Annotated in this window: 49 protein-coding genes and 3 tRNA genes (2 of these 52 running past the window's edge); 13 read left to right on the top strand and 39 right to left on the bottom strand. The window is 58.3% G+C overall.

Annotated elements, in window-relative coordinates:
- From ACX3YD_RS19955 to ACX3YD_RS19940, 4 genes are all read left to right on the top strand, one after another.
- On the top strand, window positions 1-329 hold the 3' portion of the coding sequence (locus ACX3YD_RS19955) for a type III PLP-dependent enzyme (RefSeq protein WP_103404015.1). Its footprint begins 835 nt before the window's first position; only the last 329 of its 1164 coding nucleotides appear in the window; its start codon lies beyond the left edge, outside the window; the stop codon is at window positions 327-329.
- 197 nt (window positions 330-526) lie between these two features.
- Complete coding sequence (locus ACX3YD_RS19950; protein WP_458960839.1) at window positions 527-1132, top strand: hypothetical protein; 606 nt, start codon at window positions 527-529, stop codon at window positions 1130-1132.
- Entirely contained in the window at window positions 1042-1707 is a 666-nt protein-coding gene (locus tag ACX3YD_RS19945; protein ID WP_458960838.1) for an alpha-xenorhabdolysin family binary toxin subunit A, read from the top strand. Before ACX3YD_RS19950 ends, ACX3YD_RS19945 begins: the two co-directional genes overlap by 91 nt.
- Before the next feature lie 77 nt (window positions 1708-1784).
- Window positions 1785-2798 carry an alpha-xenorhabdolysin family binary toxin subunit B gene (locus tag ACX3YD_RS19940; protein ID WP_458960837.1) on the top strand — a complete coding sequence of 338 codons (1014 nt, stop codon included), beginning with the start codon at window positions 1785-1787 and terminating at the stop codon, window positions 2796-2798.
- A gap of 91 nt (window positions 2799-2889) precedes the next feature.
- On the opposite strand, the gene ACX3YD_RS19935 is transcribed toward ACX3YD_RS19940, so the two are convergent.
- Together ACX3YD_RS19935 and ACX3YD_RS19930 are read right to left on the bottom strand one after the other, a co-directional pair.
- Window positions 2890-3630 carry a tetratricopeptide repeat protein gene (locus ACX3YD_RS19935; protein WP_371919900.1) on the bottom strand — a complete coding sequence of 247 codons (741 nt, stop codon included), beginning with the start codon at window positions 3628-3630 and terminating at the stop codon, window positions 2890-2892.
- A gap of 57 nt (window positions 3631-3687) precedes the next feature.
- On the bottom strand, window positions 3688-4368 hold the full coding sequence (locus ACX3YD_RS19930; protein ID WP_047537568.1) for a Fe2+-dependent dioxygenase: 681 nt from the start codon (window positions 4366-4368) through the stop codon (window positions 3688-3690).
- A 207-nt stretch (window positions 4369-4575) separates the two neighbouring features.
- Here ACX3YD_RS19930 and ACX3YD_RS19925 point away from each other — a divergent pair, with 207 nt between their 5' ends.
- Window positions 4576-6894: a TonB-dependent receptor gene (locus ACX3YD_RS19925; protein ID WP_103404018.1), complete on the top strand. Its 2319-nt coding sequence runs from the start codon at window positions 4576-4578 to the stop codon at window positions 6892-6894.
- Between the two features lie 250 nt (window positions 6895-7144).
- The gene (locus ACX3YD_RS19920; RefSeq protein WP_458960836.1) at window positions 7145-9673 is read left to right on the top strand and encodes a PepSY domain-containing protein; all 2529 of its coding nucleotides are present in this window, start codon (window positions 7145-7147) and stop codon (window positions 9671-9673) included.
- 125 nt (window positions 9674-9798) lie between these two features.
- On the opposite strand, the gene ACX3YD_RS19915 is transcribed toward ACX3YD_RS19920, so the two are convergent.
- From ACX3YD_RS19915 to ptsP, 3 genes are read right to left on the bottom strand one after another with little or no spacing between them, the layout of a single operon-like run.
- Window positions 9799-11538 carry a PTS fructose-like transporter subunit IIB gene (locus ACX3YD_RS19915; RefSeq protein ID WP_458960835.1) on the bottom strand — a complete coding sequence of 580 codons (1740 nt, stop codon included), beginning with the start codon at window positions 11536-11538 and terminating at the stop codon, window positions 9799-9801.
- Between the two features lie 11 nt (window positions 11539-11549).
- The gene (gene pfkB, locus ACX3YD_RS19910; protein WP_047537557.1) at window positions 11550-12491 is read right to left on the bottom strand and encodes a 1-phosphofructokinase; all 942 of its coding nucleotides are present in this window, start codon (window positions 12489-12491) and stop codon (window positions 11550-11552) included.
- Window positions 12491-15352: a phosphoenolpyruvate--protein phosphotransferase gene (gene ptsP / locus ACX3YD_RS19905; protein ID WP_458960834.1), complete on the bottom strand. Its 2862-nt coding sequence runs from the start codon at window positions 15350-15352 to the stop codon at window positions 12491-12493. Before ptsP ends, pfkB begins: the two co-directional genes overlap by 1 nt.
- Window positions 15353-15644: 292 nt before the next feature.
- Between ptsP and cra the strand changes: the two genes are divergently transcribed.
- Both cra and ACX3YD_RS19895 read left to right on the top strand, forming a co-directional pair.
- Window positions 15645-16640: a catabolite repressor/activator gene (cra, locus tag ACX3YD_RS19900; RefSeq protein ID WP_458960833.1), complete on the top strand. Its 996-nt coding sequence runs from the start codon at window positions 15645-15647 to the stop codon at window positions 16638-16640.
- Between the two features lie 3 nt (window positions 16641-16643).
- Window positions 16644-17420: a TatD family hydrolase gene (locus ACX3YD_RS19895; protein WP_103404023.1), complete on the top strand. Its 777-nt coding sequence runs from the start codon at window positions 16644-16646 to the stop codon at window positions 17418-17420.
- On the opposite strand, the gene ACX3YD_RS19890 is transcribed toward ACX3YD_RS19895, so the two are convergent.
- The 5 genes from ACX3YD_RS19890 to ACX3YD_RS19870 all read right to left on the bottom strand — a co-directional run bounded on the left by ACX3YD_RS19890 (window position 17421) and on the right by ACX3YD_RS19870 (window position 23919).
- Window positions 17421-17810: a hypothetical protein gene (locus tag ACX3YD_RS19890; RefSeq protein ID WP_047537547.1), complete on the bottom strand. Its 390-nt coding sequence runs from the start codon at window positions 17808-17810 to the stop codon at window positions 17421-17423.
- Window positions 17811-18054: 244 nt separating this feature from the next.
- Window positions 18055-18759, bottom strand: a complete 705-nt coding sequence (locus ACX3YD_RS19885; RefSeq protein WP_458962065.1) for a methyl-accepting chemotaxis protein — start codon at window positions 18757-18759, stop codon at window positions 18055-18057.
- A gap of 1509 nt (window positions 18760-20268) precedes the next feature.
- Window positions 20269-21105, bottom strand: coding sequence for a regulatory signaling modulator protein AmpE (gene ampE, locus ACX3YD_RS19880; protein WP_103404027.1), 837 nt, complete (start codon window positions 21103-21105; stop codon window positions 20269-20271).
- A 2-nt stretch (window positions 21106-21107) separates the two neighbouring features.
- Complete coding sequence (gene ampD / locus ACX3YD_RS19875; RefSeq protein ID WP_090467112.1) at window positions 21108-21677, bottom strand: 1,6-anhydro-N-acetylmuramyl-L-alanine amidase AmpD; 570 nt, start codon at window positions 21675-21677, stop codon at window positions 21108-21110.
- A 64-nt stretch (window positions 21678-21741) separates the two neighbouring features.
- A complete protein-coding gene (locus ACX3YD_RS19870; protein ID WP_458960832.1) occupies window positions 21742-23919 on the bottom strand; it encodes a DUF1631 domain-containing protein in 2178 nt (725 codons plus the stop codon).
- 247 nt (window positions 23920-24166) lie between these two features.
- On the opposite strand from ACX3YD_RS19870, the gene nadC reads away from it, so the two are divergent.
- Entirely contained in the window at window positions 24167-25015 is an 849-nt protein-coding gene (nadC, locus tag ACX3YD_RS19865; protein WP_047537530.1) for a carboxylating nicotinate-nucleotide diphosphorylase, read from the top strand.
- A gap of 62 nt (window positions 25016-25077) precedes the next feature.
- On the opposite strand, the gene ACX3YD_RS19860 is transcribed toward nadC, so the two are convergent.
- The 17 genes from ACX3YD_RS19860 to rlmE all read right to left on the bottom strand — a co-directional run bounded on the left by ACX3YD_RS19860 (window position 25078) and on the right by rlmE (window position 41253).
- Window positions 25078-25383 (bottom strand): DUF6388 family protein, encoded by a 306-nt coding sequence (locus ACX3YD_RS19860; protein ID WP_458960831.1) that lies wholly within the window; start codon window positions 25381-25383, stop codon window positions 25078-25080.
- Between the two features lie 338 nt (window positions 25384-25721).
- Window positions 25722-25797 (bottom strand) — tRNA-Thr (locus tag ACX3YD_RS19855).
- A gap of 138 nt (window positions 25798-25935) precedes the next feature.
- Window positions 25936-28041 (bottom strand): polyribonucleotide nucleotidyltransferase, encoded by a 2106-nt coding sequence (gene pnp / locus ACX3YD_RS19850; protein WP_103404029.1) that lies wholly within the window; start codon window positions 28039-28041, stop codon window positions 25936-25938.
- Between the two features lie 212 nt (window positions 28042-28253).
- Window positions 28254-28523: a 30S ribosomal protein S15 gene (rpsO, locus tag ACX3YD_RS19845; protein ID WP_046820615.1), complete on the bottom strand. Its 270-nt coding sequence runs from the start codon at window positions 28521-28523 to the stop codon at window positions 28254-28256.
- 117 nt (window positions 28524-28640) lie between these two features.
- Window positions 28641-29558, bottom strand: coding sequence for a tRNA pseudouridine(55) synthase TruB (gene truB, locus ACX3YD_RS19840; RefSeq protein ID WP_047537524.1), 918 nt, complete (start codon window positions 29556-29558; stop codon window positions 28641-28643).
- 3 nt (window positions 29559-29561) lie between these two features.
- Window positions 29562-29963, bottom strand: a complete 402-nt coding sequence (rbfA, locus tag ACX3YD_RS19835) for a 30S ribosome-binding factor RbfA (protein WP_034148332.1) — start codon at window positions 29961-29963, stop codon at window positions 29562-29564.
- 159 nt (window positions 29964-30122) lie between these two features.
- On the bottom strand, window positions 30123-32651 hold the full coding sequence (gene infB / locus ACX3YD_RS19830) for a translation initiation factor IF-2 (RefSeq protein ID WP_458960830.1): 2529 nt from the start codon (window positions 32649-32651) through the stop codon (window positions 30123-30125).
- Between the two features lie 27 nt (window positions 32652-32678).
- On the bottom strand, window positions 32679-34160 hold the full coding sequence (nusA, locus tag ACX3YD_RS19825; protein WP_047537517.1) for a transcription termination factor NusA: 1482 nt from the start codon (window positions 34158-34160) through the stop codon (window positions 32679-32681).
- Between the two features lie 47 nt (window positions 34161-34207).
- A complete protein-coding gene (gene rimP, locus ACX3YD_RS19820) occupies window positions 34208-34666 on the bottom strand; it encodes a ribosome maturation factor RimP (RefSeq protein WP_047539309.1) in 459 nt (152 codons plus the stop codon).
- Window positions 34667-34805: 139 nt separating this feature from the next.
- A tRNA-Met gene (locus ACX3YD_RS19815) sits at window positions 34806-34882 on the bottom strand.
- A gap of 97 nt (window positions 34883-34979) precedes the next feature.
- A tRNA-Leu gene (locus ACX3YD_RS19810) sits at window positions 34980-35065 on the bottom strand.
- A gap of 22 nt (window positions 35066-35087) precedes the next feature.
- On the bottom strand, window positions 35088-35471 hold the full coding sequence (secG, locus tag ACX3YD_RS19805; RefSeq protein ID WP_047537514.1) for a preprotein translocase subunit SecG: 384 nt from the start codon (window positions 35469-35471) through the stop codon (window positions 35088-35090).
- 4 nt (window positions 35472-35475) lie between these two features.
- Window positions 35476-36231, bottom strand: a complete 756-nt coding sequence (tpiA, locus tag ACX3YD_RS19800; RefSeq protein ID WP_458960829.1) for a triose-phosphate isomerase — start codon at window positions 36229-36231, stop codon at window positions 35476-35478.
- Window positions 36232-36297: 66 nt separating this feature from the next.
- The gene (gene glmM, locus ACX3YD_RS19795; protein ID WP_103404032.1) at window positions 36298-37635 is read right to left on the bottom strand and encodes a phosphoglucosamine mutase; all 1338 of its coding nucleotides are present in this window, start codon (window positions 37633-37635) and stop codon (window positions 36298-36300) included.
- Window positions 37636-37651: 16 nt separating this feature from the next.
- Window positions 37652-38503, bottom strand: a complete 852-nt coding sequence (gene folP, locus ACX3YD_RS19790; protein WP_458960828.1) for a dihydropteroate synthase — start codon at window positions 38501-38503, stop codon at window positions 37652-37654.
- Between the two features lie 8 nt (window positions 38504-38511).
- Complete coding sequence (ftsH, locus tag ACX3YD_RS19785; RefSeq protein ID WP_047537502.1) at window positions 38512-40422, bottom strand: ATP-dependent zinc metalloprotease FtsH; 1911 nt, start codon at window positions 40420-40422, stop codon at window positions 38512-38514.
- A gap of 201 nt (window positions 40423-40623) precedes the next feature.
- Window positions 40624-41253: a 23S rRNA (uridine(2552)-2'-O)-methyltransferase RlmE gene (gene rlmE / locus ACX3YD_RS19780; RefSeq protein WP_047537498.1), complete on the bottom strand. Its 630-nt coding sequence runs from the start codon at window positions 41251-41253 to the stop codon at window positions 40624-40626.
- A 101-nt stretch (window positions 41254-41354) separates the two neighbouring features.
- Between rlmE and ACX3YD_RS19775 the strand changes: the two genes are divergently transcribed.
- On the top strand, window positions 41355-41663 hold the full coding sequence (locus tag ACX3YD_RS19775) for a YhbY family RNA-binding protein (protein WP_007942889.1): 309 nt from the start codon (window positions 41355-41357) through the stop codon (window positions 41661-41663).
- A gap of 9 nt (window positions 41664-41672) precedes the next feature.
- Here the strand turns inward: ACX3YD_RS19775 and ACX3YD_RS19770 are convergent, their stop codons facing one another.
- From ACX3YD_RS19770 to grpE, 8 genes are all read right to left on the bottom strand, one after another.
- Entirely contained in the window at window positions 41673-42077 is a 405-nt protein-coding gene (locus tag ACX3YD_RS19770; protein WP_047537492.1) for a hypothetical protein, read from the bottom strand.
- Window positions 42078-42111: 34 nt separating this feature from the next.
- Window positions 42112-42588, bottom strand: coding sequence for a transcription elongation factor GreA (gene greA, locus ACX3YD_RS19765; RefSeq protein WP_047539307.1), 477 nt, complete (start codon window positions 42586-42588; stop codon window positions 42112-42114).
- 2 nt (window positions 42589-42590) lie between these two features.
- Window positions 42591-45812 (bottom strand): carbamoyl-phosphate synthase large subunit, encoded by a 3222-nt coding sequence (carB, locus tag ACX3YD_RS19760; protein ID WP_458960827.1) that lies wholly within the window; start codon window positions 45810-45812, stop codon window positions 42591-42593.
- Window positions 45813-45930: 118 nt separating this feature from the next.
- The gene (carA, locus tag ACX3YD_RS19755; protein ID WP_103404035.1) at window positions 45931-47067 is read right to left on the bottom strand and encodes a glutamine-hydrolyzing carbamoyl-phosphate synthase small subunit; all 1137 of its coding nucleotides are present in this window, start codon (window positions 47065-47067) and stop codon (window positions 45931-45933) included.
- A gap of 259 nt (window positions 47068-47326) precedes the next feature.
- Window positions 47327-48133: a 4-hydroxy-tetrahydrodipicolinate reductase gene (gene dapB, locus ACX3YD_RS19750; RefSeq protein ID WP_047537484.1), complete on the bottom strand. Its 807-nt coding sequence runs from the start codon at window positions 48131-48133 to the stop codon at window positions 47327-47329.
- A gap of 9 nt (window positions 48134-48142) precedes the next feature.
- Window positions 48143-49267 (bottom strand): molecular chaperone DnaJ, encoded by a 1125-nt coding sequence (gene dnaJ, locus ACX3YD_RS19745; protein WP_090315903.1) that lies wholly within the window; start codon window positions 49265-49267, stop codon window positions 48143-48145.
- A 298-nt stretch (window positions 49268-49565) separates the two neighbouring features.
- A complete protein-coding gene (gene dnaK, locus ACX3YD_RS19740) occupies window positions 49566-51482 on the bottom strand; it encodes a molecular chaperone DnaK (protein ID WP_458960826.1) in 1917 nt (638 codons plus the stop codon).
- A 102-nt stretch (window positions 51483-51584) separates the two neighbouring features.
- Window positions 51585-52151: a nucleotide exchange factor GrpE gene (grpE, locus tag ACX3YD_RS19735; RefSeq protein ID WP_047537475.1), complete on the bottom strand. Its 567-nt coding sequence runs from the start codon at window positions 52149-52151 to the stop codon at window positions 51585-51587.
- A 240-nt stretch (window positions 52152-52391) separates the two neighbouring features.
- Between grpE and recN the strand changes: the two genes are divergently transcribed.
- Complete coding sequence (gene recN / locus ACX3YD_RS19730; RefSeq protein ID WP_103404037.1) at window positions 52392-54065, top strand: DNA repair protein RecN; 1674 nt, start codon at window positions 52392-52394, stop codon at window positions 54063-54065.
- Window positions 54066-54140: 75 nt separating this feature from the next.
- Here recN and fur read toward each other — a convergent pair whose 3' ends face one another.
- The gene (gene fur / locus ACX3YD_RS19725) at window positions 54141-54545 is read right to left on the bottom strand and encodes a ferric iron uptake transcriptional regulator (protein WP_026013299.1); all 405 of its coding nucleotides are present in this window, start codon (window positions 54543-54545) and stop codon (window positions 54141-54143) included.
- A 97-nt stretch (window positions 54546-54642) separates the two neighbouring features.
- Here fur and ACX3YD_RS19720 point away from each other — a divergent pair, with 97 nt between their 5' ends.
- A complete protein-coding gene (locus ACX3YD_RS19720; RefSeq protein WP_103404038.1) occupies window positions 54643-55170 on the top strand; it encodes an outer membrane protein assembly factor BamE in 528 nt (175 codons plus the stop codon).
- Window positions 55171-55229: 59 nt separating this feature from the next.
- Here the strand turns inward: ACX3YD_RS19720 and ACX3YD_RS19715 are convergent, their stop codons facing one another.
- Genes ACX3YD_RS19715 through ACX3YD_RS19705 form a run of 3 tightly spaced genes read right to left on the bottom strand, consistent with a single transcriptional unit; the run spans window position 55230 to window position 57382 of the window.
- A complete protein-coding gene (locus tag ACX3YD_RS19715; RefSeq protein ID WP_103404039.1) occupies window positions 55230-55544 on the bottom strand; it encodes an RnfH family protein in 315 nt (104 codons plus the stop codon).
- On the bottom strand, window positions 55537-55971 hold the full coding sequence (locus tag ACX3YD_RS19710; RefSeq protein ID WP_047537463.1) for a type II toxin-antitoxin system RatA family toxin: 435 nt from the start codon (window positions 55969-55971) through the stop codon (window positions 55537-55539). Before ACX3YD_RS19710 ends, ACX3YD_RS19715 begins: the two co-directional genes overlap by 8 nt.
- Window positions 55972-55978: 7 nt before the next feature.
- Window positions 55979-57382: a sodium-dependent transporter gene (locus tag ACX3YD_RS19705; protein WP_047537460.1), complete on the bottom strand. Its 1404-nt coding sequence runs from the start codon at window positions 57380-57382 to the stop codon at window positions 55979-55981.
- Window positions 57383-57500: 118 nt separating this feature from the next.
- On the opposite strand from ACX3YD_RS19705, the gene smpB reads away from it, so the two are divergent.
- Window positions 57501-57671 carry the 5' end (the start) of an SsrA-binding protein SmpB gene (gene smpB / locus ACX3YD_RS19700; RefSeq protein WP_458960825.1) on the top strand. The gene runs 312 nt beyond the window's last position, so 171 of the gene's 483 nt are visible here — the first part of the coding sequence; it begins with the start codon at window positions 57501-57503; its stop codon lies beyond the right edge, outside the window.

Raw genomic sequence — 57671 nt, 5'->3', positions numbered from 1 at the left:
AAGTGGTACTGGTCGCCCGTAAATCCCGTACCGCTGTAGAGCGTTGGGTGTACACGGATGTGGGCAAGTTCTCTGGCCTGATCGAAACCATGGACGAAGCCATCAAGTTCCCGATCTGGACCGAGAAGAAAGGCGAGATGGAAGAAGTCGTCATCGCCGGCCCAACCTGCGACAGCGCCGACATCATGTACGAAAACTACAAGTACGGCCTGCCGCTGAACCTGGCCATCGGTGATCGCCTGTACTGGCTGTCGACCGGTGCCTACACCACCAGCTACAGCGCCGTTGAGTTCAATGGCTTCCCACCGCTGAAGTCGTATTACGTCTAAGTCTCGCGAGTCACACCAAAAAGGCCTGTGAATATTCACAGGCCTTTTTTATTTCTTCCAAAATAATACGCCCCCGCCTGTTCATTTTATACGACACACACTGAAAACCTTATGCACTTAACTTTAATAACAATCAGCGCTACTTTTCGCCTGCAATAAAATCAATTTCACAATGCTAAAACATAAAAAGGATTTTCATGTTAGCCACTCAAGAATTAAAGATAACTTCCGAAGACCTTAACAAACTTACCACTGAATTTATGGACGCGGTCTCCGGAACCCTCCCTGGCGTCGAGCGTGATCCAGGACTATTAGTCACGAACGAAGACATACGGAAGATCAAACGCTACGTCAAGGGCGGGCTAGAACTCCCTATCGATGAAAAAGAAATCGAGCAGATTCACAAATTAGACCAGCTGAATATCAGCGGCCTCAAATCGGCGGACCTGCAACTTTTATTCATGAAAATGAAAGATCATGCTGGAACCTGGTCAGCACTTGAGTCCAGCATGAAGGCCGTCGGTTCTGACCTTCACGTATTTTCCGACAACATTACATCCAACTGCACAGCCATTATTGAATACCTCAAGACACTTCCAAGCTATGTGAGTGGCGTGGGTAAAATTGGCGGCCTGCCCCCGGAAGAAATCGACAAGCTTCCAGAGATCATATTAACCGGAGAAGAGAGAAAAAAATCCCGACCTTACTTGAGTTGGTCGACGAACTTAAAATCGTCATCACCGCGCACAGCCAAAGCACAAAACTCACAAAAACAGCAATCACCGATTTCAAACACGGCATAACAAACATTATCAAACCGGAACTCGGTTTAAAAATTGCCCTTTGCAACAGTCAGAATTTTAGCGATGAGATAAAACAATACAACCAACGACTTGACGTCATTAACGCCAGGATCGATCAAAAAAACGCGGAAATCGCAGAATACAGCAGAAATAAATGGTGGGGTGTTATCGGCGGGGTCGTCGGTTTTATTATCACCTCGTCGATTTACGGCAGCAAAGCCCAGCAGGCACGGAATGAACTGGACCAGTTGATTGACGAACGGCGCGATATCGAAAAAAAACTTGCGACAACCAACACATTCCTTGCATCGCTGCTCGCATTTGAAACCAACCTCCAGGACCTGCAGGTCCGGGTGGAAGGCGCCTCGGGCAGCTCGTCGAATCTGGAAAGCCTCTGGGAACTTATCCAGGCCTATGTCGAGTCTTCCAGTAAAAGACTCGATGGTGTGACCAACGCCATGTACTTGGTGTCTTTCGTTTCGAGGTTGACCAGCATGACGGAGAATTGGAAAGCGATCAAGAAACAGGCAGGTGATTTATTGACCGCCTTTAACAATGCATCACATGAGTCCTGAGACCTGGAAAGCAAATAAAGCGCCTTTGCGATATTTATTAATCTTCATGCATCCATCTTTTAGACATCGAGATCACCATGACCGTACATACCATCGACACCTCGTTTCAGTACCCTGCACCCGACATGAACAAGATTTACAAAAGCAGGGAAGAACTCAACTACAAGATCCGCACACTCGGCAACCTTTACTTACCCATACTCGCCGATGAGCTGAGAGGACTGGAAAAAGAAATAAACACTACTGACGCCCAGGCACTTAAAGCAATCACCCTGATACCTTCAGCATTGCAAACAAGTGAAATTCAACAGTACTACACCATTATCGAAAACCTTAAAAACGAGAACCCGACAAGCGAACAGAAAGAAGCCATTGACAGTTTTTATGGCGAAATAAAATCGCTGATCGGCAATTCCACCACCGAGACACTTAAGCTCTTCACAGAACTCAACAACAGCCTGACAAATCTGCAGGCCGTTACGCTCAGCGACAACCAATATCGAATCAATGAACTGGACACATCGATCCTCAAAATCTCCCCGCTACTTTCCGAAGAGGAAAGTGTTATCGAACGTCTGGTAGCCGATGAAACGGCGCTGAACGAGGCAATCAAAGTCATTGAGGCAACCGACACCTTTTCCTTGATAAAAGATGTTTTTCTCAGCCTCGAAAAACTGGCGACACTCAATTTGTCCGCACCTCAACTTGAACTGGTTAAAGCAGGTATTGGCGCGGCCGGAAAAATCCTGGATTTGGTCAGCAACGCCATCAAGTATGACAATCTGGTCACAGCCAGGCGCCAGACTCAAACAAAACTGGATAATCGTCGTCTCAATCTCGCCGGCATCAAGAAAGAACTAAAAACACTGGAAGATCGAAAGTTTCAATTACTGGAGCTGCAAGCGATCAAAAACCCAAGAGAGACTTATACGCATGAAATAAGCACGCTCACCGAATCCGTCGAAAAATTTCTGCAGATCAACAGCTACGAAGCTTCAGACGACTTGCACGCCGTTGTTAAACGTTTCATCGAGCAGACAAATGTGTTCGTGGCGCACCTGAACAGCCTTCGCAAGGAATGGCGCAGCTAAACCGGGATCCATCCGGTTGACCTCAGCCGATCAGGACAATGCGAGCGAAAAAGCAAACCGTGCTTTTTCGCTCCACCTGGATGGCAACTTCCTATTGAAGAGAACTCATCACTCCAGCCTCGGCTCTGAGCGCCTCGTCTTCCAGGTGAGCAGCGCGTTGCCGGTAGTCCTGCGCCAACGCCCGGAGTTGCGGATGAGAAGCCTGCAACAGCGTTCGGCTACTGACGCGCAGGAAGTTCAGATTGCCGGCCGCCAACGCCCGGTGCAGCCACAACAATGCCTCCTCGACTCTCCCGTCGTCCGCCAGAACGGACGCATAACTGAATTGCCCCCGAAAATCCCCGCCTTCGGCAGAACGTCGATACCACTCAAATGCCGCAGCCGAGTCAGCCGGGCAGTGCTGGCCTTCCTCGAGGTAGCGCCCCAACAGGTTCATCGATTTGGCGTGCCCGAGTTCGGCGGCGCGCTGATACAGCTTCAGCGCCTGAGCTTGATCCTCGATGACCCCACGCCCGGTCGCCAGCAGATTGGCGTAGTTGTACATCGCCCAATCCAGCCCACCCTCGGCGGCCTGACGATAATGTCTGGCAGCGATAGCAGCATCGGCCGTGCAACCCCAGCCATGTTCATGGCATCGACCGAGCATATTGCGCGCCATCAGATGTCCACCTTGGGCGGCGATCCCGAACCAGCGCACCGCCAGTGACTGATCCCGGGCGATGCCCCGCCCCTCCAGCAGAATCTGTCCCAGCAAGGCCTGTGCATCGAGAAGCCCTGCACGGGCGGCAAGCAGAATCGCCTGGGCGGCACGGGCCGGGCTTTCATCGAGCATGGCGTTGAGCACATCAGTGTCGAGAATCTCTTCGCGGTGCGACCTGAAATCCAGCACTTACACCTCGACCCAGCGGCGCAACAGGTTGTGATAGGTGCCAGTCAGGCGGATCAGCGAAGGATGGTCGGGCAGGTCCTGGGTCAGTTGGCGAATCGCGCCATCCATTTCAAACAGCAACGCACGCTGGCTGTCTTCGCGCACCAGGCTTTGGGTCCAGAAAAAAGAAGCGTAGCGGGCTCCGCGAGTGACCGCATTGACCTTGTGCAGGCTGGTGCCGGGGTATAGCACCATGTCACCGGCCGGCAACTTCACGCGCTGGGTGCCGTAGGTGTCCTGGATTTCCAGTTCGCCGCCGTCGTAATCCGCAGGCTCGCTGAAAAACACTGTTGCCGACAGATCGGTTCGCACCCGCTCAATGCTGCCCTTGGGTTGACGTACGGCGTTGTCGATATGGAAATCGAAACTGCCACCGGCCGTGTAACAGTTCAGCAACGGAGGAAAGACTTTGTGCGGAAGCGCGGCAGACATGAACTGCGGATTTTTCCACAGCCGCTCCAGCATCGCCGCGCCGATCTCCTTGGCCAACGGATGGCCTTCCGGCAATTGCAGATTGTGCTTGGCCTTGGCTGACTGGTAACCGGCGGTGATTTTACCGTCCGCCCAATCGGCCTGCTCCAGAGCCTCGCGAATGCGCTGCACTTCTTCTTTTTCGAACAAGCCGGGGATGTGCAGCAACATGGGCAAGGCACCAGAAAGCAAAGGGGTACCAATGGTATTGATTCTTATTGCCTGTGTAAAACCCGCCAGACGAATGAAACGGTAAAAACCGTAAGGGTAAATTGTAAAGAATGTAAATTCATCGCGAATAGTAATGTTTCGCAATTGATACGAATACGTATTTACCCTATATTCCGCCGCCTCAAATCCTTGGGGAGGGGAATAAAAATGTCACGCCAACAACCACAGCTACCTGTCAGTTCACCGCGTCTACTCGCCTCTGCGATTGGCATGGCGATCACCGCCGGCTCCGCGGGCCACATGGTATTCGCGGCTGAAAAGACCGACGAGAAAGCACCGAGCAACACCATCTCCCTCGGTGCAACCGCTATCACCGGCGAAGCGCAAGACCAGACCTCCTACAACGTCGAAAAAGCCTCCTCGCCCAAGTACACCGCGCCGCTGGTGGACACACCGCGCTCGATCACAGTGATCCCGCAGCAAGTGCTCAAGGACACCGGCGCCATGAACATGCAGGACGCGCTGCGTACCGTTCCCGGCATCACCTTCGGTGCCGGTGAAGGCGGCAACCCACAAGGCGACCGTCCGTTCATTCGTGGTTTCGATGCCCAGGGCGATACTTACCTGGACGGCGTGCGCGATACCGGTTCGCAGAGCCGGGAGATCTTCGCCGTTGAATCGATCGAAGTCAGCAAAGGACCGAACTCGGCCATTGGCGGCCGTGGCGCTGCCGGCGGCAGCATCAACCTGGTGAGCAAAAAAGCGCACCTGGGCGATTCGTTCGACGGTGGTTTTACCTGGGGTTCTGACCAGACCCAGCGTTACACCATGGACGGCAACTATCAGTTCTCCGACACCGCCGCTGGCCGTCTGAACCTGATGAGCCATGAAAGCAACGTCGCCGGCCGCGACAGCGTCGATTACGATCGCTGGGGCGTCGCTCCGTCGCTGGCCTTTGGCCTGGGCACCGATACCCGGGTCAATCTCGATTACTACCATCTGGAAAGTAACGACACGCCGGACTCGGGTATCCCTTACTCCATTCCGACTGCAGGCTCCGCTGCCCGCACCAAGTCCAACCCGGACAAACCAAACGACGGCGGCGACAGCAGCAATTTCTACGGCCTGGACAACCGCGATTTCCGCAAGGGCCGCACCGACACCGCGACCATCGCCATCGAGCACGACCTGAACGACGCGCTGACCGTCAAGAACACCCTGCGCCACGGCACCAGCATGCAGGACTACATCCTGACCCAGCCGGACGACAGCAAGGGCAACGTCAACAACGGCAGCGTCTGGCGTCGTGCCAACACCCGCGTGAGCAACACCGAGACGACCACGAACCAGACCGATCTGTTCGGCGATTTCCATATCGCCGGGTTCAAGAACAGTTTCGCCACCGGCATCGAGTTCTCCCACGAGGAGAACCGGAAATCCTCGTACAACGTCAACACCGATACCACCCCGGCAACAGCCGCCGCGACCACCAATTGCAGTCCTGCGTTGATTGGTCCTCGCAGCGGATACAACTGTACTTCGCTGGCAAACCCGATCCCGAGCGATCCGTGGAACGGTGCCATCTCGCGCAACTACGCCGGCACCGACACCAAGGCCGACACCTATGCGTTGTACGCGTTCGATACGCTTGAGCTGTCCGAACAATGGCTGGTGAACATGGGCCTGCGTTACGACCATTTCGACACGAGCTACAAAACCTACACCAACGCCGGCACCACCACCTCCAAGGGCGACGACGTCAGTGAGTTCGTGACCGGTCAATTCGGTGTGGTCTACAAACCGGCGCAGAACGGCAGCATCTATGCGTCATACGCGACGTCCGCCACCCCACCGGGCACGACCCTCGGCGACGGTCAGGAAGGCAACCCGCTGGGCGGCACGCCTGATCGCAACGGCAACCTGCTGAGCAGCGACATGGAGCCGGAAACCACCAAGAACTACGAAATCGGCACCAAGTGGGATCTGATGAATGATCGTCTGTCGCTGACCGCCGATATCTTCCGCACCGAGAAGGAAAACGCCCGGGTACAGACCAACACCACGTCCTATGAAAACGTCGGCAAAACCCGCGTTCAAGGTGTTGAACTGTCGGCTACCGGCAAAATCACCGACAAATGGCAGGTCTTCGCCGGTTACGCCTACATGGACAGCGAACAGATCGATGGCGGTCCGCTGGGCAAGGCCAACGATGGCAACGAACTGCCTAACACGCCGAAAAACAGCGCCAGCCTCTGGACGACCTATCAGGTCACGCCGAAGCTGACCATCGGCGGCGGCGCGTTCTACGTCGATGACGTGTTCGGCAGCGTGGCCAACACCACCATGGTCGATTCCTACGTTCGTTACGATGCAATGGCCGCCTACAAGCTGACCAAAAACATCGACCTGCAACTGAACGTGCAGAACCTGACCGACGAAACCTACTACGACAAGGCCTTCTCGACTCACTTCGCCAACCAGGCGGCGGGCCGTACGGCGTTGCTGAGCACCAACTTCCACTTCTGATACGCGACCTCTGTAGGAGCGAGCCTGCTCGCGATGGACTGGAGAACAACGCGGGGTGTCAGGTTCTACGCGTTATCTTTGACGACCCTCGCGAGCAGGCTCGCTCCCACACAAGAGGGTGAAGGCCGAAACCGCGCCTGGCCCCGTTCATCCAGATGAACGGGGCTTTTGCGTGTAAAAAAGAATGCTTCTCGACAACCCACGGCATAATGCGCGCCGTGATGACTTTTGAACGAACAAGGCGAGCGACGTGTTGAAGAAAACCCTGTTCCAGTTGCACTGGTTTTTTGGCATCAGCGCCGGACTCGTCCTGGCCCTGATGGGCATCACCGGGGCGACGGTATCGTTTCAGGATGAAATCCTGTATGCGCTGAACCCATCGGTCTTGCAGGTCCATAAGCAGGTCGCCGGGGTCCTGCCGCCCGCCGAACTGGTGGAGAAAATCGAAACGGCCACGGGCAACAAAGTGGCGGGGCTCTCGGTCGACATCGACAGCGGCATTGCCGCGAAAGTGTTCTTCACACCGCCACCGGGGCAACGTCGCGGACCGATGCGTTACTTCGATCCTTACACCGCCGAGCTGCTGGGCGACGCCACTGGCCAGGACTTCTTCGGCCTGATGCTGCAATTGCACCGTTTCCTCGCCATGGGCGATACCGGTCGGCAAATCACCGGGGCCTGTACGTTGATCCTGGTGTTCTTCTGCCTCTCCGGCCTGTACTTGCGCTGGCCCCGCCAATGGAAAAGCTGGCGTGCCTGGCTGACCCTCGACTGGAAGAAAAAAGGTCGCAGCTTCAACTGGGACCTGCACTCGGTCGCCGGCACCTGGTGCCTGGTGTTTTACCTCCTGGCCGCCTTGACCGGGTTGTCCTGGTCCTACGAGTGGTACAACAAGGGCCTGACCCGTTTGCTCTCCGATTCGCCGCAGAACGAGCGCGTTCGCGGTGGTCGTGGCCCGGCGCCCGGCGGTCCGGCGCCGACGGCCGATTATTCGGCCATGTGGCTGAGTATCTATAGCGCTGCCGGTCCCGACCTGAGCTTCTATAACACGCGCATGCCGCCCGTCGCCGGGCAACCGGCGACCGTGTTCTACCTGTTGAAAAACTCACCCCATGACCGCGCGCTGAACCAGATCACCCTCGATCCGGTCACCGGCGAAATCAAACGGCACGAGCGCTACAGCGACAAAAGCTTCAAGGCGCAATTGCTGACCAGCCTCTATGCGCTGCACGTCGGTAGCTACTTCGGCATCGTCGGGCGGATCATCCTGACAATCACCGCGCTGAGCATGCCGCTGTTTTTCGTCACGGGCTGGCTGTTGTACCTCGATCGTCGCCGCAAAAAACGCCAGATCAAAGACGCCCGTAAAGACCTCGCCCAACCCGGTGGCGAGGCCCCGGCGTGGCTGATCAGTTTCGCCAGCCAAAGTGGCTTTGCCGAGCAACTGGCCTGGCAGACGGCCGGCCAATTACAAGCGGCCGGCCTGCCAGTGAAAGTGCTACCGCTGGCGACGGTCAGCGAGCAGGACCTGCGGAGTTCGAACAACGCGCTGTTCGTGGTCAGCACCTTCGGCGACGGCCAGGCACCGGACAGCGCCCGTGGTTTTGAACGCAAGGTGCTGGGGCGGGCGTCGAGCCTGGAGAGCTTGAACTACGCGGTGCTCGGTCTCGGCGACCGACAGTATCAGCACTTCTGCGGCTTCGCCCGGCGCCTGCACACCTGGCTGGGCGAACACGGCGGCAAGACCCTGTTCGCCCCGGTGGAAGTCGACAGCGGCGACCCTTACGCCTTGCGTCACTGGCAGCAACAACTGGGGCTGCTGACCGGACAAGCACCGGTCGATACCTGGCAAGCGCCGAGCTATGACAACTGGCCGCTGGTTCGTCGCGAGTTGCTCAACCCGGACAGCAGCGGCTCGCCCGTGTACTTGCTGGGCCTCAAACCGCCCACCACCAGCAGTTGGCTGGCAGGCGATCTGGTGGAAGTGTTACCGCGCAATGGCTCCTGGGCGATTGAGCATTTCCTCGACGGCATGGGGATTGACGGTCGCGCCACGATTGAATTCGATGGCCGGTCGCAGCCGCTGGAGCAAGCCCTCGCCAGCCGCCAACTGCCGGCGAATCGGGCGCATCTGGTCGGTTTGCATGCCCAGGCGCTGGTGGATGCGCTGGTGCCTTTGGCCCTGCGCGAATACTCCATTGCCTCGATTGCCGCCGATGGCGTACTGGAGCTGATCGTTCGCCAGGAACTGCACCCCGATGGCAGTCTGGGCGTCGGCTCCGGCTGGTTGACCGAACACGCGCCGGTGGGCAGCACCATCAGCCTGCGTGTGCGCCGCAACAGTGGTTTCCATCTGCCGTCAGACCCCGTGCCCATGATCCTGCTGGGCAACGGCACCGGGCTGGCCGGGCTGCGCAGCCTGCTCAAAGCGCGGATTGCCGACGGCCAACAACGTCACTGGCTGCTGTTCGGCGAGCGCAATCGGGAACACGACTATCTGTGTCGCGACGAGTTGGAAGAGTGGTTGATTTCGGGTGATCTGCAGCGCCTGGACCTGGCGTTCTCGCGGGACCAGGCAGAGAAAATCTACGTACAGGATCGCCTGCGCGAATCAGCCGCCGAGCTGAAGAAGTGGCTGGCGGATGGTGCAGTGATTTATATCTGCGGCAGCTTGCAGGGCATGGCTTCGGGAGTCGATAACGTGCTCAACGATGTGCTCGGCGCTGCCGAAGTGGAACGCCTGATCGAACAGGGCCGCTACCGCCGCGACGTTTACTGACGCGGCACACCCCCCCTGTAGGAGCGAGCCTGCTCGCGATGAACTCAAAGACACCGCGGGCTATCAGATTCCCCGCGTTATCGTTGACCACCATCGCGAGCAGGCTCGCGCCTACAGGGTGGGGATCAGGCGCTGACGGGCTCGATCGCCAACTCCGTCACCTCAGGCCGCTTGACCAGCGCATACACCACCGCCGTCAACAAACTCCCCGCCACGATCGCCAGCAAATACAGCAACGCATGGTTGATCGCATTCGGGATGGCCAGCACGAACAATCCACCGTGGGGCGCCATCAGCTTGCAGCCGAAATACATCGACAACGCGCCGGTCAGCGCACCACCGGCGATGCTCGCCGGAATCACCCGCAACGGGTCCTTGGCAGCGAACGGAATCGCCCCTTCGGAGATGAAGCACAATCCCAGCACCAGCGCCGCTTTACCCGCCTCGCGCTCGGTCTGGGCAAACTTGCGCCGGGCGATGAACGTGGCAATGCCCAGGCCAATCGGCGGCACCATGCCGGCCGCCATGGTCGCAGCCATCGGTGCATAACTCTGCGAGGCCAGCAGCCCGACCGAGAACGCATAGGCCGCCTTGTTGATCGGCCCGCCAAGATCGACGCACATCATTCCGCCCAGCAACACGCCCAGCAGGATCGCATTGGTGGTGCCCATGCTGTCGAGGAAATGCGTGAGCCCTTCGAGCATCCCGGCCACGGGTTTGCCGACCACGTAGATCATCACCAGGCCCGTGAACAGACTGGCCAGCAACGGGATGATCAGGATCGGCTTGAGCGCTTCAAGGCTTTGCGGCAAACGCGCATAACGATTGATCGCCTGGGCGGCGTAGCCGGCGAGGAAACCGGCAATGATCCCGCCGATAAAACCGGCACCGAGGGAGCTCGCCAGCAACCCGCCGATCATCCCCGGCGCCAGACCCGGACGGTCGGCGATGGAGTAAGCGATATAACCCGCCAGCAACGGCACCATCAGCTTGAACGCGGTCTCGCCGCCAATCTGCATCAAAGCCGCTGCCAAGGTGCCGGGTTCCTTGAACGCGGTGATGCCAAACACGAACGACAAGGCAATCATCAGACCACCCGCCACCACCATCGGCAACATGAACGACACGCCGGTCAGCAGGTGTTTATAGATGCCGGTCTTCTCTGCCTTGACCGGGCCATTGGCGCCGCTGGCGGTGCTTTCCTGCGTGCCTTCGGCCAGCGCTTTGTTCAGCGTGGCTTCAGCCTGTTTGAGGGCAATGCCGGTGCCGCAGCGATAAATTTTCTTGCCGGCGAAACGCTCGGTGGCAACTTCGATATCGCAAGCCAGCAGTACCACGTCGGCCTCGGCGATGGCTTGCGCACTCAGCGGGTTGCGCGCGCCAACAGAACCCTGGGTTTCTACTTGCAGCTCGTAACCCAGGCGCTTGGCCGCTTGCTGCAAGGCTTCGGCGGCCATGAACGTGTGGGCGACGCCGGTCGGGCATGCCGTGATCGCGACCAGGCGCGGTGCGTTTTTGCTCACTGCAACCGGTTCTGCGACGGTTTCAGGTGCTACGTACAACCGGGCCTCTTCGGCGCCACGGCGCAACACCGCCTCGACGTCCTGCAGGGCTTGCGCCGGAGTACTGTGGAACACCCGCTTACCGACGAATCGCGACATGTCCACTGGGGCGCTGGTCACCAGCAACACCCACTCGGCGGCCTCGATCGTCGCCGCCGACAATTGCCGTTCAGGATGCGCCGCGTCGTTCACTTCGACACTGGTGCTCCAGCCCTGACGCTGGGCCGCTGCATCCAGCAGACGAGCGCACAGCACACTGGTGACCATGCCGTTCGGGCAGGCAGTAACAATGGCTAATTTCATGACCAACCCTCTTATTGTTCTGTCAGGGGACGTACGCGCACACCCTGTTCGAGCTGCGCCAGTTGCGCCGCGTCGCTGATACCGAAACCGATCTGCGTGACGGCCATCGCGGCAATTGCCGTGGCGCGGCGCAAGGTCTGCTCAGGCAGGTCGGCGCTGACCAGGCCGTGGAGCATCCCCGCCAGCAACGAGTCGCCCGCGCCCACCGTACTGGCGACGCTGACTTTAGGTGGTGTGGCGTGCAGCGCCGAACCGACGCTGAACCAGTTCACGCCATCGGCGCCGTGGGAAATCACCACATGCTCGACACCCTGCGCGTGCAAACGATTCGCCGCTGCGGCCTGCGCGGTGACAGATACCACCTCGCAACCCAGCACTTCAGCCAGCTCTTCTGTGTTCGGCTTGATCAGCCATGGACCGGCCTTGAGCCCGGCCCGCAAGGCGTCGCCGCTGGTGTCGAGCGCGACCTTCAGACCGAGTTCTTTCAAGCGCAGGATCAACGCCTGCAACCATTGCGGACTCACGCCCTGAGGCAGGCTGCCGGCGACGACGACGGCGTCATGCCCCGGAGCGATCCGGTCAAGACGATCAAGCAACGCCTGCTGGGCCGTTGCGCTGACCTGCGGCCCCGGGCCATTGATGTCGGTGATGCGACCATCGCTTTCCGCCAGTTTGATATTGCTGCGGGTCTCCCCCGGCACGCGGATAAACCCATCGACAAAATTCCGTTTGGCGAACAGGGTTTCGAACGCTTGCAGATTGTCTTCACCGAGAAATCCGCTGACCGTCAGTTGGTGCCCGAGGTCCGCCAATACCTGCGCCACGTTCAACCCTTTGCCGGCGGCATGGGTGTGCATGACGTCACTGCGATTGACCTGACCCGGTTCCAGGCGCGGCAGCTGGACGGTGAGGTCCAGCGCCGGGTTGAGGGTCAAGGTTAAGATCCTGGCCATTACAGGGCCTCCACTAATGCGCGCACTTCGTTGGCGCTGCCCACGGCGAGCGCCGCTTGGGCAAGGGTTTGGGTCTGGCTCAGGCTGAGTTCACGGATTCGCGCCTTGACCTCGGGAATGCTGCGCCCCGACACGCTCAACTCGTCCACTCCGAGCCCCACCAGCACCGGCACCGCCAGCGGGTCGGCCGCCAGTTCACCGCAGACACCGACCCACTTGCCATGGGCATGGGCGGCGCGCACGGTGATGTCGATCAGTTGCAATACCGCCGGATGCAGGCCATCGGCCTGGGCCGACAAGGTCGGATGACCACGGTCGATGGCCAGGGTGTATTGGGTCAGGTCGTTGGTGCCGACGCTGAAGAAGTCCACCTCTTTGGCCAACACCGGCGCCAGCAATGCCGCCGACGGCACTTCGATCATGATCCCCAGTTGCAGGTCCGCGACCGGGATTTCCAGACGCAGGCGCTCGGTCATGTCCCGGGCCTGGCGCCACTCATCGACGCTGCCGACCATCGGGAACATGATCCGCAGCGGACGGTTGTCGGCTGCTCGCAGCAAGGCGCGTAACTGCGCCTCCATGATGTGTGGCCGTTGCAGGGTCAGGCGAATGCCACGAACACCGAGGAACGGGTTTTCTTCCTTGGCGATCGGCCAATAGGGCAGCGGTTTGTCGCCGCCGACATCCAGGGTACGCACCACCAGGGGTCGACCCGCCAGGCCATCGAGGACACGCCGGTATTCGACTTCCTGGGTCGCCTCGTCCGGTGCTTGCGGGTGCGCCATGAAAATCAGTTCGGTGCGCAACAGGCCAATGCCTTCGGCCCCCTGCTCCACCGCACCGGTCACGCCAGCGCTTTCACCGATGTTGGCGAACACTTCGACCGCATGGCCGTCGCGGGTCAAGGCCGGTTGATGGCGCTGTTCAGCGGCCACCTTCAATCGTTGTTCACGGGTGTCGCGTTCTTCAGTGGCCCGTTGCAGCGTTGCGGCATCGGCATCCACGTGCAGGCGACCGCGTTGGCCATCGATCAGTAACGGCGTGCCCGGCGCCAGCAGCAACACGGCCGGACCGGCACCGACCAACGCCGGAATACCGAGCGCTCGGGCCACGATCGCACTGTGGGCAGTAGCGCCGCCGCGGGCGGTGAGGATGCCGGCCACGCGAGTGGGGTCCAGACGCGCGACGTCGGATGGACCGACTTCGTCCATCACCAGAATGTACGGTTGCTCGGGTTCGCTCGGGGTTTCGATCCCGCAGAGCGTCGACAACACCCGACGACCGATATCGCGCAAATCGGCAGCGCGTTCGGCAAGCAAGGCGTCCTGCAGCGCTTCCTGTTGCCGGGCCGCCGCTTCGACCACCGACATCCACGCCGCTTCGGCGCTTTCGCCCTGTTTGAGACGGGTGTCGACTTCATCGGTCAATTCCGGGTCGTCGAGCATTTCCTGGTGGGTGACGAAAATCTCGCGAATGGCCTTGGCCTTGCTGCGTTCGATCAAACCACCGATGTCGCGCCGCACATCCGCCAGCGCCTGCTTGAGCCGATCGCGTTCGATGGCGGCGGACTCACCGCGCAGCGGGTACTCGATGGCTTGCAGCACTTGAATATGCGCCGGGCCGATGGCGATTCCCGGCGCGGCGGCGATGGCCTGAATCACGCTACCGGACGCCGGGGCGAGCAGTACCTGGGGCGCCTCGACAATTTCTTCACGCGGCTGGCTGACGGGCGGCAGCGGCTCGATTTCTTCACCGAGGCCTTCTTCGATGGCAGCCAACAACGCAGGCAGCGCATCGGCGGCGATGCTCGGCTCGGCGATGATTTCCAGCACCTGACCACGACGGGCGCCGAGGCTGAGCAGCTTGCTGAGGCTCTTGACCGACACCGCGCTGTCCTGACCATCGACGATGCGGATGCGAATTTCACCTTCAAAACTCTTTGCCAGTTGCGCGAGGATTTTCGCCGGCCGTGCATGCAAACCGTGGGCATTGGCCAGCGCGATCCGCGTACTCGGCCAGTCCGCCGGCAGTTCACCGCCGAGCACTTCAAGCACCGCGCGGCAGCTGGTGGCACGGCCCAATTCATGGCCGCGACCTTCAATCAATAATGCGCACAGTCGTTCCAGCAACGCTTGATGGGCCTCACCCAGGCTGGCCAGGCAAAATAACCCGTTCAGCGGCTGACCGAGGTAACGCAGCGGTTTGTCCGGGGTCACGAACGCCAGACCGGGGCGCTTGACTGTTTGCTCACTGTGCAGCCACCACAGGCCATCGCCCAGTGGCAGTGCTTCGACCTGTTGCAACACGGCGGAGAAACCGTTGCTGACGCAGTCGGCCTGACGCAACAAACGCGCACCGCGCCAGACCAGCTCTTCAAAATCTTCGGCTGCCACACCCAGGCCGATCATTTGCGCATCCAGCGCCAATTCTTGCGGCGCACCTTGCAGCAGTTTCAGCAGGGCCTCGGCGGAACTGGCGCGGCGCAGGGCCTGGCCCAGATCGGTCTCGCCGAGGGCGCGGGTCAGTAGTTGTAGCAGGCGCAGGTGTTCATCGGACTTGGCGGCGATGCCAATGGCCAGGTAGACGATCTGCCCGTCGCCCCAGTCAACGCCATCGGGAAACTGCATCAGGCGCACACCCGTGGTGAATACCTGATCGCGGGTTTCCGGGGTGCCGTGGGGGATGGCGATACCTTGACCGAGAAAGGTCGAGCCCTGGGCTTCACGCGCCTGAAGGCCAGCGAGATAACCCTCGGCAACCAGACCATCGGTAACCAGATGCCGGGCCAGCAACTGCAAGGCTGCGGACTTATCCACAGCCGACTGGCCCATGGATATCTGCTCTATGGTGAGCTCGAGCATGCTTTCTCCTTTTGGCACCTGTTGGCACCAGGTATTGTTTTGATTGATTCAGCTTAGGCGCTTGTCCTGCGACAGTCTTCAGCGGTTTCGTGGCAGAACCGGCCAAAGGCGTCCATAACCTAGAAAATACGCTTGCTGAATCGTTTAATCTAGATTGATTGGCACGTTACTCGATAATGGCCCATCCTTGAAGTCCAACTTGTCGGCTGCGTGAAGGCGGGATCGCCTGCGTGAATCGGTTAGGATTGGCAAAATTGTCGAGGCAAGCTCGAAAAAACAAGGAAATCCCGGGTTGAAACTCAGTGATATTGCCCAGTTGGCCGGTGTGTCCGTTACCACCGCCAGCTACGTCATCAATGGCAAGGCCGAACAGCAACGCATCAGTAGCGCTACCGTCGAACGTGTACGCGCAGTCGTCGAGCAACATGGCTTCACGCCCAATCCCCAGGCCGCCGGGCTGCGCAGTCGGCACACCCGTACCCTGGGGTTCATTTTGCCGGATCTGGAAAACCCCAGTTACGCGCGAATCGCCAAACTGCTGGAACAAGGCGCACGCGCTCGCGGCTATCAGCTGCTGATCGCCAGTTCCGACGACGCACCGGACAGCGAGCGCCAATTGCTGAAGCTGTTCCGCGCCCGCCGCTGCGATGCCCTGATCGTTGCCAGTTGCCTGCCACCGGGCGATGACAGCTATCGCCAATTGCAAGCCAAGGGGATTCCTATCATCGCGATCGACCGTGTCATGGAGCCTGAACACTTCTGCTCGGTGATCAGCGACGACCGCGAAGCCAGCCTGCAATTGACCCGCAGCCTGCTGGACCCGTTGCCCAAGCAAATCGCCTTGATCGGTGCCCGCCCGGAACTGAGCATCAGCCAGGAACGTACCGCCGGTTTCAAAGAGGCCTTGATAGGTTTCGACGGCGAGGTTCTGATCGAACAGGGCGAATCCTTCAGCCGCGAATGCGGCAAACAACTGATGGAAGAATTACTCCAGCGTGTAGGGCATTTACCCGAAGCGCTGGTGACCACGTCCTATGTGCTGTTGCAGGGCGTGTTCGATGCCTTGCACGACTTCCCGCTGAAAAACCGCCCGTTGCGCCTCGGCACTTTCGGCGACACTCAGTTGTTGGATTTCCTGCCTCTGCCGGTCAATGCCATGGCCCAGCAACATCAGCTGATTGCCGACAAGGCCCTCGCACTGGCCCTGGCCGCCATCGAGCAGTCCGATTACCAACCCGGCGTGCAGGCCATCCCGCGCACCTTCAAGCAGCGTATCCGCCAGGACTGAAACGTGGAGCTGATCGACAGCCACACCCATCTGGACTTTCCCGATTTCGACAAGGATCGTCAGGCGCTGCTGCTCGAAAGCCGCGCCCTCGGGGTGCGACGGATGGTGGTGCTGGGGGTATATCAGGGCAATTGGCAGCGCGTCTGGGATCTGGTGCTAAGCGATCCCGACCTGCATGCCGCGTTCGGCCTGCATCCCGTGTATCTGGACGATCATCAGCCCGATGATTTACGCGAACTCGGTGAGTGGCTGACCCGTCTGGCCGGTCACCGACAGTTGTGCGCAGTGGGCGAGATTGGCCTGGATTACTTCATCGAAACCCTCGACCGCGAACGCCAGCAAGCGTTGTTCGACGCACAGCTGCAACTGGCCGCGGATTTCAATCTGCCGGCACTGATCCATGTGCGACGCAGTCATGCGGCGGTCATTGCCACCCTCAAGCGGTTTCGCCTGCCACGCGCGGGCATCATCCACGCCTTCGCCGGCAGCAAGGAAGAGGCGCGCGAATACATCAAGCTCGGTTACAAACTCGGCCTGGGCGGCGCCGCGACCTGGCCCCAAGCGCTGCGCATGCACCGTGTCCTCGCCGAGCTGCCGCTAGAATCAGTGGTCCTGGAAACCGACTCACCGGACATGGCACCCGCCATGTACCCCGGTCAACGCAACAGCCCGGCCCACTTGCCCGCCATTTGCGCGGCACTGGCCGGCATCATGGCGATCAGCCCTGAGCGATTGGCGGCGGTCAGCACGGCCAATGCCTGTGAATTGTTCAACTGGTAATCAGTCGGCGTGAGCCTTGGCAGCCTCAAGAATCAACGTCATGTGCTGACGCTGACGGGCAAAGCGCATGGCGATGAAGTAGACGAAAATCGCCAGCAGCGAGAAATTGAGCTGTTCCAGAACGCTGATCATGCCAAGCCACTCCAGCACCAGCGCCACCAGTAAAGCGGTGCAAATCATCACCAGCAGGCTCGCCTTCAGCATGGCCAGGGAATCCAGCGACTTGAAGCGCTTGATTTGTTTCGGGTCGTTCAGTTGCAAGGCTTTTCGGCAATGTGTGCATCTGAACGCTTCGTTGATTGCAATGGCGTTGATCTGCCAGGACTCAAGCAGCGATGTTCGCTGGCAATGGGCGCAGCGTCCCTGGATTCCAAGGGTTGCAACAGGCATAGAAAGGCCTCCTCCGTGTGGGCACTGAAATGAATCTCCGTTCATTGAAGTTGAAATACAGGAACATGGAGAAAAACAACAAGGTTCTTACGAAATTTGAGAACGGTATTACAAAATTTTCAGCGACACACAGGACCTTTGAAACGGAGCCTGTTCGCGAACGCAGGATGCCCGACGGCATCAACGTCGGCCATCACGCCATCATCGCAAGCAAGCGTTTAAACAGCTGGCGGACTGCTGCTATCTAGACCCGGAATGTGCTAATCAGCTGTTTGAGTTCCACCACCTGAGCCGACAACACGCGACTGGCATCCTCGGTCTGGTGCGCACCTTCAGCAGTCCGTTCACCGGCACGATTGATTTCGACAATGTTCTGGTCGATATCGTGGGCCACCGCCGTTTGCTGTTCCACGGCTGCGGCGATCTGCTGGTTCTGGTCGACGATCATACCGACGGCACCGAGGATGTTTTCCAGCGCCTGCTGGACCTTTTCCGACTGCCCTACCGTGCCATTGGCCATCTCATGACTCACACCCATCGCCTTCACGGCAGCGCCGACCCCACTGTGGAGCCTGGTGATCATCTGTTCGATTTCTTCGGTCGATTGCTGGGTTCGCTTGGCCAGTGTCCGGACCTCGTCCGCCACCACCGCGAACCCACGCCCCTGCTCGCCGGCCCGCGCCGCTTCGATGGCGGCATTGAGCGCCAACAGGTTGGTTTGTTCGGCGATGCTCTTGATCACCTCCAGCACGCGACTGATGGACTGGCTGTCACTGGCCAGTTGATTGATCACCAGCACCGACTGATCTATTTCGCTGGCCAGTGCCGCGATGCTGCCTTGCTGGGACTCGACCAGCCCACGCCCGCTGATGGTTTCGTCGTTGACACTGTGGGCGCTACTGACCGCCGCGGCGGCGCTGCGCGCGACCTCGAGGGCCGTGGCCGACATCTGGTTCATTGCCGTGGCGACTTGTTCGATCTGGCTCCGTTGCCCGGCCACGGCATGGTTGCTTTGCGCCGAGACGTTTTCTACTTGCCCGGCCTGGCGTTCGACCTCACTGACGGTTTGCCCCACACGCTCAATCAGGTCATGGATTTTTTTCACGGTGCCGTTGAATACCTCGCCCAACTCGCCCAATTCATCGCGACTGTGGGCGCTGAACGTCACCGTCATGTCGCCGGCCGCGACTTTATCCATCACCCCGCCAAGGCGTTTGAGCGTGGTACGGGTCGAGGCGTAGAAGCCGCCGTAAAGGTAGAAGATCAGCACAAACACCACCGACAGCGCCACTGCCTGCAAGACCATGTGCGTGCGGTTCTGATCCAGGCGCTGCTGCAACTGCACGCCGAGAAATTTCAGCGTGGCTTCGTTGAGCTGATACGTCTGGTCCATCAGGCCAGTGACCTGATCGTAGAAACCCTGCCAGGGCGTATCCAGGGTGTCGGCCATTACCACTTGTTCTTCGAACAATTCACTGGCCTTTTTCAACGTCGCCCGACTGCCATCGGCCAAGGCTGCCAGGGTTTCCCGCGCCGCTTTGCTGGAGCCCAATGCGTCCTGCAATTTCAGCCCGTACTCGCCTTGCAGCTTCTCGATCTGCGCCAACAGCTCATCGAAACGGGTACTCGACGCCGAATTGAGAAACCCCTGGCCCAGCGAGAAGGAGCCCATCGCCCGACCTTCACCCAGAAGCTGAGTCACTGGCGGGGTGACATTGGTGATGAGTTCGCTCAGTTGGCGCATGTCGCTCTGGGAATCGCGGCTCAGTCCGGCCTGACTGGCGACGATCTGGCTGAAAATCTGCGCACTGCCGAGCAACTTGCCAATCATTCCGCTTTTGCTTTGCAGGGACGTTTCGCTGTGTTGCGCCTTGAAGGCAGCGATCATTTCATCGCGCTTGGTATCGAATACCGCGATTTGCTCGGGGTCCGTGCTCATCGCGGTCAGCCCTTGCAAACGGGTCAGAAGGCTTTGCTCCAGGGCGCTGATCTGCGACTCGACATTGCCCGCCTTGCCCGACTGGCCCAGGGTGACATTGATCTGCACCAGGTTGTTGAGGGTTTCCAGATCGCGCCGCAACGCCAGGCTGCTGCCCAGCAGGTCGAGGCTTTGCAGTTCGGTACGGGTACCCTGGAATTCGCGATAGGAGTCACGCACCAGGTAGAAGTTGGTCACCAGCATCGGCACCAGGAACAGGACGCTGATCAGACTGAACTTCATGCCAAAGCTCAGACGATTCATCAGTGCGACAGCGGGATAGAGCAAGCTCTTCACTGGAAGTCTCCCCATGATTTCTTATTTTTATTGGCAGGCGCAGACCGAAAGCAGATAGCCACTACCCGGCGCTATTTCTGTATAGCGTAAATCGAAGAGAGGTTTTGTAACTTAAGGTTAACGGCAAAAGTTTGTCCGGGGCTCAGGCTGCGCCCGGACAATCTTTTGGCCGCTAAAAAGAAATCAGGCCAGAACGGTCCACAAGGCGAACCCGGCGTACCAAAGCACTGCAGCCCGCAACAGCAGTTCCCAGATCCGGTCAAGATTATTGATGCCTTCAGGCCCGACCACCGGTGCCGGGATTTCACCCGCCACCAGCCCGGCCTTCTCGATCAATTGCGCGGCGCTGATGTTCCAGTTCAACAACTCGTGCAACATCACCCGGCCGACGGCGACAAAGTTGCCGACCAAGGCAAAACTTGCCGCCAGCAAGCGCACCGGCAGCCAATCGAAGGCATGACGCAGTTGCGCCGCGCGTTCGACCACGGCCGGGTTTTTCCCATGCTCCTCAACCAGCGCGAGCAATCGATAACTCAGAGCCGCGACCGGCCCCAACAGGAAGTACCAGAAAATCACCGCGAAAAAGCTCTGGTAGGCCTCCCACAGCAGATGTCCTTCAACCCGTTCCAGCAGTTGTTCGCCACTGTCGGCGCAGATATCCACATCGCGTTTGGCGACATGGGCCGCGGCTTGCAGGTCTTCGCGACGCCAGGCATCGCGAAACGGACCCAGACCAGCGAGCAGATCGCCACGACCCAGACTGTAAATCACCACCAGCAGGTGCACCGGTAACACCAGCAAGCCGTAGGCCACTGGCTGCAGTACTACCAACAGCAACCCCAGCAACGCCACCGGCAAAAATACCGAAATGGCCAGGATCAGCCACGGCCGATTGACCAGACGCGCGTTGACCTCAAGCCTGGCCAGTTCGCGCAACCAAAAACCGTCGCGTTGTACCCGGTGGCGCAGGGCCGAGAACTTCTCGATCCAGACCGCCAACAGCAGCACCAGAAAACTCATTGTTACTCCTCTTTTTCCATGGCGGCTTTTGCCAGGGCCGCACGATAGCGTGCCCAATCGAACGCCGGTCCCGGATCAGTCTTGCGCCCGGGCGCGATGTCACTGTGCCCGCAGATGCGCTGCGTGGTAATGGCCGTGAAGGCGCTTTGCAGTTGCCGGGTAAGGGCCGTCAACGCGTCATATTGGGCGTCGGTGAACGGCAGATCATCCGTGCCTTCGAGTTCAATTCCCACGGAAAAATCGTTACAGGTCTCCCGCCCCTCGAAACTCGAAACGCCGGCGTGCCAGGCGCGCTCAAGGCAAGAGACAAACTGGGTGACAGTGCCGTCACGCTCGATCAGAAAATGCGCCGACACCCGCAGATCGGCAATCCCTTCAAAGTAGGGGTGCTCCGTGACATCCAGTCGGTTCTGGAAAAATTCCTGCACCTTTCCCGTGGCGAATTGCGCCGGCGGCAGGCTGATGTTGTGGATCACCAGCAGGGAAATTTCGCCCGTGGGGCGCGCATTGAAGTTGGGCGAGGGGCAAAGACGCACGTCCTGACACCAACCGCTTGCGGGGTCCAACTGCATACAGGCTCCTTCAACGACGACCGTGTGAGTGCCCAGTATGCCGCGATAGCCCGTCCGAACGCGATCACTTGCCGCGATTGAGGCGCCGCAGATGGCCGATGACCGATTCCAGCGCCCGATCAAACAACAAGGTGTCATCGAGGACCCGTGCCGCCCCCTGGCGAAATTCCCGCGCCAGGGACGAACGACTGCGCTCCAGCACCTTCATGCCGGTGCGGTTGACGAAGATGTATTGACCGGTGGCTTCAATGATCGCCGCCAGTTTGCAGCGCAGGGAGTTTTCCGGACCGGCCTGGAACTCGACCCAGCAGCCAGAATGCAGCTGATTGACGTGGCGCATTCCGGCATCGTCTGCCGGCAGCGGCAGCCCCTTATCCACAGGGCCTTCATCGGCGCTGGGCAATACGATTCTTTCCAGCACTTCGATCATGACCGCCGCATCCGCGAGCGGGCATTCGGGCCGCTCAAACAATTGCACATGCAGGCTTTCCAGTTCGCTGAAAAACTCACTGGTGGCGAAAGGGTCGTACGCCGAACCACTCAAACCCTCGCGCAAGGATTTGAGCAAACCCGGCACCCGCGCCAACAATCGTGCACCCGCGTCGGGCTCTTCATGACGCTGGACGCTCCAGATCAAATGCTCCATGACTTGCACATCGGCGTGCCACTTTGTGGATTGATCGCCATGCTTGAGGCAGGTCAACAGCAACACTTTGCTCCAGGCATCCCGGGCAAACAGCACCACGCTTTGCGGCAACACTTTGCCCAGTAGCGCCTGGTTCAGCGCCTGTTCGACACGCTGACGGGCCAGCAGGGTTCTGGCGCGCCCCTCTTCGACATCGCGGGTGCGCTGTTCCAGTAACTCACTGCGACGACGCTCATCACTGGTGAAAGCCAGGAAGTCGGCCAGCACTTCGGAAAAAATCGCCGGGTCGTCGACAAAATCGTACAACAGGCGCTGCACCACCTGCTCCGTGCGCACGTAAAGGCTGTCACGTTCGAGGTCATCGCACTCGCTCCAGCCCTGGGCGGCACTGGCGATTTCATTAAGCAGGCGTCGCGCCGGATGGTTGCTGCGGCTGAACAAACGCTTATCGAGCACCGCCACCTTCACCATCGGTATTTGCAGCCGCCCCATCAAGGCCTTGAGCGCATCCGGCAAATGACGGTCGTCGAGGATGCTTTGGAACAACATGGCGATCAGGTTGATCACATCTGCATCGGCCGCACCGACGACGCGCAACCTGCCGCTTCTGGCGTGGGCCCCTGTCAGCAACTGTTGCAGCCGGGTGCGCAGATCCAGGTCATTGCGCGCGTTCGGCGCGGGTGTAGATTCCTGAAGATGCGAGAGCAGACGCAACAGGTCCTGGCTGGAAATCGGCTCTCCCGCGGTACTGGCATCCAGAGTGGGGACGACGCTGCCGCGCACTCCGAGCAACAATTGCTGTAGCGCCGGGAACACCGGCGGCACAGCGTCTTCGTTTTGCCCTTCGGCGCAATCATGGGATGTGCTGGAGGGCGGCTGATCCGCCATCCGGCGCCCTGGCGCAGGCTTGAGGCCAGGCAGCACGCCGGTGGCGATCAACAGTTGATTGGCTTCAGCGTAAAGCTGGTCGGCACCACTGAGTACGTAACGATCGAACAGTTTGAGAATGATCAGCTTGACCTTGAACGTTACCCCCAGGTGACGCGCGGCCTGCAGGAAAAACTCGCAGAGCATCGTCGGCCCCATGGGGTTGTGTCGTTCGATCAATGCCCCACCCAGTAATGTGCTGAGGCGGGCGGTGAGTTGGTCGAGGGCGTAACCATCGCGATTCAACACTTTGTTGACCATCGACTCCACCGCAACATTGCGCTCCAGTTCGTCATTCTCCAGTGCAACGCTGACGTCGACCGGTGATACACGAGTCAGGATGGTAGGTGTGGTTTCGTACTGGGCCAGCCTGATAAACCCGTCGAAGAACTGTTCGAAAAAAACCCGCTCGATACTTTTGCGCTTGAGACGCAAGTCGCGCATCGCCTGAAAGAAGATGTTGTGTTCGACGTCGCTACGAGCACGGTCGGCCAACTCGAAAAGCGTGTCATCAGCGTTATCGAACAGCTCTTGCAAACTCTGCCGCAGTTGTTGCGTAGCCTTGTCGCGAACCTGAAGCAGAATCACAGGCAGGCGGGCGAGCGGCAAGTGGATCGCCTGATCGGTAGTTGCCTTGCGCAGAGGCACTACATTCCCGTCTTTGTGCATCCAGCCTCCAGAAAATCCGAATCGTCAAAGTCATGACGTCAAATACAAGGCGAATTATCTGGTAAAAGATAGCGCTTGCGCCAGAGGACTCTTCGGCTTCTGCGAAAATAGACCCCTCCCTTGCCTACAGGCAGGTTCTTGGGATTCGACCAAATGCAGGCGTCTGAGCATTGGCGATAGCTCGGATGCCTTGGGTTGCTTCGCACCATGGCCCTATAATCGGGCCACTTTGTTTGTGGAGTCCGTTATGCCGAATCTACGCCTCGCCGATTTGACCACCGAAATCGAAGCCAACGTGCGCCGCGCGCTGCTCGAAGACATTGGCAGCGGCGACATCACCGCACAGCTGATCCCGGCCGAACGCCTGGCCAAAGCCACCATCATCACCCGCGACGCCGCCGTCATCAGCGGTACCGCCTGGGTCGATACCGTGTTTCGGCAACTGGACCCACGAGTGGCGGTGCACTGGCAGGTCGCCGATGGCGAAAGGGTCAAACCCAACCAGGTGCTGTTCCACCTCGAAGGCCCCGCGCGCTCGTTGCTGACCGGTGAACGCAGTGCCTTGAACTTCCTGCAACTGCTGTCCGGCGTGGCCACCCGCGCGCAATACCTGGCAGATTTCGTGGCCCAGACCCAGGTCAAGCTGCTCGACACTCGCAAAACCCTGCCGGGCCTGCGTCTGGCGCAAAAGTACGCCGTGACCTGTGGCGGTTGTCACAATCATCGCATCGGTTTGTATGACGCGTTCCTGATCAAGGAAAACCATATCGCCGCTTGCGGAGGCATTCCTGAGGCCATCGCCGCCGCGCACAAAATCGCACCGGGCAAACCGGTTGAAATCGAAGTGGAAAACCTGGATGAACTGAAAGAGGCCTTGGCGGCCGGTGCCGACATCATCATGCTCGATGAACTGAGCCTGGATGACATGCGCGAAGCCGTGCGCTTGAACGCTGGCAAGGCAAAACTGGAGGCCAGCGGCGGCATCAACGAAAGCACCTTGCTGCCTATCGCCGAAACCGGCGTGGATTACATTTCGATTGGTGCAATGACCAAGGATGTGAAGGCTGTCGATCTGTCGATGCGTCTGAGCCTCTGATCACACGCAATGAGAAACTGCAGGAGCGAGCTTGCTCGCTCCTGCATGTGGTGGGTGCTTTTTCAGACCACCAGATTATTCATCTCGCAGTACTCATCCCACTCGACGCCCAACACTTCAGCCGCCTCCTTGTGCAGAGCCAGGCGCGCGGCCTCGTACTCTTCGGGGCTTGATGTGTACTTGAGCGTCAGCTCCCACGGCTGCAGGCTCTGGGCTTCAGCCTCATCTTCGAAGGCCCACTGGATCTGGTCTTTCTGATCGTCGGCTGGCAAGTCCTTGATCTCTTCGGCTAACTGGGGCGAATCCAGCAAATACTTGTTGAGCGCCTCTTGGTGGCGGGCTTCCTGGCTCATTTCTTTAACGGTCATGGTGTTCTCGCTGATCTGGGGAATGGAAGATGGATCTGGATCATCAAGGATCTCTCTGACGCAAATAACCGTGTTCAACCTGGTTTGTCTGGCCTTCAGAACCATTCGGGATCATCTGAAAACTGCTGGGCTAAGCTCATGCAGGTTCCGAATATAGGATGTTTATCAGACGATTTACACGACTCTTTACATGAATCCACAAATAAACCGCACTCATCTTCAGTCGCGCCTGGAAACAGGCCGGCAGCGATTCCAGCCAAGACGCCAGCCGCAACGAAGGGGACGAACTCAACAGTACGATCGAGGATTGAAGCAGACAGGCGAAACAACAGGGGAGATGGTGCCCGAGACAGGAATCGAACCTGCGACCTTCGCGTTACGAGTGCGCTGCTCTACCGACTGAGCTACACGGGCAGTGCGCTAAACCTAGCATCGCGAAGGCATACCGGCAACTTTAGCCAGCGCCTCGATTGTCTACAGGCAAAAAAAGACCCCGTCGTTTTCACGGCGGGGTCTTTTTACAACGTTGAAGCGGTCAGGCGGGGGAGCGGATTAAACGCCCGAAGCCTTGGCTGCTGCTACGTCCTTGATGGACAGCTTGATACGGCCGCGGTTGTCCACGTCCAGTACCAGTACTTCCACTTCCTGACCTTCCTTGAGGATGTCGGTCACTTTCTCTACGCGAGCGTCGCTCAGCATGGAGATGTGAACCAGACCGTCCTTGCCAGGCAGGATGTTGACGAATGCGCCGAAGTCGACGATGCGCTCAACCTTACCGACGTAGATCTTGCCGATCTCGGCTTCCGCGGTGATACCCAGAACGCGCTGACGTGCCGCTTCAGCGGCGTCCTTGGTCTCGCCGAAGATCTTGATCGAACCGTCGTCTTCGATATCGATCGAAGCCTTGGTCTCTTCACAGATCGCACGAATGGTCGCGCCACCTTTACCGATGACATCACGGATTTTGTCGGTGTCGATCTTCATCGCGATCATGGTCGGTGCATTGGCCGACAGTTCGGTACGCGACTGGCCGATGATCTGGTTCATCTGACCGAGGATGTTCAGGCGCGCTTCCAGGGCTTGGCCCAGAGCGATTTCCATGATTTCTTCGGTGATGCCCTTGATCTTGATGTCCATCTGCAGCGCGGTCACGCCTTTGGCGGTACCGGCTACCTTGAAGTCCATGTCGCCCAGGTGGTCTTCGTCGCCCAGGATGTCGGTCAGGACGGCAAATTTCTCGCCTTCTTTAACCAGACCCATGGCGATACCGGCAACCGGCGCCTTCATTGGAACACCAGCGTCCATCAGAGCCAGGGAAGCACCGCAGACCGAAGCCATGGAGCTCGAACCGTTGGACTCGGTGATTTCCGACACAACGCGGATGGTGTACGGGAACACGTCGGCGGCAGGCAGCATGGCCTGAACCGAACGACGGGCCAGACGGCCGTGACCGATTTCGCGACGACCGGCACCACCCATGCGACCACACTCGCCCACCGAGAACGGAGGGAAGTTGTAGTGCAGCATGAACGGGTCTTTTTTCTCGCCTTCCAGGGTGTCCAGCAGTTGTGCATCACGGGCAGTACCCAGAGTTGCAACGACCAGAGCCTGGGTTTCGCCACGGGTGAACAGCGCCGAACCGTGGGTCTTCGGCAGAACGCCGACCTCGATGTTCAGCGGACGTACGGTGCGGGTGTCGCGGCCGTCGATACGTGGCTTGCCGTTTACGATGTTTTCGCGAACGGTGCGGTATTCGATTTCACCGAAAGCAGCTTTGACGTCAGCAGCGGAAGGCTGGCCTTCTTCGCCGGACAGCTTGGCAACGACCTGATCCTTCAGCTCGCCCAGGCGAGCATAACGGTCGGCCTTGACGGTGATGGTGTAAGCCTGGGAGATCGCTTCGCCGAACTCGGCGCGAATGGCACCCAGCAGCTCGGTGGCTTCGGCTTGCGGAGCCCAGGCCCAGGTTGGCTTGGCAGCTTCGGCGGCCAGCTCTTTGACGGCCTGGATAACGACCTGGAACTCGTCATGGGCGAACAGTACGGCGCCCAGCATCTGGTCTTCGGTCAGTTCTTTGGCTTCGGATTCAACCATCAGAACGGCTTCAGAAGTACCGGCAACGACCATGTCCAGGCTCGAAGCAGCCAGCTGCTCGTAAGTCGGGTTCAGCAGGTAGCCGGTGCTTTCGTGGAACGCAACGCGGGCAGCGCCGATCGGACCATCGAACGGAATGCCGGAGATCGCCAGCGCAGCCGAGGTACCGATCATCGCAGCGATGTCCGGATCGGTCTTCTTGCTGGTGGAAACGACGGTGCAGACGACCTGCACTTCGTTCATGAAGCCTTCCGGGAACAGCGGACGGATCGGACGGTCGATCAGTCGGGAAGTCAGGGTTTCTTTCTCGGAAGGACGGCCTTCGCGCTTGAAGAAACCACCAGGGATCTTACCGGCAGCGTAAGTTTTTTCCTGGTAGTGAACAGACAGAGGGAAGAAGCCCTTGCCTGGATCGGCTTGCTTGGCACCGACTACGGTCACCAATACGCTGACGTCGTCGTCAACGGTGACCAATACTGCGCCGGAGGCCTGACGGGCGATACGGCCAGTCTCGAGGGTAACGGTCGACTGACCGAACTGGAATTTTTTGATGACCGGGTTCACGGTGTCCTACCTTCTTTTGTGGCTCTTGGGGAAACTGGTTTCTTGCGAAATTCTTGGGCAACGTCGGGAGTCGGCCCGATCGGGATGTCCAGGGTGCAGCGACTCAGGCAAAGCAGATATCCAGATAAAACTTGAGGCTGGAAGCCTGCCATGTGCCAGCGGGAAACCCGCGGGCGCACGACAGACAACCAACCTCTAGCGCAATCGCTGAATTAGCGACGCAGACCCAAGCGACCGATCAGAGCGCTGTAACGGCTCACGTCTTTGCCTTTCAGGTAGTCCAGCAGCTTACGACGCTGGTTTACCATGCGGATCAGACCACGACGGGAGTGGTGATCTTTACCGTTGGCCTTGAAGTGACCTTGCAGTTTGTTGATGTTGGCGGTCAGCAGTGCAACTTGCACTTCTGGCGAACCAGTGTCACCAACAGCTTGCTGGTAGTCAGCTACGATTTGGGCTTTTTCTTGAACGTCGAGAGCCATGAGGCAATCCTTTTATCAGGAAACTGTTTCAGAAAAACAGTTTCAACAGGCCAGGGACAAATCCCTGTATCTAAAAATGAGTAGTGACCGTGCCTGTTGACAGCCACCCTCGTCCGGTCATTCTGACCGAATCAGTCGACGCGGCGCGATGCGCCCGTCTTCGCTCACTTCACCGATACCGATGAAGCGACCGTTGTGATCCTGTACCCGTACCATACCGAATTTCGGTGCATCCGGAGCGCGGACCGGCTGGCCGTTAAGCCAGTAGAACGAGCTGTGCTCCGAGAACTGCAATAGCGGCCAATCCAGCAGACCGCTGTCCGATGGCATCAGGAAGCGGTCAACCGCTTCGTTGCCGCCTTCGGCATGTACCGCTTCCAACTCTTCCAGGGTGACCGTCTGGGCCAGCGTGAAAGGCCCGGCCTGGGTACGTCGCAGTTCTGCAACGTAAGCGCCACAACCGAGCTGCTCACCAATATCCTCCACCAGGGTGCGAATATAGGTGCCTTTGCTGCAATCCACTGCCAGCCGCGCAGTATCACCTTCGAAGGCCAGCAATTCCAAGCGCGTAATAGTAACAGAACGCGGTTCACGCTCCACTACTTCGCCTGCACGGGCCAGCTTGTACAGCGGCTGGCCATCACGCTTGAGCGCCGAGTACATCGGCGGTATCTGACTGATTTGCCCACGAAAATTCGGCAACACAGCTTCGATATCGGAGCGACCAACGGTCACAGGACGCTCCTGCAAAACTTCGCCCTCGGCATCCGCCGTGGTCGTGGTTTTGCCCAGTTGCGCCAGGGTTTCGTAACCCTTGTCGGAATCGAGCAGGTATTGCGAGAACTTGGTGGCCTCACCGAAGCACAACGGCAACACGCCGGTGGCCAGCGGGTCGAGACTGCCGGTGTGTCCGGCCTTCTCGGCATTGAGCAACCAGCGGACCTTCTGCAAGGCCGCATTGGAGGTGAACCCCAGCGGCTTGTCCAGCAGGATGATACCGCTGACGTTACGACGGATACGTTTGACCTGAGCCACCGATTACTCCTTGGTGTCTTCGGCTTCTGCCGCAACCGGATGCTGATTGTCTTCAGCCACTGCGCGCTCGATCAAGGCCGACAGATGCGCACCACGCACAACGCTTTCGTCGTAATGGAAGTGCAACTGTGGAACGCTGCGCAGCTTCATCTCGCGAGCCAACTGCATGCGCAGGAAACCGGCGGCGGAGTTGAGCACCTTGATGCTCTGTGCGATGTCTTCGGCGCTGTCCTGACCCATCACGGTGATGAAAATCTTGGCGTGACCGACGTCACGGCTGACTTCCACTGCGGTAATGGTGACCAGGCCGACGCGCGGGTCTTTGACTTCACGACGGATCAGTTGTGCCAGCTCGCGCTGCATCTGATCGCCGATACGTTGGGTACGGCTATATTCTTTTGCCATGTCTTGTTACCTGTTACTGCCCCACGGCGAAACCCGTGAGGTCTGAAAGCGGCAAACGCCCGGCCTGACAGAAGCCAGACCGGGCGTTGCGTTTAGAGTCCGGGTGATGCGCCGTGCATTTGCATGCGGCTGCCCATCACGGCTCTTGAAGTGCGCGAGTTAGAGGCTGCGAGCAACCTGAACCTTCTCGAAGACTTCGATCTTGTCACCGACTTTGACGTCGTTGTAGCTCTTCACGCCGATACCGCATTCCATGCCGGCACGCACTTCGGAAGCGTCATCCTTGAAGCGGCGCAGGGATTCCAGCTCGCCTTCGAAGATAACGATGTCTTCGCGCAGTACACGGATTGGACGGTTACGGTGAACAGTACCCTCGATCACCATGCAACCGGCGATCGCGCCAAACTTCGGCGAACGGAACACGTCACGCACTTCGGCCACACCGAGGATGTTCTCGCGAACATCGCTGCCAAGCATACCGGTGAGGGCTTTCTTGACGTCTTCGATGATGTCGTAGATCACGTTGTAATAACGCATATCCAGACCTTCCTGCTCGACGATCTTGCGAGCGCCGGCATCGGCACGCACGTTGAAGCCGAACAGTACAGCATTGGAGGCCAGTGCCAGGTTGGCGTCGGACTCGGTGATACCACCGACACCGCCACCGACAACGCGCACTTGCACTTCATCGTTACCCAGGCCGTTCAAGGCGCCGTTCAACGCTTCCAGCGAACCACGGACGTCGGATTTGAGGACGATGTTGAGCGTCTTCTTCTCTTCCTGACCCATGTTTTCGAAGATGTTTTCCAGCTTGCCTGCGTGAGCACGAGCCAGTTTGACTTCGCGGAACTTGCCTTGACGGAACAGAGCCACTTCACGGGCTTTCTTCTCGTCGGCAACCACGCTCATCTCGTCGCCAGCATCCGGGGTACCGTCCAGGCCGAGGATCTCGACAGGGATGGCTGGACCGGCTTCCTTGATGGCCTTGCCGTTCTCGTCGAGCATGGCGCGAACACGGCCGTAGTTGGAACCGACCAGCACCATGTCGCCTTGACGCAAGGTACCGTCCTGAACCAGAACGGTCGCCACCGGGCCACGGCCCTTGTCGAGACGCGATTCAACCACCACACCACGACCAGGAGCAGAAGGCGTAGCTGTCAATTCCAGAACTTCGGCTTGCAGCAGAACGGCTTCGAGCAATTCGTCGACACCGGTACCCATCTTCGCCGAGACCGGTACGAATGGCGTGTCACCGCCCCACTCTTCCGACGTCACGCCGTGTACCGACAATTCGCTACGGATGCGATCGAGATCAGCGCCCGGCTTGTCGATCTTGTTCACCGCCACGACCAGCGGAACGCCCGCGGCCTTGGCATGCTGAACAGCTTCGATGGTTTGCGGCATCACGCCGTCGTCCGCTGCAACGACCAGGATCACAATGTCCGTCGCCTTGGCACCGCGGGCACGCATCGCGGTAAACGCGGCGTGGCCCGGGGTATCGAGGAACGTCACCATGCCACGGTCGGTTTCAACGTGGTATGCACCGATGTGCTGGGTAATACCGCCGGCTTCGCCAGCTGCAACCTTGGCACGACGGATGTAGTCGAGCAGGGAAGTCTTACCATGGTCAACGTGGCCCATTACGGTCACGACTGGCGCACGGGCAACGGCCTCGCCTTCAAACTTCAGGGACTCGGCCAGGGAATCTTCCAGGGCGGTGTCGCTGACCAGGGTCACTTTGTGGCCCAGCTCCTCGGCAACCAGTTGAGCAGTTTCCTGATCGAGCACCTGGTTGATGGTCGCCGGAGTACCCAGCTTGAACATGAACTTGATGATTTCAGCAGCCTTGACCGACATCTGCTGGGCCAGATCGCCCACAGTAATGGTCTCGCCGATCTTCACTTCGCGCACGACAGGGCCGGTTGGGCTCTGGAAACCGTGGGCATTGCGCTTCTTCAGCTTGGCCTTGCCGCGACCACCACGACGGAAGCCATCGCTTTCTTCGTCGGTAGTACGAGGGGCAACGCGTGGAGCAGGCGCTTTTTCCTTGACCGACGCACGATGCGGAGCGTTTTTGCGCTCGCCATCGCCACTACCGCGACGATTGTTATCGTCGGCACGTGGTTTGTCCGGACGGCGCTGTTCGTCACGCTTGCGAGTGTCCGCCGCAGGCGCAGCTGGAGCAGCTGCCACGACCGGCGCGCTTTCGCGCACAGGTTCGGCCACTGCTGCATGCGCGACTACAGGTTCGGCTGGAGCGGTCGGCGCAGCAGCTGGCTGGCGACGAGCTTCTTCTTCGGCGCGACGCTTGGCTTCTTCTTCAGCCTTCTGACGTGCAGCATTTTCTACTGCGCGACGCTCTTCCAGTTCACGCTTGCGCTCGGCTTCGATTTCTTCCGGGCTGCGCTGTACGAAGACTTTCTTCTTGCGTACTTCTACGCTGATGCTTTTGCTGCCAGCAACACGCAGGGTGCTGGTGGTTTTACGCTGCAGCGTAATCTTGCGTGGTTCTTCCACTTTCGCCTTGTGGCTGCTTTTCAAGTGAGTCAGCAACGATTGCTTCTCACTGTCAGTCACACTTTCTTCGGCGGCGGTGTGCGGCAGACCTGCCTCACGCATCTGCTGCAACAGGCGCTCTACCGGTGTTTTGACCTCATCGGCCAGTTGTTTCACCGTGACTTGCGTCATGCACTTCTCTCCTCAGGCCGCGCCTAATTACTCGAACCAGTGGGCTCGGGCGGCCATGATCAACTTGCCGGCACGATCATCGTCAATGCCGTCGATGTCGAGCAGGTCGTCAATAGACTGCTCGGCCAGGTCTTCGCGGGTAATTACGCCGCGCACCGCCAGTTCCATCGCCAAATCCTTGTCCATACCCTCAAGCGAGAGCAGGTCTTCGGCCGGATGGGCGTCTGCCAGCTTTTCCTCAGTAGCGATGGCTTTGGTCAACAAACGATCCTTGGCACGAGCGCGAAGCTCGTTGACGATGTCTTCGTCAAAGCCGTCGATGTTGAGCATTTCTTCCAACGGTACGTAGGCAATCTCTTCCAGGCTGGTGAAGCCTTCATCGACCAGCACCTGGGCCAATTCTTCGTCGACTTCCAGCTCGTCGATGAAGTTGCGCAGGATGTCGCCGGTTTCTGCTTGCTGCTTAGCCTGGATGTCCGATTCGGTCATCACGTTCAGGGTCCAGCCAGTCAATTGGCTGGCCAGACGCACGTTCTGACCACCGCGACCGATGGCCTGAGCCAGATTGTCTGCGCCAACGGCGATGTCCATTGCATGGGCATCTTCGTCGACGATAATTGCCGCAACCTCGGCCGGTGACATGGCGTTGATCACGAACTGAGCCGGGTTGTCATCCCACAGAACGATATCAACACGCTCACCGCCCAACTCGCCCGACACTGCCTGGACGCGCGAGCCGCGCATACCAATGCAAGCGCCCTGCGGGTCGATGCGTTTGTCCTTCGAGCGGACGGCGATCTTGGCGCGCGAACCCGGGTCACGGGACGCCGCCATCACTTCGATCAAGCCTTCAGCGATTTCCGGCACTTCGATGCGGAACAACTCGATCAGCATTTCCGGCGCGGTACGCGACAGGATCAACTGCGGGCCGCGATTCTCGGTGCGGATTTCCTTGAGCAGCGCACGCAGACGCACGCCAACACGGAAGGTTTCGCGAGAAATGATGTCTTCACGAGCCAGCAACGCTTCAGCGTTGTTACCCAGATCGACGATCACGTTGTCGCGGGTCACTTTTTTCACGGTACCGGAGATGATTTCACCCAAGCGCTCGCGGTAAGCGTCAACAACCTGGGCACGCTCGGCTTCGCGGACTTTCTGCACGATGACTTGCTTGGCAGTCTGTGCAGCGATACGGCCGAATTCGATCGACTCGATTTTTTCTTCGACGACGTCACCCACCTTGGCACCCGGATGCGTTTCAGCAACCTTGCTCGGCCAGGTTTCAATGGCCGGATCGTCCAGGTCTGCTTCTTCGACAACCGTCCAGCGACGGAAAGTCTCATAAGCACCGGTGTGGCGATTGATTTCCACACGCAGATCAACTTCGTCCTCGAAACGCTTTTTGGTAGCAGTGGCCAGAGCCAGCTCCAGCGCTTCAAAAATTACGTTTGCCGGTACGCCCTTTTCATTGGATACCGACTCAACAACCAGCAGTACTTCTTTGCTCATCGTACGCCTCGCCTTTCGCAAGCCATTGGATCCGCGGGATCCGCGTCTCAGTCAAAACTGGGAATAATGTTGGCCTTGTCGATCATATCGATCGGCAACAGGAACTCGTGGTCTTCTACCTGCACCACGACATCCTGCTCTTCTACACCGCGCAGAAGGCCCTGAAAGTTGCGTCGGCCTTCAAAAGGCGAACGCAGCTTGATCTTCACTTGTTCACCGGCAAATTTTGCAAACTGCTCAATAGTGAACAGAGGGCGTTCCATGCCAGGCGAGGAAACTTCAAGGGTGTACTCAACGGAAATCGGATCTTCAACATCCAGGACACCGCTGATCTGACGGCTGACGATGGCACAGTCGTCCACCAGCACACCGCCTTCTTTATCGATATAAACGCGCAACAGTGAGTGGCGACCCTGAGCCGAAAACTCAATACCCCAGCATTCATAGCCAAGGGCCACGACCACCGGGGCCAACAAGGCCTGCAACTGTTCTAGCTTGCTCGACACCTGAACCCCCTCGTGCATGTAAATGCATGCTATGCAAAATAAAAAAATGGGCGAAACGCCCATCCCTGAAACGCCGTCGAACAGCGGCGTTATAAAGTGTCCAGCTAACAAAAAGCCCCTTAAAAGGGGCTCCTTAAACTGGTTGCGGGGGCCGGATTTGAACCGACGACCTTCGGGTTATGAGCCCGACGAGCTACCAGACTGCTCCACCCCGCGACAAAGCTGGGGCGGAAGTATACGACCGATCCTTGACAGGGTCAATGTAACCTTCCACCTGCAAGAAAGCCCGCAACAGCGGGCTATCCTGACTAATTGGTACCGAGAAGGGGACTCGAACCCCTACACCCTATGGGCACAACCACCTCAAGGTTGCGTGTCTACCAATTCCACCACCTCGGCAATACTACGTTTGAAACCCTTCTTACTTCTGCTCTTGAGCTGGAGGCACGTCAGTCGCACTGTTGGCCGACTTTTGCTCTTGAAGCACCGGTACATCATCAGAAGCCGGTTGTTGCTTTGGAACTTCCAACACTGCCGGGTTTGGCAAACCTACTTGAGTCAGCTGGTGAGCTTTCTCTTTAGCAAAGTAACCTAACCCTAAGCTGGTTATGAAGAAACCTGCGGCAAGTATAGCAGTAAACTTACTAAGAAAGGTAGAGGAACCTTGGCTTCCGAACACAGTATTTGAAGCACCTGCTCCGAAAGACGCGCCAGCATCCGCACCTTTACCCTGCTGCAGCAATACCAGAGCAACTACGCCCAATGCACCCAGCAGATGAAAAACGACTACGACTGTTTCCAGCATTTTTTCAGTTTCCCGCGGCGCGACAAATCGCACCGAACTCATCTGCATTCAGGGAAGCTCCACCAATGAGCCCCCCATCGATATCCGGCATGCCGAACAGTTCGACCGCATTGGCCGCCTTCACGCTGCCGCCGTATAGAAGCCGCACACCTTGTGCGACTTCAGAATTCTCTACCGCCAACTGCGCACGGATGGCTGCATGCACATCCTGAGCTTGTTGCGGCGAAGCAGTCAGCCCGGTACCAATGGCCCAGACCGGCTCGTAAGCGATGACTGCGCTTGCAAAAGCACCGACGCCCAACTCCTCAATGATACTGCCAAGCTGACGCGAGACAACCTCAAGAGTCTTCCCGGCTTCGCGCTGTTCAAGGGTTTCCCCTATACACAACACCGGGGTCAAGCCACACGCCTGTGCCGCCGCAAACTTGCGAATCAGCATTCCGTCCTGCTCGCCAAGTACCTGGCGGCGCTCGGAGTGCCCGACAAGCACCAGGGAACAACCTGCATCCACCAGCTGACTCGGTGCAATCTCACCCGTCAACGCACCCTGCATTGATTCCACCGCAGAGTTCTGCGCGCCAATCGAAATCGGCCTTCCTTCCAAGCCATCAATCACTTGATTGATATGCAGAAAAGGCGGGAATACCGCAACATCAACACCGCTCGGCAAGGCCAGATCACGAAGGCCTTTGATCAGCTCAGCGACGCTGGCGCGGGTACCGTGCATCTTCCAGTTACCAGCTACCATAGGGCGACGCATGCTGTACCTCGTCGGTCAAAGTGGGCGCAGATGTTACCCAACACAATCATGGCTGGCAAGCCGAATTCAGGCAGAAACTTCAGTAACCAGTTTTGCCAGCTCTTCGGCGTAGCCGCGAACCTGAGTTTCGTCTTCGCCTTCGACCATGACGCGCACCAGTGGCTCTGTCCCGGACTTGCGCAGGAGCACGCGTCCACGACCCGCCATGGCCTTGGTCACTCGCTCACTGGCTTCCTTGACCGACGAATGCTCGAGAGGACTCGCTCCCCCCCCAAAACGTACATTGATCAATACCTGCGGGCACTTACGCAACGCCTGACGAGACTGAGCCAGACTTTCCGAGCGCGTCTTGAGCGCCATCAGAACCTGCAATGCAGCAACGATCGCATCACCCGTAGTGGTGTAATTGAAGCAAACGATGTGCCCCGAGTTCTCGCCTCCTACCAGCCAGTTGCGCTCCAGCAGGTCAGCAATCACATAACGGTCACCAACATTGGCACGAACAAAAGGAATCGCCAGGTCCGCCAGAGCCAGCTCCAGCCCCAGGTTACTCATCAGGGTGCCGACCACACCGCCTTGCAGCTTGTCGCGCTCATGCAAATCGCGAGCAATGATGTACAGCAGCTCATCCCCATCGACGATGGCCCCCGTGTGATCGACCATCAGAACACGGTCACCATCACCATCGAACGCAATCCCGAGATCAGCATGCTCGGCAAGAACGGCAGCCTGCAGTTGCCCCATATGGGTCGAACCACAATTGTCATTGATGTTTAAACCATTGGGCTGCGCGGAAAGAACAACGACATCGGCACCCAGCTCACGGAACACGCTAGGCGCCACCTTGTAAGTCGCACCATGGGCACAGTCGATGACGATTTTCATCCCGGCGAAGCTGGTGCCAGTCGGCACGCTGCTCTTGCAGAACTCGATATAACGACCCGACGCATCGTTGATTCGCGTGACCTTACCGATCTTGCTCGACTCAACCACGGTCATCGGCGTGTCCAGCAGCTCCTCGATCATCAGCTCGACTTCATCCGGCAGCTTGGTGCCCTTTCCGGAGAAGAACTTGATGCCGTTGTCATCGTGAGGATTATGCGAAGCACTGATCACAATCCCGGCCTCAGCATGAAAGGTGCGCGTCAGGTAAGCGATGGCTGGCGTTGGCATCGGCCCCAACAACATTACATCTGCGCCTGCCGAGGTGAGCCCAGCCTCGAGTGCCGACTCAAACATATAACCGGAAATGCGGGTGTCCTTGCCGACAAGCACCTTGCAGGCACCCATCTTGCGAAACGCCATGCCCGCGGCCCAGCCGAGTTTGAGCATGAAATCAGGAGTAATCGGGTATTCACCGACTCGACCACGAATGCCGTCAGTACCAAAGTATTTCCTAGTCATAAGCTCTCCATAACTCTTATTCGGCTGATTCCACTGCGGCGATCATCCTCACCACATCGATAGTTTCTGCTACATCATGGACGCGCAATATACGCGCGCCCTTATGCGAAGCCAGCGCTGCAAGGGCAAGACCGCCAAACAAGCGCTCACCCACGGGGCGATTCAATGCTTGCCCGATCATGCTCTTTCGCGAAACCCCGACCAACAGGGGTCGCCCCAAGGCATGCAAGGCGTCCATATGCTTGAACAAGCTAAGATTGTGTTGCAAGTTTTTTGCGAAGCCGAAGCCTGGATCGAGAATGATCCGATCGGCGCCAATCCCCGCCGCTGCGCACCGGGCCATGCGCTCAGCGAGAAACTCGCCCACTTCCTTCGTAACGTCCCGGTATTGCGGATTGTCCTGCATGTCGCCCGGCTCGCCGAGCATATGCATCAGACAGACTGGCAACCCGGTTGCCGCCGCCGCATCCAGCGCGCCTTCCCGACGCAGCGCCCGAACGTCATTGATCAAACCGGCCCCCAGTCGCGCGGTCTCGCGCATGACGGCTGGCGTGGAAGTATCCACTGAGATGATCACATCCAGTTCACGACTGATCCGCTCGACGACCGGCGCAACACGCTCCAGCTCTTCCAACGGCGAAACCGCCCTGGCACCTGGTCGCGTGGACTCACCGCCCACATCGATCAGGGTCGCGCCAGCCGCCACCATGGCTTCAGCATGGCGCAAAGCCGCGTCGAGATGGCTGTATTGACCACCGTCGGAGAAAGAATCGGGAGTGACATTGAGAATGCCCATGACATGAGTCTGGGCCAAATCAAGAACCCGGTTGCCGCAAGGCAACCGGGTCGAGGACTGAACAGAAGTCATTTCAAACCTTAAACGTCAGCAGCCGGACCGCCAATCGGTGTTTCCGGACGCTCATCCTGCACCACCGGAGGGGTTCCGGAAGTACCCGTGCCACCTGACCAATCGCGAGGTTCGCGAGGCGTACGACCCGCCATGATATCATCGATCTGATCGGCATCGATCGTCTCATACTTCATCAGGGCATCAGCCATGGCATCGAGCTTGTCACGGTTGTCCGTAAGGATTTGCTTAGCCGTGCCGTAGCATTGATCAATAATGCTGCGCACTTCGGAGTCAATCAGCTTGGCCGTTTCGCCAGAGAAACTTGCACTCTGACCACCGCCGCCGCGACCAAGGAAAACTTCACCTTCTTCTTCGGCATACATCAATGGTCCGAGTTTCTCCGAAAGACCCCACTTGGTCACCATGTTCCGCGCAATCTGACTGGCACGCATGATGTCGTTGGAAGCACCGGTGGTCACACCATCGAAGCCCAGTGTCATTTCTTCAGCGATACGACCGCCGTACAGTGAGCAGATCTGGCTGATCAGCGCTCGCTTGGACAGGCTGTAGCGATCTTCTTCCGGCAGGAACATGGTCACACCCAGCGCACGACCACGCGGGATGATCGATACTTTGTACACCGGATCATGCTCAGGCACGACGCGACCAACAATGGCGTGACCCGCCTCGTGGTAAGCCGTGTTCTGCTTTTCTTTCTCGGACATGACCATGGATTTGCGCTCGGCACCCATCATGATCTTGTCTTTGGCCAGTTCGAATTCCTTCATCTCGACAATGCGCTTGCCGGCACGCGCGGCGAACAAGGACGCCTCGTTGACCAGGTTGGCCAGGTCGGCACCGGAGAAACCAGGAGTACCACGAGCGATCACCGCCGGAGCGACGTCATCACCCATTGGCACTTTGCGCATGTGGACTTTGAGAATCTGTTCGCGACCACGGATATCCGGCAGACCGACCACGACCTGACGGTCGAAACGGCCCGGACGCAGCAGCGCAGGGTCCAGTACGTCTGGACGGTTGGTAGCTGCGATCACGATGATGCCGTCGTTCATTTCGAAGCCATCCATCTCCACCAGTAACTGGTTGAGAGTCTGCTCGCGCTCGTCGTGACCGCCGCCCATGCCGGCACCACGGTGGCGACCGACGGCGTCGATTTCATCGATGAAGATAATGCATGGCGCGTGTTTCTTGGCCTGTTCGAACATATCGCGAACACGGCTGGCACCGACGCCGACGAACATTTCGACGAAGTCAGAACCGGAGATGGTGAAGAACGGCACCTTGGCTTCGCCAGCAATCGCCTTGGCCAGCAAGGTTTTACCGGTACCCGGAGGACCAACCATCAGCACGCCGCGAGGGATGCGACCGCCCAGACGCTGGAACTTGCCCGGATCACGCAAGAACTCGACCAGTTCACCGACTTCTTCTTTGGCTTCGTCGCAACCGGCAACGTCAGCCAACGTGGTTTTCACCTGATCTTCGGAGAGCAGGCGCGCCTTGCTCTTGCCGAAGCTCATTGGCCCGCCCTTGCCACCTGCGCCGCCCTGCATCTGCCGCATGAAAAACATGAATACGGCAATGATCACCAGGATCGGGAAGCTGGCGACCAGAAGTTGAGTCCAGATGCTTTGCTGCTCAGGCTGCTTGCCTTCGACCACGACGTGGTTATCCACCAGATCGCCGATCAAGCCATTATCCTGGATCGCCGGACGAATGGTCTTGAAGCTGTCGCCATCGTTGCGCTTGCCGGTGATCACGTAGCCATCAACCGCCACGCGCTCGACCTTGCCATCCTTGACCTGCTGGATGAAGTCGGAATAGTTGAGGGTCTGCGGCTCGTTAGGACTGGAGAAGTTGTTCATCACCGTCACCAGGACAGCCGCGATGATCAACCACAGGATCAGATTCTTTGCCATATCGTTCAATTAACTACCCTCTGAAGCAAGCGCCGCTGATGGCGCGCGCTTCGCATGATATTCACCGGCCTAACTTACTACATTACCTACAACTTGGCAGGCGCCGTCTGTAACCCTTTGTGAAACTCTTCCTACACAATATTCGCTATTTCTCACAGGGCGAAATACGAAATTCCTATTGCCCCGCAAAAAAACCTCGTTTTACTCACTCCGGCCGCGGTAGCCCCAAGCCAGCATGTATTGCTCGCGGGAACTGCCGCGGGAAGAGTCCGGCTTGATCATCTGGACCTTGTCGAATTTCTGACGAGCGTCCTTCACGTAAGCATCAAACCCTTCACCCTGAAAAACCTTGATCACAAAATTACCACCCGGCTTGAGTATCCGAGCTGCCAGATCAAGAGCCAGTTCGCAAAGAAACATGGCTTTGGGCATATCTACGGCGGGCGTACCACTCATATTGGGGGCCATATCGGAAATCACAAGGTCCACCTGCGAATTACCCACGGCGTCCAGGATCTGAGCGAGCACTTCGTCCTGGGTGAAGTCACCCTGGATGAAAGTCACGTCCGGAATGCTGTCCATTTCGAGGATGTCCGAGGCGATCAGGCGCCCCTGGCCACCGATCAGCCGGCTAGTGACCTGCGACCAGCCACCGGGCGCCGCCCCCAGGTCGACAACGGTCATACCTGGACGGATCAGCTTGTACTTCTCCTGGACCTCCAGAAGTTTGTAACTCGCACGCGAGCGGTAGCCATCCTTCTGCGCCTGCTTCACATAGGGGTCATTGACATGTCTTTTCAGCCAACCAAGGCTTGTCTTGGAACGCGCCATTGGGCACCTCGATGATAAGGGTCGTGATTAATTGGGCGGATCCACGAACCCTCGGGTAAAATGGCCGCCATTTTACAGAATCCAGACGAAAGGGTCAGATTATGCCGCTCACTCAAGAGCAGAAGAAACAGTACAAATCCATTGGCCACCATCTGAAACCAGTTTTGATTGTGGCTGACAACGGTTTGACTGAAGGTGTGTTAGCCGAACTTGAACGCGCTTTGGCGGATCACGAGCTGATCAAAATCAAGCTCAACATCCTCGATCGCGAATCGCGCCTGGCCTCCATTGCAGAACTGTGCAAGGTCGGCAAGGCGGACCTGGTTCAGGTCATCGGCAAGATGGCACTGATTTACCGCAAGAACTTCAGCGTCAACAAACAGCTGTCGAACGTCCATCGCTTCAAGTGATGGCAAGGGTCAAGGGTGTGCTTCGCGCACCCTGCCACTCCATCCAGGCACCGGCTGCATGACCAGCACCAGTCCGGAAAAGCCCAAAACAAGATAGCTGAACACCTGCCAACGCACCGCATCGGGCCACCCGACACGCACGGCGAAGTACATCGCGCAGGCACACAACCCCACCAGCAACAACTGGCCACGAATATCGCGCCATAGACTGGCAAGGCCCACGGCCTGAATCAGCACCAAAGCCTGTAAAACCAGACACACTGTGGCAAACCCCACCATCAGTGCATTCAGCATGCCTGCTATTTCGTCAATCAGCAGCGGTGCCAGGCCAATCAACCCCAGCACCGGCAGCAGGCCGATATGCAACAACCACAGGCCGCCAACCCATAACATCTGAGTCAGCTGCCAAAGCATCGCGCCCGCACGAAGCAGGCGCCTGCTTTTAGTTTCAGATGTGGCGAACTTCGACAATCTCGTACTCGATAACGCCGCTCGGCGTTTTAACCGCCACCACGTCACCCTCTTCCTTGGCAATCAAGGCGCGGGCAATAGGCGAACCAACGGAGATCTTGCCGAGTTTGATGTCTGCCTCGTCCTCACCAACGATCTGGTAGGTCACGCTTTCATCGGTCTCGACGTTAGCAATCTCCACAGTCGTGCCAAAAATCACCTTGCCGGTGTGAGCAATGGTCGTGACATCAATCACCACTGCGTTTTGCATGCGGCCTTCGATGTCACGGATCCTTGCCTCAACCATACCCTGCTGCTCGCGAGCAGCGTGGTATTCGGCGTTTTCCTTCAAGTCACCCAACTCGCGGGCCGTACCGATGTCCTGGCTGAGCTTCGGACGAACGACCTTGGTCAGGTGAGCATGTTCTTCTTCCAGGGCGCGAGCGCCCTGAACGGTCATTGGGTACTTCGTTATGCTCATGCCTTCAATCCTGCGTGTAGATCCTGCAAGCGACGTACGGTCTTCTCGGGACCGAACTTAAGCGCTTCGCAGATCGCTTCGCCAGCAGCAATGGTCGTGGTGCAGTAGATCTTGTGCTGAAGGGCGTTGCGACGAATGGAATAGGAGTCAGCGATCGATTGACGACCTTCGGTGGTGTTGATGATCAAGGTGACTTCGTCATTCTTGATCATGTCGACCACGTGCGGACGACCCTCGGTCACCTTGTTCACGCGGCGCACTTTCAGGCCTGCGGCTTCGATCAGCTTGGCAGTACCGGCAGTAGCAACCACTTCGAAACCCAAGTTGATCAGATCACGGGCCACGCCTGCAACCAGCGGCTTGTCGTCGTCACGCACACTGATAAACGCAGTACCGCCGGTCGGCAGCACTTCGCTTGCACCCATCTGGGCTTTGGCAAACGCCTCGCCGAAGGTGTCGCCCACGCCCATCACTTCACCGGTGGACTTCATCTCAGGGCCGAGAATCGGGTCAACGCCAGGGAATTTGGCGAATGGGAACACCGCCTCTTTCACGCTGTAGAAGTTAGGAATGATTTCCTTGGTGAAACCGATTTCCTTCAGGGTTTTACCGGCCATGACGCGAGCCGCGATCATTGCCAGGGAAACACCGATGCACTTGGATACGAAAGGAACGGTACGCGAAGCACGCGGATTGACTTCAATCACGTAAATGTCGTCGCCCTGCAGCGCCAACTGTACGTTCATCAGGCCGACCACACCCAGCTCCAGGGCCATTTTCTTGACCTGCTCGCGCATCTCGTCCTGGATATGCGCAGGCAGCGAGTACGGCGGCAGCGAACATGCGGAGTCACCGGAGTGAACGCCAGCCTGCTCGATGTGCTGCATGATTGCGCCGATCACCACGTCTTTGCCGTCACAGACAGCATCAACGTCCATTTCGATGGCGCAGTTGAGGAAGTGGTCCAGCAGCACCGGGCTGTCGTTGGAGACTTGAACCGCTTCACGCAGGTAGCGCTTGAGCTCTTCTTCTTCGTAAACGATTTCCATCGCACGACCGCCCAGTACGTAGGACGGGCGCACCACCAGCGGGTAACCGATCTTGGTAGCTGCACGGATCGCTTCGTCTTCGCTGCGCACGGTAGCGTTTGGCGGCTGACGCAGGTTCAGGCGCTGGACCATTTGCTGGAAGCGCTCACGGTCTTCGGCACGGTCGATGGCATCAGGGCTGGTGCCGATGATCGGCACGCCTGCGGCTTCGAGGGCACGCGCCAGCTTCAACGGGGTCTGGCCGCCGTACTGGACGATCACGCCTTTCGGCTTCTCGACGCGGACGATTTCCAGCACGTCTTCCAGGGTCACTGGCTCGAAGTACAGGCGATCGGAAGTGTCGTAGTCGGTAGAAACGGTTTCCGGGTTGCAGTTGACCATGATGGTCTCGTACCCGTCATCGCGCAGAGCCAGCGCCGCGTGTACGCAGCAGTAGTCGAACTCGATGCCCTGGCCGATACGGTTCGGGCCACCACCCAGGATCATGATCTTGTCGCGACCCGATGGGGCGGCTTCGCACTCTTCTTCGTACGTCGAGTACAGATAAGCGGTGTCGGTAGCGAACTCGGCGGCGCAGGTGTCGACGCGCTTGTAGACCGGGAAGATCTCCAGCTTGTGACGGTGAGCACGCAGGGCCTTCTCGGTCACACCCAACAGCTTGGCCAGGCGCATGTCGGAAAAACCTTTGCGCTTGAGGCGGAACATCAGGTCGCGATCGATGCTGGTCAGACCCAGGGTCTTGACCTTCTCTTCGTCCTTGATCAGATCTTCCATCTGCACCAGGAACCATGGATCGATCATGGTCATGCCGAAGATATCTTCAACGCTCATGCCGGCGCGCATGGCGTCCGCCACGTACCAGATACGCTCGGCGCCCGGCACGGTCAGCTCGCGCTTGAGGACGCTCATGCTTTCCGGATTGCTCAGGTCAACCTTCTCGTCCAGACCGCAAACGCCGACTTCCAGGCCGCGCAGGGCTTTCTGCAGGGATTCCTGGAAGGTACGGCCGATGGCCATGACTTCACCGACCGACTTCATTTGCGTGGTCAGGCGGGCGTCTGCCTTGGAGAACTTCTCGAAGGCGAAACGTGGCAGCTTGGTCACGACGTAGTCGATGGACGGCTCGAAGGATGCTGGAGTTTTACCGCCAGTGATGTCGTTCGACAGCTCATCCAGGGTGTAACCCACGGCCAGCTTGGCTGCGACCTTGGCGATCGGGAAACCGGTGGCTTTCGACGCCAGGGCCGAGGAACGGGATACGCGCGGGTTCATTTCGATGACGACCATGCGGCCAGTGTTCGGGCAGATGCCGAACTGGACGTTGGAACCGCCGGTTTCCACGCCGATCTCGCGCAGCACCGCCAGGGAGGCGTTACGCAGGATCTGGTATTCCTTGTCGGTCAGGGTCTGTGCAGGCGCCACGGTGATCGAGTCACCGGTGTGCACGCCCATCGGGTCGAAGTTTTCGATGGAGCAGACGATGATGCAGTTGTCCTTTTTATCGCGGACAACCTCCATTTCGTATTCTTTCCAGCCGATCAGGGATTCGTCGATCAGCAGCTCTTTGGTCGGCGACAGGTCCAGACCACGGGCGCAGATTTCTTCGAACTCTTCACGGTTGTAAGCGATACCGCCGCCGGTGCCGCCCATGGTGAAGGACGGACGGATGATGCACGGGAAGCCAAGCTTCTCGAGGACCGCATTGGCCTCTTCCATGCTGTGAGCGATACCGGAGCGCGGGCACGCCAGACCGATGGACTTCATCGCCTTGTCGAAACGCGAACGGTCTTCAGCCTTGTCGATGGTATCGGCGTTGGCACCGATCATCTCTACGCCGAACTTCTCCAGAACGCCTTCGCGCTCGAGGTCCAAGGCGCAGTTCAGGGCGGTCTGACCGCCCATGGTAGGCAGCAGCGCGTCCGGACGCTCTTTTTCGATGATCTTGGCAACGGTCTGCCACTTGATCGGTTCGATGTAGGTAGCGTCGGCCATGGCCGGATCGGTCATGATGGTGGCCGGGTTGGAGTTCACCAGGATGACGCGGTAACCCTCTTCGCGCAGGGCCTTGCAGGCCTGGGCTCCGGAGTAATCGAATTCGCAGGCCTGGCCGATCACGATCGGGCCAGCGCCGAGAATCAGGATGCTTTTAATGTCTGTACGTTTTGGCATGGGTTTGTCACTCAAATCCGCAGGTCAGTCGGCAAGCCGTCTTGTTCAATCTCTGAAGACTTGAGGGGGCCGCCGGTATCGGGACCACCCTCAAGCTTTGCAACATCAGGGCGAGCGATCAGCGTCGCTTGGCCATCTCGTTGATGAAGCGATCAAACAAAGGCGCTACGTCGTTCGGGCCAGGGCTGGCTTCAGGGTGACCCTGGAAGCTGAAGGCGCTCTTGTCGGTACGCTCGATCCCTTGCAGGGTGCCGTCGAACAGCGATTTGTGAGTCGCACGAACGTTGGCCGGCAGGGTGGCTTCGTCTACGGCAAAACCGTGGTTCTGGCTGGTGATCATTACCACGCCCGTGTCCAGATCCTGGACCGGGTGGTTGGCACCGTGGTGACCATGACCCATTTTCAGGGTCTTGGCGCCAGAGGCCAGGGCCAGCAACTGGTGACCAAGGCAGATGCCGAATACCGGAATCTCGGTTTCCAGCACATCCTTGATCGCCTGGATCGCATAGTCGCATGGCTCCGGATCGCCAGGGCCGTTGGACAGGAATACGCCGTCCGGCTTCAGAGCGAGCACGTCAGCCGCTGGCGTTTGGGCCGGCACTACGGTGACTCGGCAGCCGCGCTCGACCAACATGCGCAGGATGTTCAGCTTGACGCCGTAGTCGTAGGCGACCACGTGATACGGCAGCTCGGAGGCTTCGATGGTGGCATGGCTGTCGGTTTTCAGGTCCCAGACAGTCGAACGCCACTCGTAATTCTCTGTGGTGCTGACGACTTTCGCCAGGTCCATGCCTTTGAGGCCTGGGAAGCCCCGGGCGGCGGCGATGGCGGCCTCTTCGGAAATGTTGTCACCGGCCATGATGCAGCCGTTCTGTGCGCCTTTTTCACGCAGGATGCGAGTCAGGCGACGGGTGTCGATACCGGCGATTGCCACAACGTTGTTGGCTTTCAGGTAGTCGGACAGAGGCATGGTGCTACGCCAGTTGCTCGCAACCAGTGGCAGGTCACGGATGACCAGGCCAGCGGACCAGACGCGGTTGGACTCGGCGTCTTCCGGCGTGGTGCCGGTGTTGCCGATGTGCGGGTAAGTCAGGGTAACGATCTGTTGGGCGTAGGAAGGATCGGTAAGGATTTCCTGATAGCCGGTCATTGCGGTGTTGAACACCACCTCACCAACGGTTTGACCGTCGGCTCCAATGGCTTCGCCGCGAAAAATGCTGCCATCAGCAAGGGCGAGTATGGCTGGCTTAGTCAAGAAGACCTCCCGTAAATAAAGCCTGAAAGGGCGATCGCAGGTTGTAAAAAAGCGGAGTGACGTATGGACACGTCACCCCGCTTCTTCACTGAATTATTCTGCGCGCTTTTAGTGGACACACTAAAGCTGTAGCTTACAGAAAAAGGCATTTTTGGTCTACCGCCAATGAGCCCGAAAGGCCAGAGAATGCGACAGGACGTCGCTTGGCGGTGTAAAACCGGACTCAAGCACATGACTCAAGCCCGGTTTAAACAGCATTTTAACGCAGATCGAGCACGTCTTGCATGTCGTAAAGACCAGGCTCACGCCCCTCCAGCCACAATGCAGCACGCACCGCACCCTTGGCGAAGGTCATACGACTGGAAGCCTTGTGAGTGATCTCCAGGCGCTCTCCTTCACAGGCAAACAGCACGGTATGATCACCCACCACATCACCACCACGAACAGTGGCAAAACCGATGGTCTCGCGCTCGCGCGCACCGGTGTGGCCCTCGCGACCATAGACGGCAACCTTCTGCAAGTCGCGATCAAGAGCACTGGCAATGACCTCACCCATGCGCAACGCCGTGCCTGAAGGCGCGTCGATTTTGTGCCGGTGATGAGCTTCGATGATTTCGATATCCGCCTCGTCACCCAACACACGAGCCGCCATATCAAGCAACTTCAGCGACAGGTTCACACCCACGCTGAAGTTCGCAGCGAACACGATCGGGATGTCTTTACCGGCCTCGGCAAGCAACTGCTTTTGCGCAGCGTCCAGCCCCGTCGTGCCAATCACCATGGCTTTACCCGCCTTGCGGCAGAACGCCAGGTTTTTCAGCATGACTTCCGGCAGGGTGAAGTCGATCAATACGTCGAACTCATCCGCTACCGCATCCAGGTTACCGGACAACGGCACGCCGATACGCCCCAGCGAAGCCAGCTCACCGGCATCCACGCCAATCAGCGTACTGCCGGGGCGAACGATAGCCGCCGTCAGACCAGTGAGCGGCGCGCGCTGCTGCACCGCCTCGACCAGAATCTTGCCCATGCGCCCGGCAGCGCCCATCACAGCTATACGTCGCATGACAACTCCTTACAGATCGCCGAAGAAGCGCTTCACGCCTTCGAACCAGCCAGTGGTTTTCGGCGAGTGACTGTTATCATCCGCCAGCGAGCTACGGAACTCCTCGAGCATTTCACGCTGACGACGGCTCAGGTTGACCGGCGTCTCGACCGCCACGCGGCACATCAAGTCACCGGCACCGCCGCCACGTACAGGCGCAACGCCCTTGCCACGAACACGGAATTGCTTGCCGGTCTGAGTCCCTTCAGGAATTTTCAGCTTGACCCGACCATCGAGGGTCGGAATCTCCAGCTCACCCCCCAATGCTGCATCGACGAAGCTGATCGGTACTTCGCAGAACAGATGCTTGCCGTCACGCTGGAAGATCGCGTGTTCGCGCACATTGATCACGACATACAGGTCGCCGGTCGGACCGCCCTGCGCACCCGCCTCGCCTTCGCCAGACAGACGAATGCGATCACCGGTATCAACACCGGCCGGCACTTTCACCGACAGGGTCTTGTACTCTTCGACGCGACCTTCGCCGTGGCACGAGTCGCACGGATCGGAAATGATCTTGCCCTGGCCATGGCACCGCGGGCAGGTCTGCTGCACCGAGAAGAAACCCTGCTGCATGCGCACCTGGCCAATACCGCCACAGGTCGGGCAAGTCACCGGAGAGGAGCCTTTCTTGGCACCCGAACCATCGCATGGCTTGCAGTTGACCAGTGTTGGCACGCGGATATTCACGGTCGTGCCGCGCACCGCTTCTTCCAGGTCCAGCTCCAGGGTGTAACGCAGGTCACTGCCGCGCTGAGCACCACCACGGGAACCACCGCGACCGCCACCGAAGAAGTCGCTGAAGACATCACCAAAGATATCGGAGAAGTTCTGACCGCCAAAACCGGCACCACCGCCACCCATGCTCGGGTCAACACCCGCATGACCATACTGATCGTAGGCCGCACGCTTGCTGGAATCGGACAGCACTTCGTAGGCCTCGTTGGCCTCTTTGAATTTCTCTTCCGACGCTTTGTCATCGGGATTACGGTCCGGGTGGTGCTTCATCGCCAGGCGGCGGTAGGCCTTTTTCAGGTCTGCCTCGCTTGAGCCTCGCTCAACACCCAATACTTCGTAATAGTCACGCTTTGCCATAAGTCTTTTGCACTCTTGAGGACGTTCGACAAACCTCTCCTGAGCCTCGCCAAACTCGTTGAGCCCCAATACAGGCCCGGACCCAACTCACGTCAATTCAACGATCCTGGTCTTTGATTCGATGCGGTACTTGCGGCTCGGAAAGCAGGAGCATTCCCGGCCATACCCTCAGCACTCGAACGTTGTCGCATGCTGTAAAAATTCACTTGCTCCAGACACGCCAACGCGGGAGCAAGCTCCCGCGCGGCGACATCCTACCAGTCACCGCCCCAAGGCAGCCAACCGGCCGACCAACAACTTACTTGTGGTCTTTGACTTCTTCGAACTCAGCGTCGACGACGTCATCAGCTTTTTCAGCCGATTCAGCGTGCTGTGCAGCGCCGTCAGCAGGTTGAGCCTGATCGGCGTACATCTTCTGAGCCACTGGCGCGGAGACCTTGGACAGCTCTTCAACCTTGGCTTCGATCGCAGCCTTGTCGTCGCCCTTGACAGCGGCTTCCAAAGCAACGACAGCGGCCTCGATCGCAGCCTTCTCTTCAGCGCTCACCTTGTCGCCAGCATCGGCAACCATTTTGCGAGTCGAGTGAACCAGTGCATCACCCTGATTACGGGCAGCGGCCAGCTCTTCGAACTTGCGATCTTCCTCGGCGTTGGCCTCGGCATCACGCACCATGCGTTCGATCTCTTCATCGGACAGACCGGAGTTGGCCTTGATCACAATCGACTGAGTCTTGCCGGTAGCCTTGTCTTTGGCGCCTACGTGCAGGATGCCGTTGGCGTCGATGTCGAAGGTCACTTCGATTTGTGGCACACCACGTGGTGCTGGCGGAATCTCGGCCAGGTCGAACTTGCCCAGGGACTTGTTCTGCGCCGCTTGCTTACGCTCACCTTGCAGCACGTGAATGGTCACGGCGCCCTGGTTGTCGTCGGCCGTCGAGAACACTTGCGATTTCTTGGTAGGAATCGTGGTGTTTTTCTCGATCAGCGCAGTCATCACGCCACCCATGGTTTCGATACCCAGGGTCAGCGGGCTAACGTCAAGCAACAGGACGTCTTTCACGTCACCGGCCAGTACCGCGCCCTGGATAGCAGCACCCATGGCAACCGCTTCGTCCGGGTTAACATCTTTACGAGCTTCTTTACCGAAGAACTCGGTCACCAGCTTCTGCACCAGTGGCATACGGGTCTGACCGCCCACCAGGATCACGTCGTTGATTGCGCCAACGTCGATACCGGAGTCTTTCAGAGCGATGCGGCAAGGTTCGATGGTGCGTTGAACCAGGTCTTCAACCAGCGCTTCCAGCTTGGCGCGCGAGATTTTCACGTTCAAGTGCTTAGGACCGGTGGCGTCTGCAGTGATGTACGGCAGGTTCACGTCGGTCGACTGAGCGGAAGACAGCTCGATCTTGGCTTTTTCAGCAGCTTCTTTCAGGCGCTGCATCGCCAGCGGGTCACCCTTGAGGTTCATGCCGCTTTCTTTCTTGAATTCGTCGACGAGGTAGTCGATCAGACGGATGTCAAAGTCCTCACCGCCCAGGAAGGTATCACCGTTGGTGGCCAACACTTCGAACTGGTGCTCGCCATCGACTTCAGCGATTTCGATTACGGAAACGTCGAAAGTACCGCCACCCAGGTCGTAAACGATCACGGTGTGATCGCCCTTGGCCTTGTCCATGCCGTAAGCCAGCGCAGCTGCGGTTGGTTCGTTGATGATACGTTTTACGTCCAGACCAGCAATGCGGCCGGCGTCTTTGGTGGCTTGACGCTGGCTGTCGTTGAAGTAGGCCGGAACGGTGATCACCGCTTCAGTCACTGACTCGCCGAGGTAGTCTTCGGCGGTTTTCTTCATCTTCTTCAGAATTTCAGCCGAGATTTGTGGCGGAGCCATCTTCTGGCCGTTCACCTCGACCCAAGCGTCGCCGTTGTCAGCCTTGGCGATTTTGTAAGGGACCATCTTGATGTCTTTTTGTACGACTTCTTCGTCGAACTTGCGACCGATCAGACGCTTCACCGCGTACAGGGTGTTGTGCGGATTGGTCACTGCCTGACGCTTGGCCGACTGGCCAACCAGAATCTCGCCATCGTTGGCGTAAGCGATGATCGACGGCGTGGTACGCGCGCCTTCGGCGTTTTCGATAACTTTGGCTACGCCGTTTTCAAGTACGGAGACGCAGGAGTTAGTAGTCCCCAGGTCGATACCGATGATTTTGCCCATGTTCACTCTCCCGAAACGTTGGATTTGGTTGCCGCAGCAGTGATGGATAACTGCGGTAGTAATTAAACGCTTGACTTCTAAATGGGGGCCTTGCGGCTAATTTCAAGCCTGCTCGTCAATCGAAGGCGAAACAGGTGCCGGAGCCTTGCTGACCACGACCATCGCCGGGCGCAGCAGGCGCCCGTTGAGCTGATAGCCCTTCTGGAACACCTTGAGCACGCTGTTCGGCTCGAGGTCGGCGCTTTCCTGCATTGCCATTGCCTGATGAAGAACGGCATTGAACGGTTCGCCGTGCGGGTCGATCGCTTCCAGCTGATAACGCTTCAGGGTGTCCTGGAACATTTTCAGTGTGAGCTCGATGCCTTCGCGCATCGGACGGATGCTTTCATCATCCGGGCTGGACAACTCCAGGCCACGCTCCAGGCTGTCGATGATCGGCAGCAGATCGCCGGCGAATTTTTCCAGCGCGAATTTGTGAGCCTTCTCTACATCCTGCTCGGCGCGACGGCGGACGTTCTGCAGATCGGCGGCCACACGCAAAGCCTGATCCTGCGCACCTGCCAGCTGTTCTTCGAGCACTTTTACACGAGCTGCCAAATCATCACCCGAGGCTTGGGAGGCCTGATCGGCGTCCAGATTTTGCGTATCCACTGCCTGTTCGTCAGCCATAGAATTCTCCTTTCAATATCGTCCGTGAGCTCAACTCACGCTTCTGCCCAGCTATATGGGGCCGCAAAATCCAGCTTCAAGGGGTCTCCTTGCATTAACCCTACAAAAACACCTGCATTATCATTCCGGGGCGCACTAAGGATTTCGTCGGATTAAGCAAATCGAGCTAATGGGGGGCATTGTCAGCCCGAAACAAAACACTGTATAAATAACCAGACCTAACGCCTGGGAGCGGCCTTTATGCTGGTGCACCTGTCAGTACATAACTACGCCATCGTTGAACATCTCGATCTCGAACTCGATCGCGGGATGAGCGTGATCACAGGGGAAACCGGCGCCGGCAAGTCGATCATGCTCGACGCGCTGGGCCTGACCCTGGGCGATCGCGCCGACAGTGGCGTGGTCCGCCCCGGCGCCGACAAGGCCGATATCCTCGCCACCTTCGACCTGTGTGACATTCCCGAAGCCCGCATCTGGCTCGCCGAGCGCGACCTGGAAAATGACGGCCCGTGCATCCTGCGCCGGGTGATCACCGCCGAAGGTCGTTCGCGCGGCTACATCAATGGCACGCCCTGCCCCCTGGGCGATCTCAAGGCTTTGGGTGAGCTGCTGATCGACATCCACAGCCAACACGAACACCAATCCCTGCTCAAGACCGACACTCACCGCCGCCTGCTCGACGAATACGCCGGCGCAACGGACCTCGCCCGCCAGGTTCAACTGGCTGCCCAACGCTGGCGCCAGACCCGCCAGGAACTGGAGCGTCTCTCCAACTCGGGCGACGAGCAGCGAGCCCGCCATCAATTGCTCAGCTATCAACTCGAAGAGCTTGAAAACCTGGGCTTGGGCGACAATGAGCTGGAGCAGCTGGAACAGGAACACAAGAACCTGACTAACGCCGAAACCTTGCTGGGCATCTGCCGGCAAGTCGTCGAGCAATGCAGCGAGAGTGATTCGGGCAATGTCCTGAACGCCCTGACCGCCAGCCTCAACCGCTTGTCGAGCGTGAACAACTCGATCGGCGCCCTGGGCGAAGCCAGCAGCCTGCTGACCAGCGCGCAAATCCAGGTTGAAGAAGCCGTGGGCGAACTGAACCGCTTCCTCGACAATTTCGATGCCGACCCATCACGCCTTCAATATCTCGAGGAGCGGCTTGATTCGATCTATACCCTGGCGCGCAAACATCGCATCCAGCCGACCGAAGTCGCCGAGATGCAACAGAAGCTGCTGGATGAGATTGAAACCCTGAACGCCAACGACGAATCCATCGAGCGACTGAGCGATGAGTTGGCCGCCTATGCGCGTCACTACCAGGAAAAAGCCCGGGAGCTCAGCGAGCTGCGCCACCAGGCCTCGAGCAGCCTGGCCAGTGCCGTGGAGCAGGAAATTCAGCGACTGGGCATGCCCGGTGGACGCTTCACTATCGAGCTACGCCCTAACAGCAGTGATGAGCTTTTGCCCAACGGCCTGGAACAGGTAGAACTGCTGGTGAGCGCCAACCCCGGTCAGCCACTGAAAGCCTTGGCGAAGGTCGCTTCAGGCGGCGAGCTATCGCGTATCAGCTTGGCCATTCAGGTGATCACCGCACAAACTTCCCGTGTACCGACCCTTGTATTCGACGAAGTGGACGTGGGCATCGGCGGCCCAACAGCCGAAATCGTCGGCCAGCTACTACGTCGCCTGGGGGAACGAGGGCAGGTTTTGACCGTTACTCACCTGCCACAAGTAGCCGCGCAAGGTCACCAACATCTGTTTGTGCACAAAGTGCGCGGCGACGACGCCACCCACACTGCCGTCTCCAGACTGAGCAAAAATGATCGTGTCGAAGAAGTCGCACGGATGCTGGGAGGCATCGACCTGACCAAGGAATCCCTGGCTCACGCCAGGAAAATGGTCGTCACCGCGAAGATTTAAGTTCGGCCGAAAGCACGAAGGCGACCCTGGGGTCGCCTTCGTTCGTTTCACGAATCTCAGATTCGCGCGACATGCTTACTTTTTCTTGCGCACGTACAGCACAAGATTGTGATCAACCATTTCGAAACCATATTTCTCGACGATGGCTTTCTGCAGGCGCTCGATTTCTTCGTCGAAGAATTCGATCACTTCGCTGGTCTCGACGTTGACCATATGGTCGTGGTGCTTACCGTCGTCCAGTTCGAAGACCGCGTGGCCTCCGTCGAAGTTATGCCGCACCACAAGGCCAGCTGCCTCGAACTGAGTCAGTACACGGTAAACCGTGGCCAGACCGACGTCCTCGCCAGCCTCCATCAATGCCTTGTACACATCCTCGGCACTCATATGACGCTGCTCGGCGGAATCGAGCATTTGCAGAATTTTGACCCGTGGTAGGGTCACTTTGAGGCCGGCTTTGCGTAGTTCGCTATTTTCAACCATGGTCAGCTTTCTCGCGATGCTGCTTCGCAGCTTCTCTTAATGCGGGTATGATCGGCGTTTACGTTGTCCCAGCCAAGATAGTGGAAGTCGCCCACCGATGCAAAACACCAAGCTCTTGCTAACCAGTTTCACCTTTGTGGGACTGCTCGCACTCGCCGGTTGTTCATTCCCCGGGGTTTACAAAATCGACATCCAGCAGGGCAATGTCGTCACGCAGGACATGATAGACCAGTTGCGCCCGGGAATGACCCGTAAGCAAGTAAGGTTTATCATGGGCAACCCTCTGCTGACCGACACGTTCCATGCCGATCGCTGGGATTATCTGTACAGCCTGCAACCGGGTGGCGGTGAACGCCAACAAGAACGCATTAGCGTCATCTTCAACCCTAATGATCAGCTTGTCAGCCTCTCTGGTGATTTCATGCCAGGCGTGAGTCGCGACGAGGCAATTCTCGGTAAGGACAGCGCCACGACAGTGGCCGCTCCAGCAGAGAACGCCGAGAAGCCAAAACCGGAAAAACCGGTCAAACCGGGCTCGCTGCTCGATCAGATCCAGAAAGACGTCGACGGTGTAGAAACCGTGCCGGTTCCGACGCCACAACCGCTGGACACCTCGCCACAATAATTTGCAACACAATAAAAAACCCGGCATGCCGGGTTTTTTATTGTCTGGTTTCATACGAGTTACTGATTCCGCGATCTGGCCTCGGCCGCCTTGGCCGCACGCAGCCGTCGAACCTCTTTCGGATCGGCGAGCAATGGCCGATAAATCTCGATGCGATCCCCTGACTGAACCGCACGAGTGTCGGGATCGGTGATCACCTTTCCAAAGATCCCCACCGGGCACTCGGCCAAGTCAAGGTCCGGAAATACCATTCCAATACCGGATGCCACCAGTGCCGCACGAACAGTCGTTCCTGCCGGCACCGCCACTGACAGAAGCACTTGACGATCAACCGCGGCATACGCCACTTCGACTTCTTTCAATGCCTCAACCATACATTTGCTTGGCCCGCTGACAGAATGCATCCACCAGTGTGTTGGCCGCCTGATTGAACAACGGCCCCAGGGTCGCGCGAACAATCGGCCCCGCATAGTCGAACGACAGATCCAGGCTGATCTTGCAGGCCTTCTCACCCAGCGGCTTGAACACCCACACACCATGCAACTGAGTGAACGGCCCCTCTTCAAGGTTCATTTCAATCGACTGACCGGGAACCAGGGTGTTACGCGTCACAAAATGCTGGCTCAGCCCCCCCTTGGCCACCCCAACACTCGCACGCATGTGCTCGGTGGAGGCATCCAGCACTTCAGCTGTCGAGCACCACGGCAGGAATTCCGGATACCGTGCTACGTCGTTAACCAGGTCATACAGCGCTTGCGCCGGATAGGGCAGCAAGGCCGAACGTGAAATGTGTGTCGTCATGTCAGCGTTATTTCCACAGCTGTGCGGCAAACACTACGAGAATGCCGATGGGCGCCACATAGCGCATCAAGAACAAGGACAGGGCAAAAATCGCTGGGTTGCGGGTCGCCAATTCGTCGCGCACCGCCTCCCGCCCCATCACCCAGCCTGCGAACACCACGAAACACAAACCACCGAGTGGCAACATGATCCGCGAGGTGAAGAAATCGATCACGCCAAAGAAATCCAGACCGCCCGCGGCTCCCCATTGGTAGAGGTGGAAAAAACCGCCTTCGTTCACGAAAAACTTCGCTTGCTTCCAGATATTGAAAGAAAACACCGTGCCGAGACCGACAAACCAGCAACTGAACGCCAGCCAGAAGGTAACCCAGGCGCGGCTGACTTTTGTCCGCTCAACCAGATAAGCCACCATCGGCTCGAGCAGCGAAATAGCCGAACTCCATGCCGCAATGGCTACCAGCACGAAGAACACGACGCCCATCAATTGGCCGAAGACTACGTTACCAAAGGCAAATGGCAAGCTGACAAACATCAGGCCAGGGCCTTCGCTCGGGTTCAGGCCTGCGGCGAACACAATCGGAAAAAGTGCCATGCCGGCCACGAGAGAAACCAGGGTATCGAGCAGCGCCACGCCAACCACAGTGCGCGTAATCGACGAGTTCTTCGGCATATAGGCGCCGTAGATCATGATCGAGCCGACGCCCACGCTCAGGGAAAAGAACGCATGCCCCATGGCTGGCAACAAACCATCGAGGACTTTTTCCGGGTGGAAGTCGAACATGAAATGCACGCCCTCCATGAAATGCCCGGTGGTCATGCTGTACCCCAGCAGTACAAGGATCATGACAAACAGCAACGGCATCATGATCCGCAGACTGCGCTCAAGCCCCGCCACCACGCCTTTGGCGATCACCACGGCAGATAACAGCATGAAAATCGTGTGCCAAAGTGTCAGCCGCCATGGATCAGCGATCACATTGCCGAAGTAAGCGCCCACCTGATCCGGCGTCACACCCTGGAAGTCGCCACGCCCCATATCGATGATGTAATCCAGCGACCAACCGCCGACAACGCTATAGAAGGACAGGATCAGCAAAGCCGTGATCATCCCGGCAAAGGCCCCCCAGGACCACTTGCCCGAATGCCCCGCTTCGCGCGCCAGCGCCTTCAGCGCGTTGGCAGGACTCTGCCGGGCACGCCGACCAATCAGGGTTTCAGCCAGCATGACTGGCACCCCGATCAACGCAATACAGGCCAAGAACATCAGCACGAAGGCGCCGCCGCCATAGACGCCAACCATGTACGGAAATTTCCAGATACTACCCAGGCCCACGGCCGAACCGGTCGCGGCGAGTATGAAGACCCAGCGGCTAGCCCAACTGCCGTGGACAGAAACCTTGTCTGTCGACATCGTTATTACGACCAAGCGTTCAAAAATGAGCGCGCATTGTCCGGGATTCAATCAACCTGCTCAAGCACGCAGCAACACCGTAGCCGACTCGCGTGCAACTCCCTATAATGCCGCCCCTATGGCTAAACAGAAGAAACACCCAACAGGGACCATCGCGCAAAATAAAAAGGCGCGACACGATTACTTCATCGAACATCGGTTCGAGGCTGGTCTGGTCCTGGCCGGCTGGGAAGTAAAAAGTCTGCGGGCGAGCAAGCTGCAACTGGTCGACAGTTACGTGCTGCTCAAG

The organism is Pseudomonas fluorescens group sp. PF-1 (assembly GCF_054481335.1).
The sequence above is the reverse complement of the archived record's forward strand: the minus strand, read 5'-3'. Positions and strand labels throughout refer to the sequence as shown.

Bases quoted from the DNA above. Each gene is read 5' to 3' on its own strand.
- infB (WP_458960830.1), bottom strand. From the start codon at position 32,651: ATGACGCAAGTCACGGTGAAACAACTGGCCGATGAGGTCAAAACACCG.
- ptsP (WP_458960834.1), bottom strand. From the start codon at position 15,352: ATGCTCGAGCTCACCATAGAGCAGATATCCATGGGCCAGTCGGCTGTG.
- ACX3YD_RS19775 (WP_007942889.1), top strand. From the start codon at position 41,355: ATGCCGCTCACTCAAGAGCAGAAGAAACAGTACAAATCCATTGGCCAC.
- ACX3YD_RS19860 (WP_458960831.1), bottom strand. From the start codon at position 25,383: ATGACCGTTAAAGAAATGAGCCAGGAAGCCCGCCACCAAGAGGCGCTC.
- carB (WP_458960827.1), bottom strand. From the start codon at position 45,812: ATGCCAAAACGTACAGACATTAAAAGCATCCTGATTCTCGGCGCTGGC.
- glmM (WP_103404032.1), bottom strand. From the start codon at position 37,635: ATGACTAGGAAATACTTTGGTACTGACGGCATTCGTGGTCGAGTCGGT.
- pfkB (WP_047537557.1), bottom strand. From the start codon at position 12,491: ATGGCCAGGATCTTAACCTTGACCCTCAACCCGGCGCTGGACCTCACC.
- rlmE (WP_047537498.1), bottom strand. From the start codon at position 41,253: ATGGCGCGTTCCAAGACAAGCCTTGGTTGGCTGAAAAGACATGTCAAT.
- recN (WP_103404037.1), top strand. From the start codon at position 52,392: ATGCTGGTGCACCTGTCAGTACATAACTACGCCATCGTTGAACATCTC.
- ACX3YD_RS19925 (WP_103404018.1), top strand. From the start codon at position 4,576: ATGTCACGCCAACAACCACAGCTACCTGTCAGTTCACCGCGTCTACTC.
- ACX3YD_RS19870 (WP_458960832.1), bottom strand. From the start codon at position 23,919: ATGCACAAAGACGGGAATGTAGTGCCTCTGCGCAAGGCAACTACCGAT.
- folP (WP_458960828.1), bottom strand. From the start codon at position 38,503: ATGACTTCTGTTCAGTCCTCGACCCGGTTGCCTTGCGGCAACCGGGTT.
- ACX3YD_RS19885 (WP_458962065.1), bottom strand. From the start codon at position 18,759: ATGTCGGCCACGGCCCTCGAGGTCGCGCGCAGCGCCGCCGCGGCGGTC.
- dnaJ (WP_090315903.1), bottom strand. From the start codon at position 49,267: ATGGCAAAGCGTGACTATTACGAAGTATTGGGTGTTGAGCGAGGCTCA.
- nadC (WP_047537530.1), top strand. From the start codon at position 24,167: ATGCCGAATCTACGCCTCGCCGATTTGACCACCGAAATCGAAGCCAAC.
- ACX3YD_RS19770 (WP_047537492.1), bottom strand. From the start codon at position 42,077: ATGCTTTGGCAGCTGACTCAGATGTTATGGGTTGGCGGCCTGTGGTTG.
- ACX3YD_RS19940 (WP_458960837.1), top strand. From the start codon at position 1,785: ATGACCGTACATACCATCGACACCTCGTTTCAGTACCCTGCACCCGAC.
- ftsH (WP_047537502.1), bottom strand. From the start codon at position 40,422: ATGGCAAAGAATCTGATCCTGTGGTTGATCATCGCGGCTGTCCTGGTG.
- grpE (WP_047537475.1), bottom strand. From the start codon at position 52,151: ATGGCTGACGAACAGGCAGTGGATACGCAAAATCTGGACGCCGATCAG.
- dapB (WP_047537484.1), bottom strand. From the start codon at position 48,133: ATGCGACGTATAGCTGTGATGGGCGCTGCCGGGCGCATGGGCAAGATT.
- rbfA (WP_034148332.1), bottom strand. From the start codon at position 29,963: ATGGCAAAAGAATATAGCCGTACCCAACGTATCGGCGATCAGATGCAG.
- nusA (WP_047537517.1), bottom strand. From the start codon at position 34,160: ATGAGCAAAGAAGTACTGCTGGTTGTTGAGTCGGTATCCAATGAAAAG.
- ACX3YD_RS19710 (WP_047537463.1), bottom strand. From the start codon at position 55,971: ATGACGACACACATTTCACGTTCGGCCTTGCTGCCCTATCCGGCGCAA.
- ACX3YD_RS19930 (WP_047537568.1), bottom strand. From the start codon at position 4,368: ATGTTGCTGCACATCCCCGGCTTGTTCGAAAAAGAAGAAGTGCAGCGC.
- ampD (WP_090467112.1), bottom strand. From the start codon at position 21,677: ATGCAGTTGGACCCCGCAAGCGGTTGGTGTCAGGACGTGCGTCTTTGC.
- dnaK (WP_458960826.1), bottom strand. From the start codon at position 51,482: ATGGGCAAAATCATCGGTATCGACCTGGGGACTACTAACTCCTGCGTC.
- ACX3YD_RS19720 (WP_103404038.1), top strand. From the start codon at position 54,643: ATGCAAAACACCAAGCTCTTGCTAACCAGTTTCACCTTTGTGGGACTG.
- ampE (WP_103404027.1), bottom strand. From the start codon at position 21,105: ATGAGTTTTCTGGTGCTGCTGTTGGCGGTCTGGATCGAGAAGTTCTCG.
- ACX3YD_RS19890 (WP_047537547.1), bottom strand. From the start codon at position 17,810: ATGCCTGTTGCAACCCTTGGAATCCAGGGACGCTGCGCCCATTGCCAG.
- ACX3YD_RS19915 (WP_458960835.1), bottom strand. From the start codon at position 11,538: ATGAAATTAGCCATTGTTACTGCCTGCCCGAACGGCATGGTCACCAGT.
- secG (WP_047537514.1), bottom strand. From the start codon at position 35,471: ATGCTGGAAACAGTCGTAGTCGTTTTTCATCTGCTGGGTGCATTGGGC.
- ACX3YD_RS19935 (WP_371919900.1), bottom strand. From the start codon at position 3,630: ATGCTCGATGAAAGCCCGGCCCGTGCCGCCCAGGCGATTCTGCTTGCC.
- ACX3YD_RS19950 (WP_458960839.1), top strand. From the start codon at position 527: ATGTTAGCCACTCAAGAATTAAAGATAACTTCCGAAGACCTTAACAAA.
- fur (WP_026013299.1), bottom strand. From the start codon at position 54,545: ATGGTTGAAAATAGCGAACTACGCAAAGCCGGCCTCAAAGTGACCCTA.
- rpsO (WP_046820615.1), bottom strand. From the start codon at position 28,523: ATGGCTCTCGACGTTCAAGAAAAAGCCCAAATCGTAGCTGACTACCAG.
- ACX3YD_RS19715 (WP_103404039.1), bottom strand. From the start codon at position 55,544: ATGGTTGAGGCATTGAAAGAAGTCGAAGTGGCGTATGCCGCGGTTGAT.
- ACX3YD_RS19705 (WP_047537460.1), bottom strand. From the start codon at position 57,382: ATGTCGACAGACAAGGTTTCTGTCCACGGCAGTTGGGCTAGCCGCTGG.
- tpiA (WP_458960829.1), bottom strand. From the start codon at position 36,231: ATGCGTCGCCCTATGGTAGCTGGTAACTGGAAGATGCACGGTACCCGC.